At 72.1% G+C, this 57671-nt stretch carries 44 protein-coding genes and 2 pseudogenes (2 of these 46 only partly in view); 19 read left to right on the top strand and 27 right to left on the bottom strand.

Annotated features, from left to right (window positions below; all coding sequences use genetic code 11):
* Together RBJ65_RS34830 and ptsP are read left to right on the top strand one after the other, a co-directional pair.
* Positions 1–281: the 3' portion of a PTS glucose transporter subunit IIA gene (locus RBJ65_RS34830; protein ID WP_306324262.1), read on the top strand. 169 nt of this gene lie to the left of the window's left edge; the window shows 281 of its 450 coding nt (coding positions 170–450); the start codon falls outside the window, past its left edge; it ends in the stop codon at positions 279–281.
* 74 nt (positions 282–355) lie between these two features.
* A complete protein-coding gene (ptsP, locus tag RBJ65_RS34825; RefSeq protein WP_306324263.1) occupies positions 356–2026 on the top strand; it encodes a phosphoenolpyruvate--protein phosphotransferase in 1671 nt (556 codons plus the stop codon).
* 81 nt (positions 2027–2107) lie between these two features.
* Here ptsP and RBJ65_RS34820 read toward each other — a convergent pair whose 3' ends face one another.
* Together RBJ65_RS34820 and RBJ65_RS34815 are read right to left on the bottom strand one after the other, a co-directional pair.
* Entirely contained in the window at positions 2108–3010 is a 903-nt protein-coding gene (locus RBJ65_RS34820) for a hypothetical protein (RefSeq protein WP_306324264.1), read from the bottom strand.
* Positions 3011–3088: 78 nt separating this feature from the next.
* Positions 3089–5062, bottom strand: coding sequence for an acetoacetate--CoA ligase (locus RBJ65_RS34815; protein ID WP_306324265.1), 1974 nt, complete (start codon positions 5060–5062; stop codon positions 3089–3091).
* Between the two features lie 211 nt (positions 5063–5273).
* Here RBJ65_RS34815 and RBJ65_RS34810 point away from each other — a divergent pair, with 211 nt between their 5' ends.
* Positions 5274–7631 (top strand): glycoside hydrolase family 31 protein, encoded by a 2358-nt coding sequence (locus RBJ65_RS34810; protein ID WP_306324266.1) that lies wholly within the window; start codon positions 5274–5276, stop codon positions 7629–7631.
* A gap of 44 nt (positions 7632–7675) precedes the next feature.
* Here the strand turns inward: RBJ65_RS34810 and RBJ65_RS34805 are convergent, their stop codons facing one another.
* Positions 7676–8212 carry an NUDIX domain-containing protein gene (locus RBJ65_RS34805; protein ID WP_306324267.1) on the bottom strand — a complete coding sequence of 179 codons (537 nt, stop codon included), beginning with the start codon at positions 8210–8212 and terminating at the stop codon, positions 7676–7678.
* A gap of 71 nt (positions 8213–8283) precedes the next feature.
* Between RBJ65_RS34805 and RBJ65_RS34800 the strand changes: the two genes are divergently transcribed.
* From RBJ65_RS34800 to RBJ65_RS34785, 4 genes are all read left to right on the top strand, one after another.
* Complete coding sequence (locus RBJ65_RS34800) at positions 8284–9093, top strand: M15 family metallopeptidase (RefSeq protein ID WP_306324268.1); 810 nt, start codon at positions 8284–8286, stop codon at positions 9091–9093.
* A gap of 162 nt (positions 9094–9255) precedes the next feature.
* Positions 9256–9714 carry a Zn-ribbon domain-containing OB-fold protein gene (locus RBJ65_RS34795; protein WP_306324269.1) on the top strand — a complete coding sequence of 153 codons (459 nt, stop codon included), beginning with the start codon at positions 9256–9258 and terminating at the stop codon, positions 9712–9714.
* Positions 9711–10901: a lipid-transfer protein gene (locus tag RBJ65_RS34790; protein WP_306324279.1), complete on the top strand. Its 1191-nt coding sequence runs from the start codon at positions 9711–9713 to the stop codon at positions 10899–10901. The genes RBJ65_RS34795 and RBJ65_RS34790 overlap by 4 nt, the downstream gene beginning before the upstream one ends.
* Positions 10902–11067: 166 nt before the next feature.
* On the top strand, positions 11068–12717 hold the full coding sequence (locus RBJ65_RS34785; protein ID WP_306324270.1) for a GGDEF domain-containing protein: 1650 nt from the start codon (positions 11068–11070) through the stop codon (positions 12715–12717).
* An 80-nt stretch (positions 12718–12797) separates the two neighbouring features.
* Here RBJ65_RS34785 and RBJ65_RS34780 read toward each other — a convergent pair whose 3' ends face one another.
* Positions 12798–12968: a hypothetical protein gene (locus RBJ65_RS34780; RefSeq protein WP_306324271.1), complete on the bottom strand. Its 171-nt coding sequence runs from the start codon at positions 12966–12968 to the stop codon at positions 12798–12800.
* Between the two features lie 64 nt (positions 12969–13032).
* Here RBJ65_RS34780 and RBJ65_RS34775 point away from each other — a divergent pair, with 64 nt between their 5' ends.
* Together RBJ65_RS34775 and glpK are read left to right on the top strand one after the other, a co-directional pair.
* Positions 13033–13776, top strand: a complete 744-nt coding sequence (locus tag RBJ65_RS34775; RefSeq protein ID WP_306324272.1) for an MIP/aquaporin family protein — start codon at positions 13033–13035, stop codon at positions 13774–13776.
* Between the two features lie 97 nt (positions 13777–13873).
* Positions 13874–15391 (top strand): glycerol kinase GlpK, encoded by a 1518-nt coding sequence (gene glpK, locus RBJ65_RS34770; RefSeq protein WP_306324273.1) that lies wholly within the window; start codon positions 13874–13876, stop codon positions 15389–15391.
* 112 nt (positions 15392–15503) lie between these two features.
* Here the strand turns inward: glpK and RBJ65_RS34765 are convergent, their stop codons facing one another.
* From RBJ65_RS34765 to RBJ65_RS34745, 5 genes and pseudogenes are all read right to left on the bottom strand, one after another.
* On the bottom strand, positions 15504–16106 hold the full coding sequence (locus RBJ65_RS34765) for an ATP/GTP-binding protein (RefSeq protein WP_306324274.1): 603 nt from the start codon (positions 16104–16106) through the stop codon (positions 15504–15506).
* A pseudogene (locus tag RBJ65_RS34760) lies at positions 16087–19783 on the bottom strand (hydantoinase B/oxoprolinase family protein). The gene RBJ65_RS34765 and the pseudogene RBJ65_RS34760 overlap by 20 nt, the downstream one beginning before the upstream one ends.
* An 84-nt stretch (positions 19784–19867) precedes the next feature.
* Positions 19868–20263 (bottom strand): DUF742 domain-containing protein, encoded by a 396-nt coding sequence (locus RBJ65_RS34755; RefSeq protein WP_306324276.1) that lies wholly within the window; start codon positions 20261–20263, stop codon positions 19868–19870.
* Positions 20264–20272: 9 nt separating this feature from the next.
* Positions 20273–20710: a roadblock/LC7 domain-containing protein gene (locus tag RBJ65_RS34750; protein WP_306324277.1), complete on the bottom strand. Its 438-nt coding sequence runs from the start codon at positions 20708–20710 to the stop codon at positions 20273–20275.
* Complete coding sequence (locus RBJ65_RS34745; RefSeq protein WP_306324278.1) at positions 20707–23574, bottom strand: nitrate- and nitrite sensing domain-containing protein; 2868 nt, start codon at positions 23572–23574, stop codon at positions 20707–20709. Before RBJ65_RS34745 ends, RBJ65_RS34750 begins: the two co-directional genes overlap by 4 nt.
* 438 nt (positions 23575–24012) lie before the next feature.
* On the opposite strand from RBJ65_RS34745, the gene RBJ65_RS34740 reads away from it, so the two are divergent.
* A complete protein-coding gene (locus tag RBJ65_RS34740; protein WP_306324280.1) occupies positions 24013–24444 on the top strand; it encodes a hypothetical protein in 432 nt (143 codons plus the stop codon).
* 52 nt (positions 24445–24496) lie between these two features.
* Here the strand turns inward: RBJ65_RS34740 and RBJ65_RS34735 are convergent, their stop codons facing one another.
* From RBJ65_RS34735 to RBJ65_RS34690, 10 genes and pseudogenes are all read right to left on the bottom strand, one after another.
* Positions 24497–29212, bottom strand: a complete 4716-nt coding sequence (locus RBJ65_RS34735; RefSeq protein ID WP_306332194.1) for a hypothetical protein — start codon at positions 29210–29212, stop codon at positions 24497–24499.
* A gap of 56 nt (positions 29213–29268) precedes the next feature.
* Positions 29269–30162 carry a hypothetical protein gene (locus RBJ65_RS34730; RefSeq protein ID WP_306320732.1) on the bottom strand — a complete coding sequence of 298 codons (894 nt, stop codon included), beginning with the start codon at positions 30160–30162 and terminating at the stop codon, positions 29269–29271.
* 127 nt (positions 30163–30289) lie between these two features.
* Positions 30290–31816, bottom strand: coding sequence for a hypothetical protein (locus RBJ65_RS34725; RefSeq protein ID WP_306320731.1), 1527 nt, complete (start codon positions 31814–31816; stop codon positions 30290–30292).
* 81 nt (positions 31817–31897) lie between these two features.
* On the bottom strand, positions 31898–32590 hold the full coding sequence (locus RBJ65_RS34720) for a GntR family transcriptional regulator (RefSeq protein ID WP_306320738.1): 693 nt from the start codon (positions 32588–32590) through the stop codon (positions 31898–31900).
* Positions 32591–32651: 61 nt separating this feature from the next.
* On the bottom strand, positions 32652–33869 hold the full coding sequence (locus RBJ65_RS34715; RefSeq protein WP_306320730.1) for a cysteine desulfurase-like protein: 1218 nt from the start codon (positions 33867–33869) through the stop codon (positions 32652–32654).
* Positions 33870–34284: 415 nt separating this feature from the next.
* Positions 34285–35124, bottom strand: a pseudogene (locus RBJ65_RS34710) (SGNH/GDSL hydrolase family protein); the annotation flags it as partial.
* Positions 35121–36308, bottom strand: a complete 1188-nt coding sequence (locus tag RBJ65_RS34705) for a glycosyltransferase (RefSeq protein WP_306320729.1) — start codon at positions 36306–36308, stop codon at positions 35121–35123. The gene RBJ65_RS34705 and the pseudogene RBJ65_RS34710, both read right to left, overlap by 4 nt.
* Positions 36305–37447, bottom strand: a complete 1143-nt coding sequence (locus RBJ65_RS34700; RefSeq protein ID WP_306320728.1) for a glycosyltransferase family 1 protein — start codon at positions 37445–37447, stop codon at positions 36305–36307. Before RBJ65_RS34700 ends, RBJ65_RS34705 begins: the two co-directional genes overlap by 4 nt.
* A 161-nt stretch (positions 37448–37608) precedes the next feature.
* Positions 37609–39021, bottom strand: coding sequence for a HEAT repeat domain-containing protein (locus RBJ65_RS34695; RefSeq protein ID WP_306320727.1), 1413 nt, complete (start codon positions 39019–39021; stop codon positions 37609–37611).
* Between the two features lie 280 nt (positions 39022–39301).
* Complete coding sequence (locus RBJ65_RS34690; RefSeq protein WP_306320726.1) at positions 39302–39694, bottom strand: ankyrin repeat domain-containing protein; 393 nt, start codon at positions 39692–39694, stop codon at positions 39302–39304.
* A 282-nt stretch (positions 39695–39976) separates the two neighbouring features.
* Between RBJ65_RS34690 and RBJ65_RS34685 the strand changes: the two genes are divergently transcribed.
* Complete coding sequence (locus RBJ65_RS34685) at positions 39977–40171, top strand: hypothetical protein (RefSeq protein ID WP_018534760.1); 195 nt, start codon at positions 39977–39979, stop codon at positions 40169–40171.
* Positions 40172–40208: 37 nt separating this feature from the next.
* Positions 40209–41816 carry an EF-hand domain-containing protein gene (locus RBJ65_RS34680; protein WP_306320725.1) on the top strand — a complete coding sequence of 536 codons (1608 nt, stop codon included), beginning with the start codon at positions 40209–40211 and terminating at the stop codon, positions 41814–41816.
* A gap of 57 nt (positions 41817–41873) precedes the next feature.
* Here RBJ65_RS34680 and RBJ65_RS34675 read toward each other — a convergent pair whose 3' ends face one another.
* Positions 41874–43373 carry a PLP-dependent aminotransferase family protein gene (locus RBJ65_RS34675; RefSeq protein WP_306320724.1) on the bottom strand — a complete coding sequence of 500 codons (1500 nt, stop codon included), beginning with the start codon at positions 43371–43373 and terminating at the stop codon, positions 41874–41876.
* A 101-nt stretch (positions 43374–43474) separates the two neighbouring features.
* On the opposite strand from RBJ65_RS34675, the gene RBJ65_RS34670 reads away from it, so the two are divergent.
* The 4 genes from RBJ65_RS34670 to RBJ65_RS34655 all read left to right on the top strand — a co-directional run bounded on the left by RBJ65_RS34670 (position 43475) and on the right by RBJ65_RS34655 (position 46957).
* The gene (locus RBJ65_RS34670; RefSeq protein WP_306320723.1) at positions 43475–44143 is read left to right on the top strand and encodes a YitT family protein; all 669 of its coding nucleotides are present in this window, start codon (positions 43475–43477) and stop codon (positions 44141–44143) included.
* On the top strand, positions 44140–44907 hold the full coding sequence (locus RBJ65_RS34665; protein ID WP_306320722.1) for a glycerophosphodiester phosphodiesterase: 768 nt from the start codon (positions 44140–44142) through the stop codon (positions 44905–44907). The genes RBJ65_RS34670 and RBJ65_RS34665 overlap by 4 nt, the downstream gene beginning before the upstream one ends.
* A gap of 46 nt (positions 44908–44953) precedes the next feature.
* Positions 44954–46309: an MFS transporter gene (locus RBJ65_RS34660; protein ID WP_306320721.1), complete on the top strand. Its 1356-nt coding sequence runs from the start codon at positions 44954–44956 to the stop codon at positions 46307–46309.
* 267 nt (positions 46310–46576) lie between these two features.
* The gene (locus RBJ65_RS34655) at positions 46577–46957 is read left to right on the top strand and encodes an RNA polymerase-binding protein RbpA (protein WP_266721963.1); all 381 of its coding nucleotides are present in this window, start codon (positions 46577–46579) and stop codon (positions 46955–46957) included.
* 82 nt (positions 46958–47039) lie between these two features.
* Here RBJ65_RS34655 and fxsA read toward each other — a convergent pair whose 3' ends face one another.
* From fxsA to RBJ65_RS34635, 4 genes are all read right to left on the bottom strand, one after another.
* Positions 47040–47639, bottom strand: a complete 600-nt coding sequence (gene fxsA, locus RBJ65_RS34650; RefSeq protein ID WP_306320720.1) for an FxsA family membrane protein — start codon at positions 47637–47639, stop codon at positions 47040–47042.
* A 76-nt stretch (positions 47640–47715) separates the two neighbouring features.
* The gene (locus RBJ65_RS34645) at positions 47716–48525 is read right to left on the bottom strand and encodes a polyprenol monophosphomannose synthase (RefSeq protein ID WP_306320719.1); all 810 of its coding nucleotides are present in this window, start codon (positions 48523–48525) and stop codon (positions 47716–47718) included.
* 549 nt (positions 48526–49074) lie between these two features.
* Entirely contained in the window at positions 49075–50697 is a 1623-nt protein-coding gene (locus RBJ65_RS34640) for an amidohydrolase (protein ID WP_306320718.1), read from the bottom strand.
* A gap of 867 nt (positions 50698–51564) precedes the next feature.
* Complete coding sequence (locus tag RBJ65_RS34635; RefSeq protein ID WP_161306038.1) at positions 51565–52005, bottom strand: Lrp/AsnC family transcriptional regulator; 441 nt, start codon at positions 52003–52005, stop codon at positions 51565–51567.
* Positions 52006–52237: 232 nt separating this feature from the next.
* Between RBJ65_RS34635 and RBJ65_RS34630 the strand changes: the two genes are divergently transcribed.
* Positions 52238–52702, top strand: a complete 465-nt coding sequence (locus RBJ65_RS34630) for a hypothetical protein (protein WP_306320717.1) — start codon at positions 52238–52240, stop codon at positions 52700–52702.
* Positions 52703–52720: 18 nt separating this feature from the next.
* On the opposite strand, the gene RBJ65_RS34625 is transcribed toward RBJ65_RS34630, so the two are convergent.
* Together RBJ65_RS34625 and RBJ65_RS34620 are read right to left on the bottom strand one after the other, a co-directional pair.
* Complete coding sequence (locus RBJ65_RS34625; protein ID WP_306320716.1) at positions 52721–53848, bottom strand: phosphotransferase family protein; 1128 nt, start codon at positions 53846–53848, stop codon at positions 52721–52723.
* 28 nt (positions 53849–53876) lie between these two features.
* Positions 53877–54968: a hypothetical protein gene (locus tag RBJ65_RS34620; protein ID WP_306320737.1), complete on the bottom strand. Its 1092-nt coding sequence runs from the start codon at positions 54966–54968 to the stop codon at positions 53877–53879.
* A gap of 271 nt (positions 54969–55239) precedes the next feature.
* Here RBJ65_RS34620 and RBJ65_RS34615 point away from each other — a divergent pair, with 271 nt between their 5' ends.
* A complete protein-coding gene (locus RBJ65_RS34615) occupies positions 55240–55701 on the top strand; it encodes a hypothetical protein (protein ID WP_306320715.1) in 462 nt (153 codons plus the stop codon).
* Here the strand turns inward: RBJ65_RS34615 and RBJ65_RS34610 are convergent.
* A complete protein-coding gene (locus RBJ65_RS34610; RefSeq protein ID WP_306320714.1) occupies positions 55664–56827 on the bottom strand; it encodes an acyl-CoA dehydrogenase family protein in 1164 nt (387 codons plus the stop codon). The genes RBJ65_RS34615 and RBJ65_RS34610 overlap by 38 nt on opposite strands.
* A 329-nt stretch (positions 56828–57156) precedes the next feature.
* On the opposite strand from RBJ65_RS34610, the gene RBJ65_RS34605 reads away from it, so the two are divergent.
* Positions 57157–57671 carry the start of a glycoside hydrolase family 18 protein gene (locus RBJ65_RS34605; protein ID WP_306320713.1) on the top strand. 727 nt of this gene lie beyond the right edge of the window, so 515 of the gene's 1242 nt are visible here — the first part of the coding sequence; the start codon lies at positions 57157–57159; the stop codon falls past the right edge of the window.

Raw genomic sequence — 57671 nt, 5'->3', positions numbered from 1 at the left:
ACGCCTTCGTCGTGGTGGACGAAGAAGGCCATGGGGTGCTGACGCACCTGGGCATCGACACCGTCCAGCTCAACGGCGAGGGCTTCGAGCTGCTCGTCAACAAGGGCGACACCGTGACGCGCGGGCAGTCGGTGGTTCGTTGGGACCCAGCCGCCGTCGAGGCCGCCGGCAAGTCGCCGATCTGCCCGGTCGTCGCCCTCGAGGCCACGGCCGAGTCCCTCTCAGACGTAGTCGAGGACGGGGACCTCAAGGCCGGCGACGCGCTCTTCGGCTGGAAGTGACACGCTCCGTCACTGACGGTCGGCTGGAAAATCAACGCGGCGGCAGCGCTCGCCGCACTATCGGAGACGGTGAGATGGAGACAACGCTGCGAGGCGTCGGCGTGAGCCACGGTGTGGCGATCGGCGAGGTTCGGCACATGGGAACGGCGGTGCTCGAGCCGCCGGCCAAGCAGATCCCGGCGGAAGAGGCCGAGCGCGAACAGGGGCGCGCCCGCCAGGCCGTCGAGGCTGTAGCGGCCGACCTGATGGCGCGCGGCAATCTGGCCGGTGGCGAGGCCCAGGCGGTGCTCGAGGCCCAAGCCATGATCGCCCAGGACCCCGAGCTGATGGCCGATGTCGACCGTCGTATCGCCGTCGGGAGCACGGCCGAGCGCGGGATCTACGACGCGTTCTCGCACTATCGCGAGCTCCTCGCCGGTGCCGGTGAGTACATGGCGGGTCGCGTCGCGGACCTCGACGACGTGCGCAACCGCATCGTGGCCCGGCTTCTCGGCGTCCCGATGCCCGGTGTTCCGGACAGCGACAAGCCGTACGTGCTCATCGCGCGTGACCTCGCGCCCGCGGACACCGCGCTTCTCGACCCCGCGCTCGTGCTCGGTTTCATCACCGAGGAAGGCGGGCCGACGAGCCACAGCGCGATCCTGGCCCGCGCCCTTGGAGTGCCGGCCGTGGTGGCTCTCCCGGGTGCGGGTGAGCTCGCCGAGGGCACCGTCGTCGCCGTTGACGGCAGCACCGGTGAGATCTTCGTCGACCCCAGTGCGGAGAAGCGCACCGCGTTGGAGGCCGCGGCCGCCGAGCGCAAGGCGGCGCTCGCCGCCGCGACCGGCCCCGGTGCCACGTCCGACGGTCACAAGGTGCCGCTGCTGGCGAACGTCGGTGGCCCGGCGGACGTACCCGCGGCGGTGGAGGCGGGCGCCGAGGGCGTCGGCCTGTTCCGCACCGAGTTCCTCTTCCTGGACGACAGCAAGAACGCGCCGTCCGAGGAGAAGCAGGTCGAGGCGTACCGGCAGGTGCTGGAGGCGTTCCCCCAGGGCCGCGTCGTGGTGCGTGTGCTCGACGCGGGCGCCGACAAGCCCCTGGACTTCCTGACGCCCGGCGACGAGCCCAACCCGGCTCTGGGCGTGCGGGGCCTGCGGACGCTGCTCGACCACCCGGAGGTGCTGCGCACGCAGCTGACCGCGCTGGCGAAGGCGTCCGAGGGGCTTCCGGTCTACCTCGAGGTCATGGCTCCGATGGTGGCCGACCGCGCCGACGCCAAGGCGTTCGCCGATGCCTGCCGTGCGGCCGGTCTGCAGGCGAAGTTCGGCGCGATGGTGGAGATTCCGTCCGCCGCCCTGCGTGCCCGGTCGGTGTTGCAGGAGGTCGAGTTCCTGTCGCTCGGCACCAACGACCTGGCCCAGTACACGTTCGCCGCGGACCGTCAGGTCGGCGCCGTCTCGCGTCTGCAGGACCCGTGGCAGCCCGCGCTGCTCGACCTGGTCTCGCTGTCCGCCGAGGCGGCGAAGGCCGAGGGCAAGAGCTGTGGCGTCTGCGGTGAGGCCGCGTCCGACCCGCTGCTCGCGTGTGTCCTGACCGGTCTGGGTGTCACCTCCCTTTCCATGGGTGCCGCTTCGATTCCGTACGTGCGGGCGACGCTCGCCAAGTACACGCTGGCGCAGTGCGAGCGAGCGGCCGCTGCCGCGCGTGCGGCCGAGTCCGCCGAGGAAGCGCGCAACGCGGCTCAGGCCGTGCTGTCCGGCGAGTAACCGAGCACGCTCGGCACGATCGGTGTCTTCGGAGGGCGCTCCGCCTTTGGGCGGGGCGCCCTCCGCGCATGTCCGCAGGGATCAGTGGCGGTGCCGCCCTTCCTGCTTCGTGTCGTCCACTGCTGGTGCGGTGCAGTAGTTCACGCCTGGTTCCGGAGCGGAGAGTTCACCGGAGTCCGCGTCGGTGCAGTAGGCGTCGAAGACCCGGCCCGCGGGGATCGGTTGGAGCGCTTCCTCTTTCAGGTGCCAGCCGTAGACCCGGGCTTCCTCGCCTGTGGCCACGCTGCGCACGATGACGGCGGAAGCTCGTCGCGTGACGATCGCCAGCGCCAGTACGGCGGTGACCTCCATGGCCGCGGACTCGTCGACCCTGACCGTGCCGGGTTCGCCGGCGTCGATGCGGAGTACGGCGTGCAGCGACTCCCTGTCGGTGAGCACGCTGCAGACCCAGTGGTGGGCGCCCTCGCCGATCGCGTCGATCACTCGGGCGACGAGGAACGAGGCCCTGGCGAAGGCCATTCGTCCGATGTCCTGCCCGCACGCGGCGCAGGGCCCCGTGCGGGACAGGACGGATGTCGCGTAATCCCAGGTCGCCTGGCGGACGGCCTCTTCCACGAGTTCGGGGACGAGGTCTGCCAGGGGCTGCCCCTGGTAGGCGATTCCGGGGCCCGTCGCGGCGAGTTCCGCGGTGAATCGCGTGCGGCTCGTGGAGCTGTCCGGGTCCAGGCCCTCCGCCGTGCAGAACTCCGCGAACTCGGACGGGTCGAAGAGGGTGACCGTGGTGTGTCCCCCGGCCGCGGCCAGGGTCTTGAGGAGTCCTTCCACTTGGCGCAGGTACGTCGTGTGGTCGTCGAAGGTGAAGCTGCGGTAGCGCCGCATCGCCGCGAAGTCCTGCTCGTCGGCCAACAGGCCGATGGTTCCCGCTACTTCGCGGCGAAGGACGCGCCGCATGCTGGTCGTCCGGCTGGGTTGCGTCTGCCCCATGATTCCCCCTGAGTGCGCTTGACTACTACTCACTCAGAGTAATCGGGGGCACTGACAACGCGACGCTCGGTGACGTCGTCAGGCGCGCTTGCGGGCGATCTCCTCGTAGAACTTGAGGAGTTCGAGGTTGTCGATGGAGCCGGGGTTCACGGCCTTTTCCAGCGGGGTTCCCTGGAGCAGGCGCTTGACGGGGACCTCGATCCGCTTTCCGGTGAGGGTGTGCGGGACGCCGGGGGCTTCGATGACCTCGTCGGGCACGTGGCGCGGAGAGAGCTGTTCGCGGATGACCTGCTTGATGCGGGAACGCAGTGCGTCGTCGAGTGCGGCGCCCGGGGCGAGGTGGACGAAGAGGGGCATCCAGTAGCCGCCGTCGGGCTGTTCCAGGCCGATGACGAGTGACTCACGGATCTCGGGGAGGCGCTCCACGGCCTCGTAGATGTCGGCGGAGCCCATCCGGACGCCCTGGCGGTTGAGGGTGGAGTCGGAGCGGCCGTGGATGACGACGGAGCCGCGCGTGGTCAGCGTGATCCAGTCCCCGTGGCGCCAGGCTCCGGGGTAGGTGTCGAAATAGCTGTCGTGGTAGCGGCTGCCGTCGGGGTCGTTCCAGAAGCGGATCGGCATGGACGGCATCGGGTTGGTGACGACGAGTTCGCCGACCTCGTCGGTCAGGGGGGTGCCCGAGGGGTCCCATGCCTGGAGGTCCGTACCGAGGGCCGGCGCCTGGAGCTCGCCGATGTGGACGGGGAGCGTGGGTACGGCTCCGGCGAAACAGGAGCAGACGTCGGTGCCGCCGCTGACCGAGGCGATCCAGAGGTCGTCGCGCACCTCGTCGTGGAGCCAGCGGAAGCCGTCCGGCGGGAGCGGGGAGCCCGTGGTGGCGACGCACTTGACGCGGGAGAGGTCGTGGTCGCGCGCGGGGTGCACGTCGGCCTTGCGGCAGGCCATGACGTACGCGGCGGAGGTGCCGAAGAAGGTTGCTCCGGTGAGTTCGGCGATCGCCCACTGAGCGCCGGTCTCGGGGTATCCGGGGCTGCCGTCGTAGGTGACGATCGTGGTGCCGGTGAGCAGGCCGCCGACGAGGAAGTTCCACATCATCCAGCCCGTGGACGTGTACCAGAAGAAGCGGTCGTCGGGGCCGAGGTCGCAGTGCAGGCCGATCTGCTTGAGGTGTTCGACGAGGATGCCGCCCTGCGACTGGACGATGGCCTTGGGGAGGCCAGTGGTGCCTGAGGAGTAGAGCACCCACAGCGGGTGGTCGAAGGGCACCTCTTCGTAGACGGGCGTGACGTCGGCGGAGGTGAGGTCGGACCACTCCAGGGCGCCTTCGGGGGCCTTGGTGCCGAGCAGCGGGATGTGTACCACCGCGCGCAGGGAGGGCAGTTCGTCGCGGAGCTCCTGAACGGTGTCGCGGCGGTCGTGCTCCTTGCCGCCGTAGCGGTAGCCGTCGACGGTGAACAGGACGACGGGCTCCACCTGCTGGAAGCGGTCCAGGACGCTGCGTGCGCCGAAGTCGGGGGCGCAGGAGGTCCAGACGGCTCCGACGGCCGCTGTGGCGAGGAGGGCGGCGGCGGCCTCGGGGATGTTGGGCAGGTAGCCGCTGACGCGGTCGCCCGGGCGGACGCCGAGGGCGCGCAGTTCCGCGGCCAGGGAGCCGACCTGCCGGCGCAGCTCGGCCCAGGTGACGGGGCGGGGTTCGTGGGTCTCGTCCACGTGGAGGATCGCGGGGGTGTCCGCGCGCGTGGGGTCGTCCGCCGTGCGCAGGGCGTGCTGCGCGTAGTTGAGCGTGGCTTCCGGGAACCACTCGGCGCCGGGCATGGCGCGGCTGCCGAGCACGCGCGCGTAGGGGTGCGTGAAGCGCACGTCGAACCACTCGGTGACGGCCTTCCAGAACGTTTCGAGTTCGGTGACCGACCAGCGGTGCAGCGCCTCGTAGCCGCCTTCGGCGGGCGCGCCGTGCTGTTCGGCCGCCCAGGCCTGGAACCGTGTGATCTGGGCGTCGGCGATCTGCTGCCGGTCGGGCTGCCAGAGCGGTGACGGGTTCGCGGTGGACATGATGCGGCTCCAGGAAATACGCGGCGTGTGCGTCTCTGGCGCGCACCGCGGAGTGTGCGCCTGACGCGGCTCACTGGACGATGCCACGTGATCGACTTCGGCACCAGGGTGTACCCCACATAGTCAGCCTCGCGAAGATGTGCTGTCACCACGGGTGAACGGCAGTTGAACGCGGCACGCACGCGTGCGCCTCGGTGGCAGGGTGAGCAGCATGGATGGTCGTGACCTGGTGCGCTTGGCGAAGACGATCTCGTTTGTGGGGTCGCCCCAAGGGCTGCGCGCCGTGCGGGCGTCGTGGCGGCATCGTCGCGCGGACTCCGTGGGGCTGCGCCGGCGGGGTCCCCAGCGAGCCAGGGTCCCGGGCTCCGTGGTCGGTGTGACGCCCGAGCCGGGTGGCGGTCTGGTGCGGTTCACGCGGTCCCGGCTGCGCATCACGGTCACGGTGAGCGGTGCTCTCTTCTGGGGCTGGGACGGTGCCGAACCCGAGCCCTCGTACGGGCTTGCCGGGGTGTGCCCAGAGGCGGATTCGCGGGCGGTGCTCGAGCCGGACAAGGACGGTGGCTGGCGGGTGGTGTCCGAGCGGGTGACCGTCGTGGTCTCCCGGCACGGCGCCTTGGAGGTGCGTACGCCTGGCGGGGTGCTGTTGCGCCGCGATCTGCCGCCGCGCTGGTGGGAGCCCGAGGACGGCGGCGAGGCGCGCTGGGCGCAGCGTTCCGAGGTCGCCGCGGACGCGCGCTTCTTCGGTCTGGGAGGGCGCGCCTGCGGCCCGCGGCTGCGCGATGCGACGTACCGGTTGTGGAACACGGATCCGGGCGGTTCGTTCGGTCCGCGGGACGATCCGCTGTCGCTGACGATGCCGGTGCAGATGGTGGTCGCGGACGCCGGGACGCACCTGGTGTTCCACGACAACACCTGGGACGGGGTCGTCGGCCTCCGTGAGGGCCGCGAGGGCGCGGGCTCCGGGCACGACTGCGCCGGGACGTCGGAACTGAGCATGGAGGGCGGCCCGTTGCGCTGCTGGGTGGTGGTGGGTACCCCCGCGCGCGTACTGCACGTATGGACTCAGTTGACCGGTGCGCCGACGGTGCCTCCGGGCTGGGCGCTGGGCCACCAGCACGCGCGGTGGGGGTTCGGGAGCGAGCAGGAGGTGCGTCGCGTCGTGGCCGGCTACAGGGAGCGCGATCTGCCCTTGGAGGCGGTCCATCTGGACATCGATCACCTCGCGGCGCGGCAGGTCTTCACCGTGGACCGCGAGCGGTTTCCCTCCTTGCCCAGGATGGCCGAACAGTTGCGCGGTGAGGGGGTCCGGTTGGTGTCGATCGTCGATCCGGCGGTCAAGGCGCAGCGGGGCAATGCCGTGTACGACGGAGGGCGGGCGATCGACGCCTTCGTGCACGACGCGAAGGGGCGGCCGGTGCGTGGGGTCGTGTGGCCCGGTGAGTCGATGTATCCGGACTTCACAGCGGAGCGGGTGCGCAAGTGGTGGGGCGGTCTCTACGAGGAGCGTCTCGCGCAGGGTTTCTCCGGCTTCTGGCACGACATGAACGAGCCGGTGTCCTTCGCGGCGTTCGGTGAGCCGACGCTCCCCCGTTCGTCGCGCCACGCGGTCGAGGGGCGCGGCGGAGACCATCGGGAGGCGCACAACGTGTACGCGCTGTGCATGGCGCGCGCGGGCTACGAGGCGCTGCGCGAACTGCAGCCGCAGGAGCGGCCGTTCCTGTTCTCGCGGTCCGGTTGGGTGGGGTTGCAGCGCTACGGAGGGACGTGGTCGGGGGATGTCGCCACCGAGTGGGCCGGACTGCGTGCCTCGCTCTCCTTGGTGGTGGGGCTCGGGTTGTGCGGGGTGCCGTATTCGGGGCCTGATGTGGGCGGGTTCGACGGGATGCCGTCAGCGGAGCTGTTTGTCCGCTGGTTCCAAATGGGCGCCTACATGCCGCTGTTCCGTACTCATTCGGCGCTGCGGGCGGGCCGGCGCGAGCCGTGGGTGTTCGGTGAGGAGGTGCTCGGGCACGCGCGCGTGGTGCTGGAGGAGCGGCGTCGCCTCTCTCCGTACTTCATGACCCTCGCGCGTCTCGCCCGGCGCACTGGCGCCCCGTATGTGCGGCCCTTGTGGTGGGGCGCTCCGGAGGACAGGGCGTTGCGGGACTGCGAGGACGCCTTCTTGTTGGGCGACTGCCTGTTGGTGGCCCCCGTCCTGGAGCCGGGAGTCGACCGCCGCACCGTGCGGCTGCCACCGGGGCGTTGGTACGACACCGCGACCGGTCAGGCGTTCGAGGGGCCTGGACAGGTCACGGTGGACGCACCGCTGTCGCGCATCCCGGTGCTCGCGCGTGGTGGGGCGGTTCTTCCCGTGCGCGAGCCGGACGGCGGCATCGCCTTGGAGGCGTGGGCGCCGGCGCCCGGGCGTTCGGGCGGCGGACACGCGGCACGTGAGGTCGGGGACGGCTGGGAGGAGCCGGAGATCGAGCGGTTCCGGGCACGCTGGAGCGAGGGGCGTGTGGTGGTCGAGGCGGACCGGGAGAACGGCGAGTGCGCACCGCGGTACCCGGTGCGCGTGCGCGGCCTGTGAGCGGTTCGCGCCGCATGGAGGCTGCGCCCGCGCGCGCGTGACGCCTACACGTAGCGGCCTTCGAACCAGGCCTTCACCGCCAGCGTGTGGAGGGGGAAGGCCAGTTCGGCCGGGCGGCGCAGGAGGTGCCAGCCGTCCGTCTCGTCGGTGGGCGCGCTGGCGGGCAGGAAGCCTGCCGGGCGCTCGGGCAGGAGGCCGAAGAGCAGGAGGTGGCCGTCCGGGGCGCTCATGGCGTCCACGAGGCGTACGTCGCGTGCCGCGGCGACGATGCCCGTCTCCTCCTGGAGTTCGCGGACGACGGCCCGCCTCCAGTCCTCCCGGTCGTCGATGAAGCCGCCGGGCAGCGCGGGCTCCCCGCGCGCTGGGGCGATGGTTCGGGTGATCGCGACGAGTGCCGTGCCGACGGTGTCGTACACGGGCTGCAGGGCAACGGCCACGGGGAGCGGGTTGCGGTAGGCGACGAAGTCGCAGGCCCGGCAGGTGCGGGGCCAGCCGTGCACCTCGGGTCCGTAGGCGGCCCCACAGCTCGAACAGTGGGAATCCGGAACGGGGTTGAGCGTGGGATGGGTTGATGCGGACACGGCGCGGACTGTATCCGATCACCGGGTGCCGGTCTTCCCCGACCGGTCCGCCTCCTGATAGGAGCTGATCCATGAATCGAGCCTCTACCGCTCTGCGGAAACTCGCCGCCGTGACCGCCGCCGCACTGCTAGGGGTGGCCGCTGCCCCTTCGGCCGCCGAGGCGACGCCCGACCCCAAGGCGCCCAAGGATTTCGTGGCTCTCCATGACGTCGATCCCACGATCATCCAGGAGATGCGCTACTACACGGCGCACGACTTCGTCGGTGAGCGCGTCGACGGCTACAAGAAGCCGATGTGCCTCCTCACGAGACCTGCCGCGCAGGCGCTCCACAGGGCACAGCTCGGCCTCCTGAAGGAGGGCTACTCCCTGAAGGTGTACGACTGTTACCGGCCACAGCGCGCGGTCGACCACTTCGTCCGCTGGGCGAAGGACCTCGACGACCAGAGGATGAAGGCGGAGTTCTATCCCCGCGTCGACAAGACCCGCCTGTTCGCGGACGGTTACATCGCGGAGAAGTCGGGTCACAGTCGTGGTTCCACCCTGGATCTGACCGTCGTGAAGCTGCCCGCCCAGCCCACGCGTCCTTATGTGCCCGGGGAGAAGCTCACGCCCTGCTACGGGCCCAAGGAGGAACGCTTCCCCGACAACTCGTTGGACATGGGGACGGGCTTCGACTGCTTCGACACGCTCGCCCACACGGACGACCCGCGCATCAAGGGGGTGCAGCGGGCCAACCGGGATCTGCTGCGCGACGCGCTCGGCGCTCAGGGGTTCGTGAATCTGCCTGAGGAGTGGTGGCACTACACGTACAAGCCCGAGCTGTTTCCGGACACGTACTTCGACTTTCCGATCTCCAGGCGTTCGCTGACGGGGCGGTGAGGTGACGGGTGCGACCGGAAGCACCCCCGTGGGTCCCGGTCGCACCCTCACCGTTACACGGACGCCGGCCGGACGTGGACGGTTCTGCGGGCCCCCTGACGTCATTCGGTTCCCCGTGGCACACTTCTGACGTTCCGTCAGATTCATTGCAGGGGAGGCGCTGTGGCGCGTACGCGTACACCTGTCGTGGCCGATTGGTTCACCGGAGAGGGGGACGACTTCCGCCTTCTGGGCACACGCTGTTCCGCGTGTGCGTCGGTGTTCTTTCCGCGCGAGGACGGGGCGTGCCGCAATCCCGCGTGCGGGAGTGGCGACCTGGTCGAGCAGCCCCTGTCGCGCCGAGGACGCGTCTGGTCGTACACGGACGCCAGATACCGGCCGCCGGAACCGTATGTGTCGGATCGGGAACTTCCGTGGGAGCCCTACCCGTTGATCGCTGTGGAGCTTGAAGCCGAGCGATTGGTCGTGCTCGGGCAGGGGGCTCCGGGCGTCTCCGTGGCCGATCTCGCGGTCGGCATGGAGGTGGAGGTCGTACCGGGTGTGCTGAACGAGGAAGGGGACGAGGCGACCGGGACGACGTGGACGACGTGGCACTGGCGGCCGACGGGGGTGACGGCATGACGGGGGACGTGGCGGTTCTCGGCGCGGGCATGCACCCGTGGGGCAAGTGGGGGCGGAGCTTCGTCGAGTACGGGGTCGCGGCGGCGCGGGCCGCGCTCGCCGACGCCGGGGTCGACTGGCGCGACGTGGGCTCGATCGTCGGCGCGGACACGGTGCGCGGCGGCTATCCCGGCTACGTGGCGGGCGCGACGTTCGCCAAGGCGCTCGGGTGGCAGGGCGCGCGCGTGGCGAGCGTGTACGCGGCCTGCGCCTCGGGGGCACAGGCGGTCAACACCGCGCGGGCGCAGATCCTTTCGGGCCTCGCGGACGTCGTGCTCGTGGTGGGGGCAGACGCCGCACCCAAGGGGTTCTTCAAGCCCGCGGGCGGCGACCGCCCGGACGATCCCGACTGGCTGCGCTTCCGCGCGCTCGGGGCGACCAACCCGACGTACTTCGGTCTGTACGCGCGCCGGAGGATGGCCGTGCACGGCGACACGCTCGAGGACTTCGCCCAGGTCAAGGTGAAGAACGCGGCATCGGGCAAGCTCAACCCGAACGCGCGCTACCGCAAGACGGTGACGGCCGAGGAGGTCGCCGCCTCCGCCGTGGTCGCCGATCCGCTGCGGCTGCTCGACATCTGTGCCACGTCGGACGGCGGTGCGGCGCTGGTGCTGTCCAGCATGGAGTTCGCGCGGCGGCACGGTGCGGCGGATCCGGTCCGCATCAGGGCCGTGTCGACGGTGACGCCGACGTATCCGAACACCGTGCTCGACCTCCCGGACATCGCCACAGACTCGGCCGCCGGGGTCGCACCGGAAGGCCCCACATTCCGCGCCTCGATCGCCCGCGCCGCCTACGAGGAGGCGGGAATCGGCCCGGAGGACCTCTCCCTGGCAGAGGTCTACGACCTGTCCACGGCCTTGGAGTTGCAGTGGTACGAGGACCTGGGGCTGTGCGGCGAGGGCGAGGGCGCCAAGATGCTGCGGGAGGGCGCGACCGCTCCCGGCGGCCGAATACCCGTCAACAGCAGCGGCGGCCTCGCCTCCTTCGGGGAAGCGGTTCCGGCGCAGGCGATCGCCCAGGTCTGCGAGCTGACATGGCAGCTGCGGGGCGCGGCGGGCGAGCGGCAGGTGGCCGGGGCCAGGGTCGGCATCACGGCCAACCAGGGCCTGTTCGGCCACGGTTCGTCGGTCGTCGCGGTGCGCTGACCCACGTATGCGTACGCAGCGTGGCGGTGCGCTGAGCGCTGCATGCGTACGTAGCGCGGCGGCGCGCCGAGCACCGTATGCGTACGCAGCGTGGTCGTGCGGGAATGCTGCGTGAACAGCGCGTGAACCGGCCCTCATGGGGTCCGTGTGACGCCATCATGCTGCCGTGCGCACCTGGTCGGACAGCCTCCGCTTCGCCTTCCAGCCCGTGGTCAATCTGGCCACGGGATCGGCGGCGGCCCTGGAGATACTCGCCCGCCCCGAGTCGGGCGGTGTGCTCGCGCGGGCACGTCGCGAGCCCGAACTCGACGGCGAACTCGCCGCGTTGGCGATCCGCGAGGCCGCGCGCCGGGAGACGCTGCTGCCGCTGCACGTGAACGTGTTCGCGGGCACGCTCGCCGACCTGGGCGGTCTCGACGCGCTGCGGTGCGCGGTGCGGGACGTGGGCAGGTTGCCTTGGGAGGTGACGGTCGATGTGGGTCCGCCCTTCACACACGTGCCGCACCGTGCGCTCCTGGAGGGCGTCGCGGTGCTACGCAAGGAGGGCTTCCGGGTCTGCGCGGACGGCGTGGGGGACGGCGACGTACCGCTGCGGCTGCTCGACGATCTGGCGCCCGACCTGGTCAAGCTCGACGCCTCGCTGCTGTCGCGCGGGGCGACGGTGCGGGCCATGCGGACGCTGTGCGAGGAGCTCGGCGCGCTGCTCGCCGTCGAGGGCGTGGAGACGGAGACGCAGTTCGCCGCGGCCAGGGGCGCCGGGGCGCAGCTCGCGCAGGGCGACCTGTTCGCTCCGGCGGCCCGGTTGCCGATCAGCGAGGTGTACGTCCCCGAACTACCCGCGGGAACCGGTGCGTCGCGACCTGCCGGGCCGCCGGTGCGGGACTTCGTGCGGCCCGCGGCGCTGCTGCCCGAGTCGGCCTCCGCGGAGCAGGTGCGGCGGCGGCTCACCGGGGCGGCCGAGGTGTCCGGGGTGCTGCTCGTGAACGCGGCCGGGGTGCCCGTGCGGTCGGTGCAGCGGGACCGCTTCCTGCTGTCGCTGTCCACGCGCTACGGGCACGCACTGTACGCCGACCGGCCCGCCGCGCGGCTCGGCGACCGGCCGCGCACGGTGGGCGTCACCGCGACCGCCTGGGAGGTGCTCGACGTGGTCGCGGACGGCGATGACGCCCGCACCGCGGACGATGTCGCCGTGGTGGACGACGCGGGGCGCTGCGTGGGCGTCGTACGCCTCACCGACCTCGTACGGGCGCTGGCCGAGAGCCGGGTCGAGGAGGCTGCCGGGCTCAACCCCCTGACGCGGCTTCCGGGTTCGGACGCCGTGACTGGCGAGCTGGACCGCTGGCTGGCACAGGGCCGCGGCTTCGCCCTGAGCTGGCTGGACATCGACGGGTTCAAGCAGGTCAACGACGGCGCGGGGTTCGCGGCAGGCGACGAGTTGATCCGGTCCGTGGGGCGGGCTCTCTCGCGTACGGAGTCGGAGGCCGTGCGGGTGGGGCACATCGGCGGCGACGACTTCCTGGTCCTCGCCGATCCGGAGCGGCTCAGTCCGCTGGCGGCCGAAGTGCTCGACGCCCCCTGGTCGGCCGGCGGCAGAGCGGTGACCCTGTCGCTGGCCACCGTGGTGTGCCCGCCGGGCAGCGTGCCGGACCACCGGCGCGCCGCCGCGCTGCTCGCCCCGCTGAAGAAGGCCGCGAAGGCGCTCACCGGGGCGAGTTGGGTGTGCGGGCAGGCGGGGCGCGAAGGTTTCGACGTGCGCCGCGGCGCGCACGCCACGGCTTCGGCGCCCCCTCGGAGAGGAGCCCGCGCCGCCGATTAACCGTTGCCGTCCGCGACCTTGACGCTCCAGTACGGCCGGTGAACACTTCCGGGTGTCAGTCGGCATCGCCGCAAATCGGCCTACCGCTGCTCGGGGTCCTCGCTGCCCCAGGTGCGTATTCCTGCCGGGGTGTGGCAGGTCAGGGCCGCTCCCCCACGTGTGGTTCCGGCTGTACGGGCACGCTCGTCACGGATGCCGGGCGGGGCGCGGGGCTCCCCTGCCTTCGGCTGCCGTAGTTCAGAACCAGCCATGGGAAACGCACCCTGCACGGAGGACCGGGGAGCAATGCCCCCGGGCGAGGGCCTAGGAGCCGCCATGAGCAACGGAGACATCTTCGTCGGTGAGGTCATCGGCACCGCCATCCTGATCCTGTTCGGCGCGGGCGTCTGCGCCGCCGTCACCCTGAAACACTCCAAGGCGAAGGCCTCCGGCTGGGTCGTCATCGCGTTCGGCTGGGGCTTCGGCGTGCTGGCCGGGGCTTATACGGCCGCGCCGCTGTCGGGTGGTCACCTGAACCCCGCGGTCACCATCGGCATCGCGGTCGACACCGGCAAGTGGGACAAGGTCTGGATCTATCTGCTCGGCCAGATGGTCGGCGCGATGATCGGCGCCGTCCTCGCCTACCTGGTGTATCTCGCGCAGTTCAACGCCAACGTCGCGTCGGGCGAGGGCGGCACGGAGGACGGTCCGACGCCGACGCTCGGCATCTTCTCGACGATCCCCGAGATCCGGAACCTGGTCGCGAACCTGCTCACCGAGATCATCGCGACGATCGGCCTGGTCCTGCCCATCCTGGCGTTCGGGCTCACCAAGGGGCTCGGCGAGTCCGGTACGCAGGTGCTGATCGTGGCGCTCCTCGTCGTCGGCATCGGTCTGTCGCTCGGCGGGCCGACGGGGTACGCGATCAACCCCGCGCGCGACCTGGGGCCGCGCATCGTGCACCAGTTCCTGCCCATTCCCAACAAGGGGACGTCCGACTGGAGTTACGCCCTCGTCCCGGTCGTCGGACCGCTCGTCGGCGGCGCGCTGGCGGGGCTCATCTACAACGCGGCGTTCTGACACACCGCCTGACACACAGCCTGATACGCCGCCTGATACGCCGCAGCGTTCCGAAGCGCAGAAGCACTCCCGACCGTCTTCTCACGAAGGGGTAGCCATGCCCGACACTTCCGTGAAGTACGTCGCCGCCATCGATCAGGGCACGACCTCGAGCCGCTGCATCATCTTCAACCAGGACGGCGAGATCGTCGCCGTCGACCAGCGCGAACACCGCCAGATCTTCCCGAAGCCGGGCTGGGTCGAGCACGACGCCACCGAGATCTGGTCCAAGGTCCAGGCCGTGGTCGCGGGCGCGATCGCCAAGGCGGGGCTGCGCGCGGACCAGCTCAGCGCCCTGGGCATCACCAACCAGCGTGAGACGACGGTCCTTTGGGACCGGGCGACCGGAAAGCCGGTGCACAACGCGATCGTGTGGCAGGACACGCGGACCTCCGCGCTGTGCAACGAGTTGGGCGGCGCCGACGGGCAGGACCGTTTCCGCGAGACGACCGGCCTGCCCCTGGCGAGCTACTTCTCCGGGCCGAAGGCGGCCTGGCTGCTCGACAATGTGCCGGGGCTGCGGGCCAGGGCCGAGCGCGGCGAACTCGCCTTCGGCACGATCGACTCGTGGCTCATCTGGAACCTCACGGGCGGCACCGACGGCGGCGTGCACGTCACCGACGTCACGAACGCCGGGCGCACCATGCTGATGAGCCTGGAGACGCTCCAATGGGACCCGTCGATCCTGTCGGCGATGAGCGTCCCGGAGTCGATGCTTCCCGAGATCCGTTCGTCCGCGGAGGTCTACGGAACAGCGGTCGGGCAACTGGCCGGCGTGCCGGTGGCCTCGGCGCTCGGCGACCAGCAGGCGGCCGTGTTCGGGCAGGCCTGCTATGACACCGGGACCGCGAAGAACACCTACGGGACGGGAAGCTTCCTGCTGCTCAACACCGGCAACCGGCCGGTGCCCTCGAAGAGCGGGCTGCTCACCACCATGGGGTACAAGATCGGCTCCGAGGCGCCCGTGTACTGCCTCGAAGGGTCGATCGCGATCACCGGCGCGCTGGTGCAGTGGTTCCGCGACCAGCTCGGCATCATCAAGACGGCCGACGAGATCGAGACGCTCGCCGCGAGCGTGGACGACAACGGCGGCGCCTACATCGTGCCCGCGTTCTCCGGCCTGTTCGCGCCCTACTGGCGCTCCGACGCGCGCGGCGTCGTCACCGGCCTCACCAGGTACGTCACCAAGGCGCACCTGGCACGTGCCGTCCTGGAGGCGACGAGTTGGCAGACCCGTGAGGTCGTCGACGCCATGTACCAGGACTCCGGGGTGCAGATCACGACCCTGAAGGTCGACGGCGGCATGACGAAGAACAACCTCCTCATGCAGCACCAGGCGGACGTCCTGGGCGTGCCCGTGATCCGGCCCAGGGTCTCCGAGACGACGTGTCTGGGCGCCGCGTACGCCGCCGGGCTCGCGACGGGCGTGTGGAACGACCTGGACGAGCTCAAGGCGCACTGGCAGCGCGACGCCGAGTGGACTCCCGCGATGGACGCGGGCGTTCGGGACCGCGAGTACCACAACTGGCGCAAGGCCGTGGACAAGAGCCTCGGCTGGCACGAGGACGGCGCGTAGACCACGTCCACGCGCGTGTGCACGCGCGCGTGGTGAGGTACAGCCATGCACGCGCGCGTATGCGGCGGTTCGGACCCCGGTCGGCGGGGGTGCGGACCGCCGCTTCGTGTGCTCAGGTCCCCGCGGGCTGCTTGTGTTCGGCCGCGTTCGCCGCGTGCCCGACGACGCTGATCAGGACCTCCTTGACCGACTCCTTGTCGCGCGCGTCGCACAGGACCACCGGAACGTCCTCGTCGAGGTCGAGCGCCTGCCGGACCGCGTCGGCGGGGTAACGGTCGGCACCGTCGAAGCAGTTGACGCCGACGATGAACGGTATGGAGCGCTTCTCGAAGTAGTCGACCGCGGCGAAGCAGTCCTCCAGGCGGCGGGTGTCCGCGAGGACGACGGCCCCGAGCGCGCCGGTCGACAACTCGTCCCACAGGAACCAGAAACGGTCCTGGCCCGGCGTGCCGAAGAGGTACAGCACCAGGTCGTCGCGGAGCGTGATCCGGCCGAAATCCATCGCCACCGTAGTGGTGCTCTTGCGTTCGACGCCCGCGATGTCGTCTACAGGGCGGCCCGCCTCCGTAAGAAGTTCCTCCGTGCGCAGCGGCCGGATCTCGCTCACCGCGCCGACCAGCGTCGTCTTGCCCACACCGAAGCCTCCGGCCACCAGGATCTTGAGCGTCACGGGCTCGACGGGGGCCTTGCGGCGCTCAGAACGCCCGAAGATCATGGTTTTGTCTCTCCTGCCTCGCTGATGTCGCTGTGTCGGGTGCTGCTGTTCGCGTCGGGCGGCCCATAGCCGCCGCCTCCGGGCGTCTCGACGACGAGTACGTCGCCGGGGGCCACGTCGGCCGTGTCGCTGCCGTCGAGCCGGTTGACGGTGCCGTCCACGCGCTCCACGGAGTTGGCGCCGAGCGCTCCGGGTGCGCCGCCCGCCATCCCGTAGGGCGGCACCCTGCGGTGCTGGGACAGCGTGGAGACGGTCATCGGCTCACGGAAGCGGATGCGCCGCACGGCGCCGTCGCCGCCCCGCCAGCGGCCCGCTCCCCCGCTGCCGCGCCGCACCGTGAACTCCTCCAAGAGGACGGGCAGCCGCCATTCGAGGACCTCGGGGTCGGTGAGCCGTGAGTTGGTCATGTGGGTCTGTACGACGGGTGCTCCGGGGAAGCCGTCTCCGGCGCCGGAGCCGGAGGCCACCGTCTCGTAGTACTGGTGGCGCGCGTTTCCGAAGGTGACGTTGTTCATGGTGCCGGAGCCCTCGGCCTGCACGCCCAGGGCCGCGTAGAGGGCGCCGGTGATGGCCTGTGAGGTCTCCACGTTGCCCGCGACGACCGCGGCGGGCGGCTCCGGTGACAGGAAGGAGCCGGGCGGCACGACGATGTTCAGGGGGCGCAGGCAGCCGTCGTTGAGCGGGATGTCGTCGTCGACGAGCGTCCGGAAGACGTACAGGACGGCGGCGTTGACGACAGCGAACGGGGCGTTGAAGTTCGTGTCCAGCTGGGCGGAGGTGCCGGTGAAGTCGATGGTGGCGCTGCGCTGCCCGCGATCCACGCCGACCCGGACGCGGATGACCGCGCCGGAGTCGGTCTCGTAGCCGAACTCGCCGTCCTCCAGGGCGTCGATGACACGACGTACGGATTCCTCGGCGTTGTCCTGTACGTGCTTCATGTAGGCGAGCACGACGTCCAGGCCGAAGTTCTCGATCATGCGGGCGACTTCGTCGACGCCCTTCTGGTTGGCGGCGATCTGAGCGCGGAGGTCGGCGAGGTTCGTGCGCGGATTGCGGGTGGGGTGCGGCGCCTCGGTGAGCAGGCGCAGCGTCTCCTCCTCGCGGAACCGGCCGGCCTCCACGAGCAGCCAGTTGTCGAAGAGCACTCCTTCTTCGTCGATGGTGCGGCTGTTCGCGGGCATGGAGCCGGGGGCGATGCCGCCGATCTCCGCGTGATGCCCGCGTGAGGCGACGTAGAACAGGATCCGGTCACCGGCCGTGTCGAAGACCGGGGTGATCACGGTGACGTCGGGCAGGTGCGTGCCGCCGTGGTACGGGTCGTTGACGGCGTAGGTGTCGCCGGGCCGCATGGTCGCGGCGCGGCGTCGGATGACCTCCTTGACGCTCGTGCCCATGGAGCCCAAGTGCACGGGAATGTGCGGGGCGTTGGCGACGAGGCTGCCGTCGGGGTCGAAGAGGGCACAGGAGAAGTCCAGGCGTTCCTTGATGTTGACGGACTGCGAGGTCGACTCGAGCCGGGCGCCCATCTGTTCCGCGATCGACATGAAGAGGTTGTTGAAGACCTCGAGCCTCACCGGATCGAGTGATGCGTCGACTTCAGCGCTCGAATCGGAACTCTCTGTAATCACCGAGCGTTTCAAGATCAGGTGGCCGTCGTCCGCGAGGGCCGCCCGCCATCCGTCGTCGACGACGGTCGTCGAGCCGTCCTCGGCGATGACCGCCGGCCCCTCGACGGGCTCGCCGGGCGGGAGTTGGGCCCGGTGGTGGAGGGGTACGTCCCGCCAGGCCCCGCCGGTGTGCAGGCGGACGGCGGCCGGGGCGGTCGAAGCATTGGGAGCGGTAGAAGCGGTGGCGCGGGGCGCGAGATGCGAGAGATCGGGGGGATCGGTCAGGCCAGTGGCCTCTACGGAGAGTGATTCGACGACGAGCGGTCGGTCGAGGGTGAAGGAGTAGTGAGCGCGATGACGTTTCTCGAAGGCGCGGGTCATGGTGTCGGGTTCGGCGAGTTCCACGGTGAGCGCGGTGTCCGTGCCGTCATAGCGGAGCTGTGCCCTGCGCACGATCCGAATGCGCTCCTCCGGGACGTCCTCGGCGCGCAGTTCCTCGCGTGCGGCGCTCTCCAGATCGTCGGCGGTCTTCAGGATGTGCGGCATCGAGGAGGTGTCGACGGTGGCCTCGACGGACTGCTCCCGCATGGCCGTCGTGTCGGCGAGCCCGATGCCGAGCGCCGACAGGACGCCCGCCATGGGCGGTACGAGGACGGTGCGGATGCCGAGTTCGTCGGCGACCTTGCACGCGTGCTGGCCACCCGCACCACCGAAGGTGGTGAGGGCGTAGCGGGTGACGTCGTGGCCCTTCTGTACGGAGATGCGCTTCACGGCGTTCGCGATGTTCGCCACGGCGACCTGGAGGTAGCCCTCGGCGACCTGCTCCGGGGTGCGCTCGTCGCCGGTCCGTTCGCGGATCTCGGTGGCGAGGGCGGCGAAGCGGTCTCGTACCAGCTCGTCGTCGAGCGGCTGGTCGCCTTCGGGGCCGAACACGTGGGGGAAGTACGCGGGTTGGACGCGCCCGAGGGCGACGTTGGCGTCGGTGACCGTCAGCGGGCCGCCGCCCCGGTAGCAGGCGGGGCCGGGCACCGCGCCTGCCGAGTCGGGGCCGACGCGGTAGCGGCTGCCGTCGAAGTGCAGCACGGAGCCGCCGCCCGCGGCGACGGTGTGGATGTCGAGCATGGGCGCTCGCAGCCGCACCCCGGCGATCCGCGTGGTGAGGACCCGCTCGTACTCGCCCGCGAAGTGCGAGACGTCCGTGGAGGTGCCGCCCATGTCGAAGCCGATGACCCGGTCGAAGCCCGCTCGGCCCGACATCCGGGCCATGCCCACGATGCCGCCCGCGGGCCCGGACAGGATGGCGTCCTTGCCGCGGAACTGACCGGCCTCCGCGAGCCCGCCGTTGGACTGCATGAACATCAGGCATACGTCGGGGAGTTGGTCGGCGACCTGGCGGACGTAGCGGCGCAGGACGGGCGACAGGTAGGCGTCGACCACGGCGGTGTCGCCGCGTGGCACGACCTTCATGAGTGGGCTGACCTCGCTGGACAGCGAGATCTGCGGGAAGCCGACGCACTCGGCGAGGGCGCCGATCTCGCGCTCGTGGTCCGGGTGGAGGTGGCTGTGCAGGCAGACGACGGCGACGGCCCGAATGCCGTCCTCGTAGGTCCGGCGCAGGGCCGCTTCGAGGGAGTCGAGGTCGAGCGGGGTGAGCACCTCGCCCTGGGCGTCCACGCGTTCGTCGACCTCGATGACGCGCTCGTGGAGCAGTTCGGGCAGCTCGATGCGGCGGGCGAAGATGCGGGGCCGGTTCTGGTAGGCGATCCGCAGGGCGTCGCGGAAGCCGCGGGTGATGACGAGGGCGGTCGGTTCGCCGCGCCGCTCCAAGAGGGCGTTGGTGGCGACCGTTGTGCCCATGCGGACGGAGTCGATGGGTTCACCCGCTCCGGCCACAGGCGCCGACTCCGTGTGCTCGCCGAGGAGTTCACGGATCGCGAAGACGGCCGGGTCCGCGTAGCGCGACGGATTGTCGGAGAGCAGTTTGTGTGTCACCAGGCGGCCGTCGGGCCGCTTGGTGACGACATCCGTGAAGGTTCCGCCTCGGTCGATCCAGAACTGCCAGCCTGCCACGTGTGTCTCCCGCCGTCCGCCCCATTCCTGTGCCCCGCAGGCTCCGCTGTTGCCGTTGCTGTTCCTGTCGCTGTCGCTGTCGGATCAGAGCGCTCTGAGGCCGTCGATCACGTCGCGGAGAATACTCGCGTCGGGCAGCTCCGCAGGTGGGACGGGGCGGGTCACATGGACGAGTTCGTCGTCGACGAGGTCCCCTATGAGGACGCGGACCACCCCTATCGGGAGGTCCAGTTCCGCGGCGAGCTCGGCCACGGACTGCGGGCTGTCCTGGCAGAGTTCGACGATGTCGACGTGTTCCGGCGACAGCGTCTGGTCCTTCGCCGCGTCGCGTTCGTGCTGTTCGGCGACGACGACGGCGATCAGGTCGAGCCGGTGTTGGGCCGCGCTGGTGGTGCGGCCGCGCGTCATGGCGTACGGACGAACGACGGGTCCCGCGTCGTCGTCGAACCAGTGATGCGTCTCCTGACCGTCTGGTCTCATGCCAACCCACTACCCTCCGGCGGGCAGATCCGTGCGCCGGGCCGTCCCCAGATGTGCTCCGACCCGCTTGACCAGCAGGGTCATCTCGTAGGCGACGAGGCCGACATCGGAATCCGCTTCGGACAGGACCGCGAGGCAGCTGCCGTCCCCCGCGGCGGTGACGAACAGGAAGGCGTCGTCGAGCTCGACGACCGTCTGCCGGACGCCCCCCGCTTCGAAGTGCCGGCCGACGCCCTTGGCGAGGCTGTGGAATCCGGAGGCCACGGCGGCGAGGTGTTCGCTGTCCTCGCGGCTGAGTCCCTCGGAGACGCCCGTGGGCAGCCCGTCACCGGAGAGCACCATCGCCTTGCGGATGCCGGCGACACGCTCGACCAGTTCGTCCAGGAGCCAGTTCAGCTCGCCGACGATACCGCTCGTGGTCTGCGCATTGGCCTTCGGCGCGGTCATCGACCGTCCCCCTCAGAGTTCGTTCCTTGTGCTGTCCCGTCGGCGCGTTCATCGCCCGCGGTGTTCTCCGCACGGCCGCGCCGCCAGCCGCGCTGGAGCGAGGCCATACGGCTGCGCACCTCGTCGGCGTCCCGGTCGGCGGGCCGTACGGAGGGTGTTCTGTCGTCGGCCGGTGCCGCGCGGTCGCCGCGCAGGTCCGGGCCGTCCTTCAACTGCGGGGCCAGGTTGGCCTGCCGGACGCGGCGGGGCAGACCGCCGGGGGGTGTGTCCGGTGTGGCGCCGGGCGTGGTTGTCTGCCGCTGGTCGTCGGTGGCGGGCTCGGGGCTCTCGGCCTTCTCCGTGGTTCCGGCGGCCTCACGCGGTGCCGTCGGCTCCTCGGCGGCGCGGGTGCGGCGCCTGGGCAGGCCCGCGGGGGTGTCGCTCGGTCCGTCGCCGCTGCCCCGGTCGTGCCGCTCACCCGGTTCGGGCGCGCTGCGGTCCGTCTCGCCGGGCCTGCTGTGGGTGACGGTCCGGCCGTGCGAGCTGACGAGCTTGGGGACGCGCCGGCGCGGGAGCGGCAGCGGCCCGTCCGGGCGGGCGTCCTGCTCGTCCCGGCCCCGGCCGCCGTCCCGCTCCTGCCCGTCGCGCCTGCCGGGGCGGCGCGGGCCACCCATGCGGCGGGAACCGTCCGGGCGGTCGCCTCCTGGGCCGTCGTCCTCGGCCTGCTGGTGCTGCTCGCCCGACGGACCGGTCAGGGCGCGACGGGGGCGGAACAGGCCGCCGCGCTCGCTGTCCTCGTCGCCGATGGCTCCGGGGAACTCGGTCATGTCGGAGGTCGTCAGCGGGGCCTCGAGCTCGACCGGTCCGTCGAGCACGGAGGCCGGAAGGCCAGGGAGCCCGGCCACGGTGTCCGCGGGGGGCCGGTTCGTCGAAGTCGGCGTGCGGCGGACGGCGTTGGGGCGGTCGAGGCGGAAACCGGCGCCTTCGGTGTCGGGGGCGTCCGTGAGGAGGGAGTCCGGGATGAAGACGACCGCGGTGGTACCGCCGTAGGGCGAGGGCTGGAGGGAGACGCGGATGTTCTGCCGCTGGGCGAGGCGGCTGACCACGAAGAGGCCGAGCCGGTCGGTGTCGGAGAGTTCGAACTCCGGTGTCTCGGCGAGCCGCAGGTTGGCGTCGAGGAGCGCGTCGGGGGCCATGCCGAGGCCCCGGTCGTGGATCTCCAGCGTGAAGCCATTGGCGACGCGCTCGCCGAGCACCTGCACGGCGGTGTGCGGCGGCGAGAACACCGTGGCGTTCTCCAGGAGTTCGGCGGCGAGGTGGGTGAGGTCGGCGACGGCGGGGCCGGTCACGGCGATCCGCGGCAGCCGCCGTACCTCGATGCGCTCGTAGTCCTCCACCTCGGCGACGGCGGCCCGCACGATGTCCATGAGCTGGACGGGCCTGCGCCACTGCCGGGACGGAGCGGCGCCGGACAGGATCACGAGGCCTTCCGCGTGGCGGCGCATGCGGGTGGTGAGGTGGTCGAGGCGGAACAGGTCGGCGAGTTCGTCGGTGTCCTCGGTCCTGCGCTCCATGGCGTCGAGCAGCGTGAGCTGTTTGTGCAGGAGGACCTGGCTGCGCCGGGCGAGGTTGACGAAGACCTCGGAGACGCCTCGGCGCAACTCGGCCTGCTTGACGGCGGCTTCGACGGCCGAGCGCTGCAGGGTGTTGAGCGCCTGGCCGACCTGCCCGATCTCGTCCCTGTCGTATTCGAGGCGCGGCGCCTCGGTCTCCACGTCGACCTGGTCGCCCGCGGCGAGGCGCCGCATCACTCCAGGCAGTCGCACTCCGGAGGCCTCGTGCGCTTCCAGGCGGAGTCGGCGCAGGTCACGGACGAGCGCGCGGCCGATGCGTACGGAGAGGTACAGGGAGACGAGCAGCGCGACCAGGCCCAGCACTCCGGCGACCCCGGCTCGCACCAGGACCCCGACGGCTTCCGGGCGGGCCCGGTCCTGATAGCGCTCGGTCGCGGCGGTGTCCCGGTCGACGAGTTCCTCGAGCACCGGCTGGGACGCCTTGTCCCAGCTCCGCGCGGTGACGCCCTTCGGCGTGCCGGGCGTTCCGTTGACGACCGCTTCCTCCGCGACGCGCAGCGGATTGGTGTCGGGGCTGCGCCAGTACCGCTGGAAGCGGGAGCGTTCGGAGTCGGGCAGCAGCGCGAGGTTGGTCTCGTAGAGGAGGGAGCGCTGGGCCACGAGGTCGGAGACCTGACGCAGTTCTTTCTGGGTGAACCGGCGGGCGACCAGGCCCGAACCGACCAGGGCGTCCTCCTGGGACAGGAGTTCGCGCGCCTTGAGCACGCCGACGAGGGCGCGCGCCTCGCGTTCCACCTTCGCGTCGTCGAGGGCGGTGAGGTCGAGCAGGAAGTCGTACGTCGGCGCGATCAGGCGGTTGTAGAACTCGAGGGCCTGGGCGCGGGTCACGGTGCCTTCGTCGACGTTCCGGCGCAGCGACTCGATGCCTTCCAGTCCCTCGACGGCGGCGTCGAGGGAGCCTCGCGCGTCGCTGTCCAGGTCGTCGCGGGCGTCGCCGTCGCGCACCTTCCCCTTGATCCGGGTGATCGACTCGTCGGCCGCCGTCCGCTTGGCGCGCAGCGCCGACTGGGCGTCGGAGGCGCGGGGGTCGGCGAGATAGACGAGCGTCTGGCGGCGTTCCGCCTGCAGGGAGCGGCCCGTGTCGACGAGGGGGTAGGCGACCGAGTCGATCGCCTTGCCCGCCGAGATCAGCTGGATGGCGGCGCGGCCCGTGATCACCGTGGCGAAGGCCCAAATGGCCGTCAGGGACAGCAACGGCACCAGCAACAACGCCACGATCTTCCGGCGGATGGACTTCCCGCGAAAGCGCATGGCCTCCCCCAGATCGGCCCCCTGTCTTCAGGGGCACACACGTGCGTCAACAAACGGCGCGAGCCTACTACTGAGACAGGAACAACTCGAAGACCTGTCCGGATGCTGTTCAGGCGAACTGCGGTGCAGACATCACGAGTTGTCCGGCATTGCGGGAGATTCCATCCGCTGGGGAGCGGCTCCGGCGGCGGCAACAATCGGCCTGTCTGCCTGAGGTGTTGGCCGGAACTGGGCGTACCTTCCGTTTGGACCGGTCGCGTTCGGTCGAGTTCGCCGGAACGGGAATCTTCACGGCCCACCGTTCGTCTTCATCACATAGGGCATCACGAGAGCGCGGCAATCGCGAGAGCACGGCAATAAAGCACGGCAATTCGGGCAGTCACTGTGCAGTGTCGGTGCGGGGGCATCGGCTTGAGGGTCGTCGAAGACCCGGGAGCGGTGGGGAGTGACGTGGCGATGGGCACGGCGGAGCGGAATGGACTGTGGGTCGAGGAGCCGGCGAGTCGGCGCCGGATGCCCGATCCGGTACGGACGGCCGCGGTGCGGGCCGTCCTGATAGTCGCGCTCACCCTGGTCCAAGCCATGATCGCCGTGCTGTGCACGCTGGCCGACTCCTGGCTGGCGTTCCCCATGGTGCTGAGCAGCGTGGGCAGCACGGTCGTGGCGACGTGGGGCGTCCTGGACGTCTGGGTGACGCGCCAGGTGTGGAACCAGCGGGCCGGCGTCGTCTCGGTCCCGGCCAGCACGGCCCGGCAGTTGCGCAGGGAGCGCCGCCAGGCCCGCCGCACGGCCAAGCGCCGTGGCGTCGCACGGCCGGACTCGGTCAACATACGCGGGCGCGGCGGGACCAGGCAGCTCACGCACAGCTGAGCCGCCCCGCCGCGCGGCCCGCCGTAAGGCGTGAGCCGTCGGGCGTTCCGCGTCAGCCGTCGACGGGCCGCTTGTACATCCTCGTCGCGGTGATCTCGCCGTGCACCGTCTCGCCCTCGGGGTCCTGCTGCGGCAGGCCGGGGCGCAGGTGCTCCTCGACGCTGATGTACTTCAGGCCCGCGCGCAGGTCCGCGTCATTGCGCATCCGGATCACGAGGGGGAACTCGGCGAGCGCCGTCGTGTCGAACAGGCCGGTGGTGTAGAGGAGTTGGACACCCAGCGCGTCGGACACCGCGCGCTGCAGTTCCAGCAGGTACGTGGCGTTGGCGCGGCCGATCGGGTTGTCGAGGAACAGCGTGCCCGCATGCCGGTGCTTGTCGCGGCCCCGGTCGTTGGAGCGCAGCGCCGCCATCGTGCAGTACAGGGCGATGGCCGCGGTGAGCAGCTGGCCGCCGGAGAACACGTCGCCCATCTGCCCGACGGGGACGCGCTCGGCGCGCAGCACCGCGTCCGGCTTGAGGATCTCGACGGCGACGCCCTTGGGCTGAAGTGCCGCGCTGACGCCGCGCAGCAGCAGGGACATGCCGTCGCGGCGCAGGTCGGAGTTCTTCTTCACGGCCGCGCGGGTCGCCTCGTCGACGACCTCGCCGAGCCGCTCGATGAGCGTGGCCTGATCGGGCTCCTCGAAGCGGATCCGGAGGAACTCCTGCCCGGACCACTCGCCGAGCCCCTCGGGCAGCCGGGACAGGCGCTGGGCGGAGCGGAGCGTGGCGAGCGAGGACTCCACGAGGCCGCGCAGCCGGTCCACGATCGAGTCGCGGTTGCGCTCCAGCTGGGCCAACTCGTCGGTGAGGACGCGCAGTCGGGGCGCGAACGCGTCGGCCCACTTCTGCGCGTGCTCGGGCAGGGCGGACGCGGGCAGCTCGCGGATCTGCTGGCGGGCGGGGGTGCGTACCTGCTCGTAGCGCGTCGAGTTCGCGTGCCGTACGAGGATGTCGCTGGCCTCGCGGACGGCGGCCTCGGCGGCGGACAGGTCGGCGGCGCAGCCGCGCAGCGAGCGCCGGGTCTCGGCCGCCGTCTGGCGGGCCTCCTCCAGGGCGCCGGGGTAGGGCTCGGGCTCCTCCTCGTCCTCGGCCGGGTCCGCGTGGTCGCGCAGCAGGTCGCGCAGGAGCGCCGCGGTCTCGTCGAAGCCGCCGGCCCCGTCCTCGGCGGCCCGGTGGGCGTCGAGGAGTTCGGTGTGGGCGGCGCGGGCGGTGCTCAACGCCTCGGTGCGGGCGGCGAGTTCGGTGGTGGCGGTGCGCAGCAGGGTCTGCGCGTGCTCGGTGTCGGAGGGGACGAGGTCCTCGGGCAGTTCGGTGTGCGCGTCGCCGTCCTCGGGCGCGTGCCGCTCGGCCTCGCCGCGCAGTCGGCCGAGCTGCTCGCTGGCGGTGGAGGCGCGGCTCTCCAGGAGCTGGACGAGTTCCTCGGCGCGGGCGGCGGCGGCCTGCCGGGAGGGGCCGTCGGCGCCTTCGGAGGTTTCCAGGAGGGCGGCGGCGCGCGTACGGACCTTGTTGCTGAGCCGGTCGAGTTCGGCGAGCGCGGCGGACTCGTCGGACTCGGCGCGGGCCTGCTCGGCCCTCAGGTCGGCGCCGACGCCCACCTTTTCGTAGACCTGGGACGCGGCGCGGTACGCCTCGCGCAGGGCGGGCAGTGAGGCCTTGGGGGCCTCCCCTTCGGGTACGTCGTCGGGGGCGCCGGCGATCTCGGCGCGCTCGGCGCGCAGCGTGCGGGCGGTGCGGCGGGCGTCGTCGGCGGAGCGCTGGGCGGCGCGCCGGTCCTCGTCGGCGGAGCGCGCGTGCTCCAGACAGGTCTGGGCGCGGGCCTCCGACTCGACGGCCTCGTCCGCGAGTTCGCGGACCTTGGCCTGCCAGCCGGCGCGCTCGCGCAGCCGGAACGCGAGCCCGGCGAGCGCGTCGGCGGCGCGACGGGCCTTCTGCGCCGCCTCCTGCCGGTCGTCGCGCACCCGGGTGGCCTCCGCGGCGGCCTCGTCGGCCTCGGCGCGCACCGTGCGGGCCTCGGCGAGCTCGGCCTCGGCCTCCTCGGCGAACGTACGGGCTTCGTGGGCGGTGGTGGCGAGTTCGGCAAGGTGGCCCGCGGGGCAGCCGGAGCGCCAGGAGGTCAGGCGGGCGGCCAGTTCGCGGTCCTTGGCGAGGCGCCCGGCGAGCGCCCGGATGTCCTCGTCGCGGCGGGCCGCGCGCTCGCGCAGCGCCTGCCGCTCCTCGTCGGCGGCGTGCTCGTCGTGCATCGCCGGGTTCGGCGGTACGAGGAAGACGTTCGCGTCGGACGCGTTCTCGGCCGGGGGCGGGGCGAGCAGGGCGGCAGCGGTGCCGACGGCGACGGCGGAGCGCGGCAGCAGGGCAGCTTCGGCGAGGGCCTCCCGCGCGCGCTCGTGGGCGGCGTCGTCGGTGATGACGACGCCGTCGACCAGTTCGGGCCGGGCCGCGAGCACGCGCGCGTGGTCGGCCGGGTCGACGGACTGGGCGAGGTAGCGCCAGCCGGGGAGGGCCGGGATGCCGTGCTCGCCGAGGAACTCGACGGTGGCCAGGACGTCGGGGCCGGGAGGCAGCAGGCCGCCGTCACCGAGGGCGCCGAGAATCCGGGAGTCGTCGGCGGCGGCCGTACGGAGTTCGAACAGCTGCCGCTCCGCGGCGGTCACGGAGTCGTCGAGCAGCGTCTTGAGGTCGTCTGCGGAGCGGTCGAGGTCTGCGGCGGTGAGGGCGGCCTCGGCGGACCCGGTGGCACGGCCCCCGTCGGCGGCGGACGCGTCCCGCGCGTCTCCCTCGGACCCACCGGACTCACCGGACTCACCGGGCTCGCCGGCCCCACCGGACCCACTGGACCCACTGGACCCACTGGACCCACCGGCCATGGAATCGCCGGACTGCCCACCCACGCCAAGCAGTTCGGCGACGCGCTCCTCCCCCGCGAGGGACGCCGCCGCCCGCTCCTCCGCCCGGTGGGCCTGCTCCGCGGCGCTCGCCGCGTCGGCGGCGCGGGCCGCAGTCAGTTCGGCGCGGGCCTCGGTGGCACCGGCCTCGCGCGCGTGCTCGGTGGCCCGGCGCGCGGCCTCGCGCGCGGTGTCCCACGCGGCGACGGTGGTCTTCTCCGCGTCGGCCGCGGCGAGCGCGGCGCGGGCCGGGTCGGCGTCGGGCGCGCTGTCGTCGATCCATCCGGCGCGGACGGCCTCGTCGGTCTCCTGCTCTACCTCGGTCAACCGCTGGCGCAGGTGTCCGAGTTCACTGCGGGCGCGCTGGGCCTCGGTGGCGGCGACGGTCGCGTCGTGGTGCGCCCGCTCGCCGGTCTCCTGGAGGACGGCGGAGCGCTCCTCCTCCTCGTTGGCGTGCGTCTCGGCCTGTTCGGCGGCGCCGTGCAGGGCGCGTACGAGTTCGGAGGCGGCCTTGGCGCGGGCCGCGAGCGCGGGGGCGGCGTCCCGTTCGGCCTCGCGGATGGCGACGGCCACGCGCGCGGAGCGGTCCGCGGCGGCGCGATGGCGAAGCACGGCCTCGGCGGCCTGCCAGGCGGAGTACAGGTTGCGCGCGTCGGCCAGTTCGCGCTTCTGCGCGGCGGCGGCCTTCTCGGCGCCCGCGAGCGCCAGGGAGGCGTGGCGGTAGGCGAGTTCGGCGGCGATCAGGGAGCTGCGCTCGCGCGCCGACTCGGCCTCGGTGACGGTGTGCGCGGCGGAGGTGACCTGCTGCGCGAGGTCCCCCGCGCGGCCGCGCTCGACGGCGGCGCGGGCGGACAGGCGGCGGGCGAGCGTGCGGGTGCGGCGCTCGGCGGCGGTGTGCACGTCACGCGCGCGTGCCCGCGTGTCGGCGGCTTCGACGATGCGGGTGAGCAGGTCGACGGAGCCCGCCGTGAAGTCGCGCTCGGCGATCAGTTCGGCGCGCCGCCCCAGCTTGTTCCCGAACCCGCTGACCAGGTCGGCGAGCCCGTCCGTGTCCCGGGTGTCGGTCACGGCGCGCAGCAGCAGGTCGGTGAAGTCGGAGTCCTTCTTGACGGCGAAGAGACCTGCGGCCTCGCCCTCGTCGGCGTTCATCTCCCGCTGGTAGCGGAAGAGTTCGGGGTCGAGGCCCAGGTCACCGAGGTGCTCGTTCCAGCGGTCGTGGATCTCCTCCCAGTGCACCTCCAGGTGCGGGTACGCCTTGACCGCCTCGGTCATGGCGTCTCGGAAGCCCTTCATGGTGCGGCGCCGCCCCTGCGCGCCGGAGGCGCCCTCGGTGGCGGGTCGTACGGCGCTGGACTCGGCGACCGGCAGCGAGTCGAGGCTCATGCCGGGGCCCGGCCGGAACGAGTACCAGGCCTCGGCGAACTTCCGCGGATCGTTGGAGACCTGCCGCCCCCGCCACTCGCTGACCTTGCCGACGACGATGCACTCGCCGGTGAGCGTGTGCTGCCACTCCAGGGCGACGTGTCCGCAGTCGTCGGCGAGGAGGAACTTGCGCAGCACACCGGAGCTGGCGCCGCCCAGGGTGTTCCGATGGCCGGGCAGCATCACCGAGAAGATCAGCTTGAGCAGGACCGACTTGCCACCGCCGTTCTCCAGGAAGAGCACGCCGGCCGGCGCGGGGCGGCGCGGCGGCCCGACGGGCTCGTCCTCGAAGAACTCCGCCTGGGTGGGCGCGGGATCGGGCACGGGCTCGCCGACGCCCCGCAGGTCAAGCACGGTGTCGGCGTAGCGCGCACCGGCGGGCCCAATGGAGTAGAGGCGAACCCGGGACAGCTCGTACATGGCGGACTCTCGTGGTAGGTACGGAAGTTGAGGCGGTTGTGGGGACTGCGGGGCGGCTACGAGTGGAAGGGCAGGCCCGCGTCGGCGACCAGCCCGGTCGCGTCCTCGTCCATCGGCGGCACGAGGCTCGCGGACCCGTCGGTCACGGGAACGACGCCCAGCTCCAGAAGTTCGGCCATCGCGGCCGTGCCGGCCATGTCGCGGACCTGGAGCTGGTAGCGGGCGGTGGTGCGGTACGTACCGCCCCCGTCGTCGCCGGTTCTCTGCAGGAAGCCGGAGTCGGTGAGAAACGCGACGGCCTTGCCGACGATGCCGGTCGTCGAACTGGCGAGGCGGCGCGTGTCCTTGGTGGCTCCCGTGGAGCTGCGGCGGGCCCAGATTCGCCAGGCCGCTTCGAGTCCGGGGGCCTCGGTCGCCGGGTCGGTGTTCTCTCCGGTCTCCTCGGCCCGCTCCTCCAGCTTCCGGCATGCCTGCCGGACGAAGGCGTCCACGCCGTTGACACTGACGCGGCCGATGTAGCCGTCGTCGGCGAGGTCCTCGGGGCGCGGGAAGGCGAGCGCGGCGACCGCGAGGTGGGCGAGGCCGTGCAGGAACCGGTCGGTGGAGTCGGTGGCCGCCTTGCGCGCGTAGTCGCCCATGCGGACGGCGAACACGGAGTCCTCGGCGGCGGTCACGGCCATCCCCGCGCGCGGGGACACCTCCAGGACGACGAGCCCGAGTCCGGTCGCGACGGCGTCGGCGAGCCGCGCGAAGGGCGGGTCCTCGCGGTAGCGGCGCAGCAGCTCGACGTACTCCTGGTCACGGGAGGGCTGCAGCTTCGGCTGGAGACCGAAGGAGACGAGCCGGGCCGCGTCGGCGGCGTCGGCCGGGGTGACGGGCGCCTGGGCCCTGGCCGAGCCCGAAGCGTCGGGCTCGCCCCATTCGGCGTGCTCTTCGGCGTACTCGGTCACGGGTGGTGCTCCTTCATGGGTGCTGCGTAGAAGTTCATGGGTGCTGCGTAGAAGTTCATAGGCGCTGCGCAGGAGTTCATGGGTGCTGCGTAAGGGTTCACGAGTGCTACGTGGAGGTGGCTCGGCATCACGCGGCCTCCGTCCGGTCGGTGGCCATCCCGACCGCGTCGAGCAGGGCCGTGCCCACGATGAGGTCGGCGCCGCCGAACTCCGCGTCGTCGAGCTCAGTACCGTCGTCCACCGCGAACAGCAGTTTCTCCTCGCCCTGGCGGTAGGCGGTGCCGACCGGCGGGCTCGCGGCGTGGACCGCCAACAGGGCTACCAGGTAGGGCAGTTCCGGGTCGCGCTCGCGGGCGTCGGCGAGCAGCCCCGACAGGCGGCGCGGCGCGTCCGATGGCAGGTCGAGCAGCTCCATGGCGCCCGCGAGCTGCTCCTCGCTGAACCGGCTGTCGTCCGGCGTGGCGATGAGGTCCGGCTCGGGCATCTCGGCGCCTAGGTGCTCGCGCTCCATGGGGGGCGTGAGCAGTATGTCGACGAGGTCACCGACGCGTACGGACACGGGCGTACGCAGCCCGGTGCCGCGCGCGAAGAACGCGTCGGTCGCCTTGGTCGCGCTCTCCACGGGGAGCGGCAGCAGCGGGGCGAGGAGCTGCCCGTACAGGTCGAGGCCCGCGCGCGCGGAGGGCGTCGCGAAGGCCTGTCGGTCCTGCTCCGCGCGGAACAGCGGACCGGCCTCCAGAAGGCGCGACTGCAGCTGCGTATGGCGGCGGATGCAGTCCTTGACGATGTCGACGAGCTCGGCGGCGCGGCGCTTGTGCTCGGGCTCCTCCGACTCGTCACGGGCCTTGCGGATGTTCGTCAGGATCGCGTTCTCGTGCCGGTACCGGTCCGCCACGTGGTCGAGCGCCTCGGCGATCATGTCGGGCACGGCCTGCAGCCAGTCGACGGCGCGCACATTGCGCCGCGTCGCGTCCAGCGCCTTGCGCAGCGTCTCCGAGTACTGCACGGTCCGGTACCTGGCCTGCTCGGCGGCGAGCTGGGCGTCCGCGAGGCGGCCGCGGCTGATCAGCACCTCCAGCTTGACCTCGGCGGCGATCTGCGCGCTGGTGACGTCGGTGTCGAGGGCACCCACCAGCACGTTCACGGCCTCGTCGGTCGTGCGGAGGTAGACGCCGCCTCCGTAGCCGGGCACTTCCTCGATCAGCTTGAAGTCGTAATCGCGCCGTACGTAGGCACCATCGGGACCGAACGTGCCGTACACGGCGCGGAAACCGCGGTCCACGCTGCCGACGTTGATCAGGTTCTCCAGGACCCAGCGGGCCACCCGCTCGTGCTCGGCGGCGGGGCGCTGCGGGGCCTGTGCGGCGATACGGGGCACGAGCCTGGCCACTATCTGCTCGTGGTCGGCGCCCGTGTCGAAGTCCATGTTCAGTGTGACGAGATCGATGGCGGAGAGCGCCACCTCCGCCATCCCGTACGTCGAGTACTCGCCCGCGAGATTGGCCTTGCGCACGTCCAGGTCGTGCAGCGGCGCGGTGCAGGCGAGCGCGCGGAGCCGCCGCGCGAGCCCTTCGTCGGCGGCCGGGCCCGGTGCGGGGCGCGGCCCCGCGCTGAGCTGGGGCGGAACGGATTCCGTGCTGGCAGGCAAAGTCACGGAGCACAGGTTATGCGCTGGGTCTGACAACGGTCGAAACGGCGCAGATCCGACGGCTTCGCGCGGGGGCCGCGGAGAACCCTATCCGTCCTTGGGCAGCCGCTGCCGGTACGCCTCGACGAGCCCGTCGCGGGAGTCGTCGAGGTACTCGCCGAGCAGCGTCTCGGCCGTGTCCCTGCGCCCGGCGCGCAGCATCTCCACGAGTTCCAGGTTCCGTGCCAGGTACGGCTCGTGGAGGCGGCGCGGGTCGTCCACGACGTGGAACGCGAGGCGCAGTTCGGCGAGGACGCTGCGCATCAGCTCGTCGGTGCGCTCACTGCGGGCGAGGGCGACAAGTTCGCGGTGGAAGTGGATGTTGGCCGTCGAGACGATCTTCCACTCGCGCCGCTCGGCCCCCCGGTGCCCGTCCGCGACGGCCTCGGCGACTCGGTCGAGGGCGTACGGCGGGTCTCCCAGGGACCGGACGACGGCGCACTCGATCATGCGCCGGGTCCGGTAGATGTCCTCGACGTCGTCGACGCTCAGGACGCGCACGAAGACCCCGCGGTTCAGCCGGTGTTCGAGCAGTCGCTCGTGCGTGAGCAGCCGGAACGACTCGCGCAGCGTATTGCGCGAGACGCCGAGGGCGCCTCCGATGCTGTCCTCCGACAGGCGGGTTCCGGGCGGGAAGTAGCCTTCCGCGATCCGGTTGCGCAGGATGTCCGCGACGCGCTCCGCGGTGCTGGTGCGTCCCAGCAGCGCGCGGTCGTCCGCGAGAGCGTTGAGTTCGTCCATGGCCACGGCCGAATTCAAGCGCAGTTCCTGGAACGAGACAACGTTGGTATCGAGGGATCGTTCAACGACCTACTGTGATCGCCCTCAGTGCCGCGAGCAGCCGCTCCACGTCCTCCGCGCTGCTGTAGGGGGCGAGACCCACGCGGACGCCGCCCGCGTCCCCGAGCCCGAGCCGCCGCGCGGCCTCCACCGCGTAGAAGGAGCCGGCGGGGGCGTCGACGCCGTGGTCGGCCAGGTGCCGGGAGACCTCGGCCGGGCTGCGGCCCGCGACGGTGAACAGGAGGGTCGGGGTGCGGCGCTCGGCGCGCGCGTACTGCGTGATGCCCATGGTGCCGCCGAGGTCCGCGAGCCCCTCCTCCATGCGCTTCCGCAGCGCGTCCTCGTGCTCCTCCAAGGCCACGAAGGAGGCGATGAGGCGCTCCCTGCGGGTGCCTCGCGCGCCCGCGTCGAGGTCCGCGAGGAAGTCCACGGCGGCCCGTGCGCCGGCGAGCAACTCATAAGGCAGCGTGCCGAGTTCGAAGCGCTCGGGCACCGCGTCACTGGACGGCAGCAGCTTGTCGGGGCGCAGCGATGCGAGCAGGTCGGCGCGGCCGGTGAGCACTCCCAGGTGCGGGCCGAGGAACTTGTACGGCGAGCAGACCAGCGTGTCCGCTCCGAGCGCCGCCAGGTCGACCGTGGCGTGCGAGGCGTAGTGCACCGCGTCCACATGGAACAACGCGCCCACTTCGTGGGAGAGGCCGGCCAGCGCGGGCAGGTCGGGGCGCGTGCCTATCAGGTTGGACGCGCCGGTGACGGCTACCAGGCGCGTACGTTCCGAAAGCACCGCCTTCAGGTGCTCGGGCCGCAATTCGCCCGTCTCCGGGTCGAAGTCGGCCCACCGTACGGTGGCGCCCACGGCCTCGGCCGCCTGGATCCACGGGCGGATGTTGGAGTCGTGGTCGAGGCGGGTGACGACCACCTCGTCGCCCGGCCGCCAGGTCTTGGCGAGCGTGCGGGACAGGTCGTAGACGAGCTGTGTGGCGCTGCGTCCGAACACGACGGTGTCGGGCGTGGTGCCGAGCAGATCGGCGTGCGCCGCGCGGGACTCGACGACGATCTCGTCGGCGTTGCGCTCGCCCTCCGTGGTCCGCCCCCGGTTCGCCAGCGGCCCGCTCATCGCCGCGGCGACGGCGTCGATGACCGGGCCGGGGGTCTGGGTACCGCCCGGCGCGTCGAAGCGGGCCGTGCCGGACTTCAGGGCGGGCACTTGGGCGCGGACGGCGGCGATGTCGAGGACCATGGCTCAACTCCTGGGTCGCGTGGGCAATACGGGGGCCTGCCGGCGGCGGGCCTCCCGGTCAGGGGCAGGCCGCACACCGCTGGCTCGTACCCTGAGCCGCTCCCGCCACTCCCACCTCATGATCGCAATCCCGTGGGGACGCCTCCGGGCCCGCGCCCTGGGGCGACGCTGCCGAACCGGGCCCCTTGGCCGCCGCCGAACCGGCATCTCCGCGCGGCGCCGCCAGACCCGCTTCCCGACGTGGCGGCGCCAAATCCGCATCCCCACTCGGCTTCGCCAGCCCCGCATCCCGACGTGGCGCCGAATCCGCATCACCGCGCGGCGCCACCAATTCCACGTCCCCACGCGCCGCCACCAAGCCCGCATCCCCGCGCGGCTCCGCCAAACCCGCACCCCCACACGCCACCTCCCACCCCGAAACCGACGCCAGTGCCGCCGCGACCCCGGCCGAGGCCCGGGCGTCCAGCCGCCCGCCGGTGCCGCGCACCTGGTGCCGCGCCTCGTCCGCGGCGAGCGCCAGGAGCTGGGGCAGCAGGTCGGCGCAGCGCCGCGCCACCCAGCCGGTGCCCGCCGTGGCGAGCCACCACAGGGCCGCGGCGCGGGTCGGCGGTGCTCGTTCCGGCTCGACGTCGGGCGCCGGGCCGAGCGCCTCCCCGGCGTCGGCGAGCACGGCGTGGAAGCGGGCCGCGAACCGGCGGTGCCCGCGCTCGCCGGGGTGCAGCCGGTCCGCGCTCCACAGGGCACGGTCGGCCGTCCAGTTCGCGTCGGCGGCGTGCAGATGGACGGCTCCGTGGCGTTCGGACAGGGCGTGGACCACGGAGTTGACCGCGCGCTGCCGACGCGCGAGAGGGCGCGCCAGGACGCCGGGCAGGCCCAGCAGGGCGCCCGGGTCGGGCAGGCAGGCGGTGAGCTGGACGGCGCCGCGCTCCGCGAACGCCCCGTACACGGCGTCCAGTCGGGCGGTCACGGCGTGGATGTCGAAGGTGGCGCGGAGGGTGTCGTTGACGCCGACCACGACGGAGGCGACGTCGGGGGCGAACGCGAGCGCGCGCGGCAGCTGCCGCAGCAGCACATCGGAGGTCTGCGCCCCGCTGGCCGCGAAGTTGCGGAATTCCACGGGGTCTTCGGCGGGGGCCAGGCTCTCGGCGAGCAGAGCGGCCCAGCCCCGCCACCCGCTACCGACGGGGTCGCCGATGCCCTCGGTGAGCGAGTCCCCGAGCGCGGCGAACCTGAGGGGAGGCGGGTGCCCGCTCATGCCGCGCCCCGCACCGGAACCGGAGCGGCCACGTCGTGCGCCGCCAGGAAGGCCGCCACGGCGGTGTCCCATCCGAAGCACTCGGCACGCGCGCGTGCCGTCTCCCTGCGCCGCCGCGTGGGCCGCCCGAGCACGTCCCGGACGGCGGCCGCGAACGCCGCGCCGCTGCCCTCGGCCACCGCCCCGGCCCCGCCGACCACCTCCGGCAGCGCGGAGGACGCGCTGACGACGACCGGCGTGCCGCAGGCCAGCGCTTCGAGGGCGGCGAGCCCGAACGTCTCGGCGGGCCCCGGCGCCAGGCACACGTCGGCCGTGGCCTGCAAGGCGGTGAGCGCGGCCGGGTCGGCGACGTGCCCCAGGAAGTCGACCGGCAACCTCCGCGCCCGCGCGCGTTGTTCGAGCCGCGCCCGTAGTGGCCCTTCCCCCGCTACTACGAGCCGGGCGGGCACCCCGGACCTGCGCAGCCGGGCGACCGTGTCGAGGCCGATGCCGGGCCGCTTCTCCACGGAGAGCCGGGTGCACATGAAGAGCAGCACCTCGTCCACGCGCGCGTACCGGGCACGCACGTCCCGGCTCCACGCCCCGGGCCCGCACCGTACGAGATCGACGCCGAGCGGCGCCCGCACCACGTTGCGCGCCCCGATCCGCACGAACTCGCGCTCGGCCCACTCCGTGGTGCACACCACGCGCGCGTAGGCGTGTGCCGTACGGGAGTTGAGCACGTCGGCGGCCCGTCGCGCGGCACGCTCCGGCAGGCCCCAGGTGCGCAGTACGCCGTGGGCGGTCTCGTGGGACACCATCACGGCGGGCACCCGCGCGCGGCGGGCCCACTCGCCGGTCCAGCGCAGCGTCGTCCGGTCGGAGACCTCGAGCCGGTCCGGGCGCAGCCGTTCCAGCAGCCGTGCCACGCGCTGCCGCTCGGCCAGGACGCGGTAGCCGCCGCTCGCGGGCAGCGGCGCCCCCGGCAACGTAATGACGCGCCCCTGAGGCGTCTGCACATCGGAGACGCGCACCCCCGGCACGATCAGCACCGGATCGTGTCCGGCCGCCAGGTATCCGGTGCCCAACTCCCGCAGCGCGGTGCGCAGTCCGCCGGACGCGGGGGCGACGAAGTTCGCGAGCCGTACGATCCGCAGCCGTCCGCGCGTGCCGCCACTCGTTCCCGTCCCCAGCCGCCCGCTCATGCCGCCACCGCCCCTGTGCCGGCCCCCGCCGACCGCGCGTGCAGCACCTCTACGTAGTGCTCGATCAGGAGGTCGCCCACCGCCTCCCAGCTCCGCCCGGCCACCGCGGCCCGCCCCGCCGTCCCGAACGCCGCGCGCAGTCCCGGGTCACCGGCGAGCGCCCACACCGCGTCGCGCACCGCGTCCGCGTCGCCGGGCGGCACGAGCAGCCCGGTCCTGTTGGGTGCGACGAGGTCGAGCGGACCGCCGGCCGCCGGGGCGATCACGGGCAGCCCGCTCGCCATGGCCTCCTGCACGGTCTGGCAGAACGTTTCGTAGGGCCCGGTGTGCACGAACACGTCCAAGGAGGCGAAGATCCGGGCGAGTTCGTCGCCGGTGCGCCGCCCCAGGAAGGCCGCGCCGGGCAGCGCGTCCCGCAGGGAGGACTCGCTGGGCCCGTCGCCCACCACCACGACGCGTACGCCGTCGAGGCCGCACACCCGCGCGAGCAGTTCCACGTGCTTCTCCGGCGCGAGCCGCCCCACATACCCGACCAGCAGCTCCCCGCGCGGGGCCAGGTCCGCGCGGAGCAGCTCGCAGCGCCGCTCGGGCCTGAACCGCACGGCATCGACGCCGCGCGGCCACAGCCGCACCCGGGGCACCCCGTGTGCCTCCAGGTCACGCTGTGCGGCGGTGGAGGGCGCGAGCGTGCGGTCGGCGGCGGTGTGCACGGCACGGATCCGCCGCCAGGCGGCCCCCTCGCCCGCTCCCATGTAGGTACGCGCGTAGCCCGCGAGATCGGTCTGGTAGACGGCCACGGCGGGCAGGCGCCACCGGGCCGCGGCCGCCATGCCGCGCATGCCGAGCACGAACGGGCCTGCCAGATGGACGAGTTCGGCCCGGTGCGCGGTCACGGCCCGCGCGAGGCGGCGCCCCGGCAGCGCGACGCGGACCTGCGGATAGCCGGGCAGCGGCAGGGACGGCACCCGGACGACGGGGCAGGGCGCCGCCGCGTCCGTCTCCGGCCCCGCCGGGGTGGCCGGGGCGACGACGAGGGGCTCGTGTCCGCGGGCGGCGAGGTGCCGCGCGGTCTGCAGGGCGCAGTGCGCCACACCGTTGATGTCGGGCGGGAAGGACTCGGTCACGATGACGACACGCATACGGGGTTTGTCGCCGCGCCGGACGTGCTCACGTCAAAGTGGATCTTTCCTGGCGAGGAACGGTCCGTGAGTTTCAGCCGCCCCTCGCCCGCCTTTCGACGCCCCGGGAAACACAAGGAGGCGGCCCGATGCCAACGGGCCGCCTCCTGTACGTCAGCGCGTCACAAGGCCGTCGCGTCCGGGCCGATGCGGCTGCGCACGGCGGTCTGCACCTCGTCCTCCTCGGCGGGATCGGCGGCGAGGCGGCGAAGTTGGTCGACGACTCGCGTATCGCCGGAATCGGCGTGCCGCGCGGCGACCTCGCGCGTGGTCTCCTCGCAGTCCCACAGGCACTCGACGGCGAATCCCGCGGCGAAGGACGGATCGGTGGCGGCGAGAGCGCGGGCGGCGCGTCCACGTAGATGCGACGAAGCGGTCTCGCGGTAGATGTGCCGCAGCACGGGGGCCGCGCAGCCGATGCCGAGCCGTCCGGCTCCGTCGACGAGCGGCCAGAGGGTGGGGTCGTCGGGCCCGTCGCCGCGTACTGCCTCCCGTAGGGAGGCGAGGACGAGTTCGCTGTCCTGTGCGCCGCCTCTGCAGGCGAGCATGCGGCCCGCGGCGGCGCCCAGCGCGTCGGGCCGGGGCGCCCACTGACGGGCCCGCTCCACGACGGCGACGCTGCGCATCCGCTCGAAGGCGTCGAGCGCGGCGTCCACGACCGCGCGGGAGGGGGCTTCCACCGCGGCCTCGATGAGGTCCAGTACGGCGGGGTCGTGCGCGTCGGCGAGGTAGCGAAGGGCGGTGCAGCGCGCCCCGTCGGTGCCGTCCTGCGCGGCCCGCACGATCTCGGCGTGGTCCTCCGGACCGGCCACGGCGGTCAGGCAGCGGGCGGCGGGCACGTACAGGACGGCGCCCCGCTCGAAGCCCTCCTGCGCCCAGTCGAACACGGCCTGCACGCTCCACTCGGGGCGCGGCCCCGACGGCCGCATCTGCCGCTGCCAGCGGTCGAAGGAGCCGGCTTCCAGCGCGGCACGCACGCGTGCCCCCACGTGCGGGCGCGAGTCCTCGGCCCACAGCCGCCAGGGGCGCGGCTCGAAGGCGTCGCGCACGGCGGCGGCGAGCTCGGCCCCGTCCTCGGCCGGGAAGCGGGCGAGTACGGGCTCGGCAAGGGCGCGCAGGCCCGCGTCGTCGTCGCGCAGGGCCAGCTCGTCGAGCGCCCAGGCCCAATTGCCGCCGAACGCGGCGTACTTGCGCAGCAGCTCCAGGGCGTCCCGCCTGCCGTAGGAGGCGAGGTGGCCGAGGACCGCGAGCGCGAGGCCCGTACGTGACTCCTCGGTGTCGAGGAGGTCCTCGGGGTCGAAGAGGTGCCGCTCGATCTCCTCGAGTTCGCCATGGAGATCGAGGTAGAGGCGGGCGTAGTAGAGCGAGCGGTTCTCCACCTGCCAGTCGTGGCGGGGATCGCTCAGCACACAGTGATTGAGAGCCGCGAGCGCCTCGGCGCGCGGCGCCGTCAGGGCGTGCAGCGTGCCGTCGCCGCGGCCCCGCTGCAACAGGCCGAGCAGCGTACCGCTGGGCGCTATGACCGGTTCGAACATGGGAAACAGCCTCACATCAAGCGTCGACGCAACCGGGAATGCTCACCTACCTGGCCACGCGACAACACGTCGGAGCGCCCGCCGTCTCTTGCTTGCTGCTACCCATTTCTCTGCCTCTCGTCCAAGGCCCGGATCCGGGCCGTTCACGGCCCGCTCTGCACGTGGGCACCACCTGCCCCGGCATCGCGTCCGTAAATCACGCCGTCATCATGACCCAGCGGCTCAGCCCACCGCGACCACATTTCCCGCACCCCCGTTTTTGCTGGTCAGAACCGGTGTGTCAGGAGTTGCCGAAGAGGTCGACGAGGTCCGTCTTGCCGAACATCCTGGCCGTGTCGACCGCCGACGGGGTTCCCGCGGCGGGATCCGCGCCCCCGTCGAGCAGCGCCCGGATCACGTCGTCCGCGCCCTTGAAGACGGCGCCCGCGAGCGGGGTCTGGCCCTTGTCGTTGGCGAGGTTGGCGTCGGCGCCGCGCTCCAGGAGGGCACGTACCGCCTCGGCGTGCCCGTGGTAGGCGGCGAGCATGACGAGCGTGTCGCCGCGGTCGTTCGTGAGGTTGGCCGGTACTCCGGCGTCCACGTAGCCCGTGAGTGCCTCCGTCTCGCCGCGTCGCGCGAGGTCGAAGATCTTGGTGGCCAGCTCCACGACCTCCGGGTCGGGGGCTTCGCTCATCGGCCGGACCGCCTTTCTCATACGTGCTGGTACGGCCGTGCAGCCGTACGAGTGAATCGACAGCGTACTGCCCGGCCGGGCACATGACCCGACCCCGCCGAGGCAAAGATCACGGAGAGTGCGGACGACCGTCCGGCAGCACGCTCGACCAGCTCATCAGCCCTTCGCCGATTGGGTGAAAGCCATGAATTTCCACCCATTTGCACCTTTTGTCGTATAGATACATGCTGTGAGCCTGGAAGAACTCATGGTGACTGTCCCCATCAACCAGGAGAAACCGTCATGATCCTGTCCATTTCGGGCGTAGTGCTGCTCGGCATCATCGTCTTCCTGTTCTTCCGCAAGGACGGCCTGAAGGCCTCGCACGCACTGGTCTGCGCCCTCTTCGGCTTCTACTTGGCGGGCACGGCCATCGCCCCGAGCATCAAGGCGGGCGGCGCGAGCCTCGCCAGCCTGCTCGGCGGGATCAAGTTCTGACGGCCCACACACCCGCACACACCTTCAGGAGACAGAAGTGGCCAGGCGCCCTCTCCCCCGCATTCTGAGCAATGGCAGCGCCTCGATCGCCCGGAGCCGGGACATGGCACGGACGGCCGCCGACAGCGCCACCGATGTTCTTCACCCCCTCATCACGATCACCCGTGGACTGCGCCGCCTGGCGGCAGCCGGACGGCGCAAGTGGGCGGACACCCCCAAGGAGCGGCGCGGACCGCTGCTCTTCCTGGTGGCCGCGGTGGTCCTCGTCGTGGTGTTCATTCCCTACGGGCCGCTACTGGCGTTCATCACCCTGATGGCGGCGGCCGCGTGGAAGGGGCGCGATCCGAAGCCGCCGGAGCAGACCGGCCCCGACGAATCGCAGGTCGAGCGCCTCTCGTCGCTCTACGAGGCGCTCGTTCCGTACTTCTCCGTCGCCGAGGACCCCAACCCGCTGTACGCGCACGGGGGCGACTGGGAGAAGGCCTTCAAGACGTTCGACTTCGACGGCGACGGCCGTGTCGACCGGATCGACATCCGCTACCCGGCCTACTTCACGGACGGGGAGGCGGAGTCGCGCGCCCGGATCGAGCAGTTGCTGCACGCCAAGCTCGGCCGGGGCCGCGAGTACCACTTCACGTGGGACGAGGAGGGCAACCACCTGTCGGTGAACGTGCTCGACCCGCTGCCCACGGACATCGCCGCCCAGCCCTTCGTGACCGCGCCCGGCGAGACGGTGCTCGGCTTCACCGACGGGACCGGCGTCCAGCGCACCCTGCCGGTCCTCGCGGGCAAGGACGAGCGGGACGTGCCGCCCGTCGTGTGGCGCACCGGCGTCCGCTCCACAGAGCCGCACCTGCTGATCGCGGGCCAGCCGGGCAGCGGCACCACGTCCCTGCTGCGTTCCGTCGCCCTCCAGGCCCTGCGCCACGGCGACGTACTGATCATCGAGGGCAGTGGGACGGGCGACTACGCGTGCCTGGTCGGCCGCGCCGGGGTGCTCGCCGTGGAGTGCGGGCTCGCGGGCGCGCTGACCAGCCTCGAGTGGGCCGCGCACGAGACGGAGCGGCGGCTGATCGCCGCGAACCGGGCACGGCAGGCCGGTCACCCCGCCCCGGACGACATCAAGCGCCCGCTGTGGATCCTCCTGGACCGCCCCAGCGCCCTGGGACACCTCGCCGCCGCGGACGGCCGCAAGGACCCGCAGACGCTGCTCCAGGTACCTCTCAGGCACGGCCGTGCGGCCGGCGTGACGGTCGTCGTGGCCGAGCAGTTCGACAGCCTCGACGCGCTGATCGACCCGGTCCGGCAGCACACCCGCGCGCGCGTGGTGCTCGGTCCTGCCTCTCAGGAGGAGCTGCACGACGTGCTGGGCACCGTGCCGCAGACGACACCGAACGCCGAGATCCCGGCCGGGCGCGGCTACGCCCGCCTGGGCACGGGCCCGGTCCACCGCCTCCAGGTCCCCGCCACCCCGGACCCGTACGACGACGCGACGAGCGAGGCGCACCGGCAGGCGGTCACGGCGCTGCTTCCGGAGCGCAGCACGCCGGGGGACGCGGCCGTCGAGTCGGTCCCGGACGAGACGCTCACGGACCAGGCCGAGGCGCTCGGGAACGCCGAAGGCAGCCTTCTGCGTAAGGGCTGAACGCAGCCTCTACGCGGCTTCCTCTGCGTAACCCCCGCTACGTAGAGCGGCAGCAGGTCACGCGATCAGGGTGCGCGGCACGTCCCCGCCCGCGCCCTGACCGTCCCGGACGAGGCGGGCCGCCGCCGCGAGCCGCGCCGCCGCCTCGTCGGCCACCGCGCCGCCCACGGTGAACGGCAGCCGTACGTACCCCTCGAAGGCCCCGTCGACGCCGAACCGGGGCCCCGAAGGGACCCGCACCCCGACCCGCTCGCCCAGCTCGGCGAGGCGCGAACCCGACAGGCCGCCGGCCTTCACCCACAGCGTGAGGCCCCCCTTGGGCACGTCGAACTCCCAGTCGGGCAGCTCCCGGCGCACCGCGGCCACCAGCGCGTCCCGGTTCTCGCGCGCCTGACCGCGCCGCAGCGCGACGGCCTCCTCCCAACCCCCGCTGTTGAGCAGCCAGTTCACCGCCAGCTGCTCCAGGACCGGGGTGCCGAGGTCCGCGTACGCGCGCGCGGCGACCAGGCTGCGGATGACGTCCGGGGCGGCCCGCACCCAGCCGATGCGCATGCCCGCCCAGAACGCCTTGCTGGCGGAGCCGACCGTGACGACGGTGGACCCCGCGGGGTCGAACGCGCAGACGCGGCGCGGCATTTCGGTGTCGGCGTCCAGGTGCAGCTCGGTCATGGTCTCGTCGACCACGAGCACCGTGCCCGCCGCGCGCGCGGAGTCGACCAGCGAGCGGCGCTGCTCCTCGTCGGCGAGCGCACCGGTCGGATTGTGGAAATCGGCGACTACGTAGGCGAGTCGCGGCGCGGCCTCGCGCAGCACCTGCCGCCAGCGGTCGAGGTCCCAGCCCTGGAGGCCGTCGGCCATCGCCACGGGCACGAGGCGCAGGCCCGCCTCGCGCATCAGTTGAAGGATGTTGGCGTACGAGGGCGACTCGACGGCGACGCGTTCACCGCGGCCCGCGAAGAGGTGGCAGATCGCGTCGATGGCGCCCATCGCGCCGGTCGTGACCATGATCTGTTCGGGCATGGTCGGGATGCCGTGCGCGGTGTACCGCTCGGCGATCATCGCGCGCAGGGCGGGCAGGCCGGCCGGGTAGTCGCCGTGGGTGTGGGCGTACGGAGGCAGTTCCTCCAGGGCTCCTTGGACGGCGCGCGTCAGCCACGGTTCGGGCGCGGGCAGGGCCGCTGTGCCGAGGTCGATCATGGAGCCGAGGGCCTCGGGCGGGAGCGGTTCGAGGCCGCGCGCGGGGAGCGGATTCCCGGCGGGCACGGCGGTCCAACTGCCCGCTCCCCTGCGGGACTCGAGGAATCCCTCGCCGCGCAGCGCCTCGTAGGCGGCCGCGACCGTGGTGCGGCTCACGGAGAGCGCCTGGGCGAGTTCGCGCTCGGCAGGAAGGCGTGTGGCCACCGGGACGCGGCCCTCCAGGACGAGCAGCCGGATCCCGTCGGCGAGGGCGCGGTAGGCGGGCGGGCGGCGGGTGCCGGGGCCCGCGGGGCGCGGCTGCTGCGAGGTGAGCAGCCGGGCGAGCTGGGTCGAGCCGATCGCCGAAGTCCACTGGGCCATGCGAGCCAGTCCACCTTCCTGGAATTGGCCATGGTTGGCATCCGATTCCACGCCACAGAGTGTCACGGGTCAGTCCAGTACCACTACACAGGGGGCTCCTCTTGTCCGCACCAACCCCGCCCACGGGCGGCCGACTCGTCCGCCGCCTCGTGCAGCTCTACGTAGGTCTCGCGCTGTACGGCGCGAGTTCGGCGCTCCTCGTGGAGGCGGGTCTCGGCCTGGAGCCCTGGGGCGTGCTGCATCAGGGGCTCGCCGAGCTGACCGGCATCTCCATCGGCGTCGTGTCGATCATCGTGGGTGCGATCGTGCTGCTCCTGTGGATCCCGCTGCGCCAGCGCCCCGGACTCGGCACCGTGTCGAACGTCTTCGTGGTCGGCCTCGCGATGGACGGCACGCTCGCCGTCGTCCCGGACGCGCACTCCTACGGAGTGCGTGTCCCATTGATGCTCGCCGCCATCGTGCTCAACGGGGTCGCGACCGGCCTCTACATCGCGGCGAAGTTCGGCCCGGGGCCGCGCGACGGCCTGATGACGGGGCTGCACCAGCGCACCGGCCGCTCGATCCGCCTCATGCGCACGGTCATCGAGATCGCCGTCGTGGCGAGCGGCTTCGTGCTCGGCGGCACGATCGGCGTCGGCACGGTCCTGTACGCCCTGGCGATCGGCCCGCTGGCCCAGCTCTTCCTGCGCCTCTTCGCCGTCCCCGCGTCGCCCGCCGGTTCCACCGTGGTCGCCGGCGGCACAGGGCGGCGGGCGATACTGCGACGGTGACCTCGCGCGTACGCCACCCCTACCTCGACCATCCCGGGCCGCTCGCCCTCGCCCACCGGGGCGGGGCGGCGGACGGTCTGGAGAACACCGTCGCCGCGTTCCGCCGCGCCGTGGACCTCGGCTACCGCTACATCGAGACCGATGTGCACGCCACGGCCGACGGGCGCCTCGTCGCCTTCCACGACACGACGCTCGACCGGGTCACGGACGGCAGCGGCCGGATCGCGGACCTCCCCTGGTCCACGGTGCGCCGCGCGCGCGTGGCGGGCACCGAACCGGTGCCGCTCTTCGAAGAGCTGCTGGAGTCCTTCCCCGACGTGCGCTGGAACGTGGACGTGAAGGCGGAGCCCGCCCTCGCCCCGCTGCTCGAACTGCTCCGCCGCACGCGCGCGTGGGACCGCGTCTGCGTCGGCTCCTTCTCCGAGGCCCGCGTCGCCCGCGCGCAGGCGCTCGCGGGTCCGCGCCTCGCGACCTCGTACGGCACCAAGGGCGTCCTGGGCCTGCGGCTCCGCTCGTACGGGATTCCGGCCGCGCTGCGCCGCTCGGCGGTCTGCGCCCAGGTCCCGGTGACACACGGGCGGGTCCGGGTTGTCGACCACCGCTTCGTCCGGGCCGCCCACGCGCGCGGGTTGCAGGTGCACGTGTGGACGGTGAACGACGAGAAGGAGATGCGGCGTCTTCTCGACCTAGGGGTCGATGGCATAGTTTCCGATCACATCGAGACGCTGCGGGACGTCCTCAAGGACCGGGGGACCTGGGTCTGACCACCGCCCCGCGGCGCCGGACGACGGGGACTACAAGGGGACACGGGTGGGCACGGAGACCGCACAGGAGGCGGCGACGGGGGCGTCGGCGCTCGCCGGGCGCAAGCGCGAGCAACGCGGCTGGTACTTCTACGACTGGGCGTGCTCGGTCTATTCGACCAGCGTCCTGACGGTGTTCCTGGGGCCGTATCTGACCTCGGTCACCAAGGCGGCGGCCGACCCGGACGGCTTTGTGCACCCCTTGGGGATCCCGGTCCGCGCGGGCTCCTTCTTCGCGTACTCGGTCTCCCTGTCGGTGATCCTGTCGATCTTCGTGATGCCGCTCGCGGGCGCGGCCGCCGACCGGACGGGCCGCAAGAAGCCGCTGCTCGCGCTCTCCGCCTACATAGGCGCGGCGGCGACGGCGGGGATGTTCTTCCTGGACGGCGACCGCTATCTGCTCGGCGGCCTCCTCCTGGTCGTCGCGAATTCCTCGCTGGCCGTCTCGATGGTGCTCTACAACTCGTACCTGCCCCAGATCGCGCCCCCGGAGGAGCGCGACGCGGTCTCCTCGCGCGGCTGGGCCTTCGGGTACGCCTCGGGCGCCCTCGTCCTCCTGTTGAACCTGATCCTCTACACGGCCCACGACACCTTCGGTGTCTCCGAGTCGACCGCGGTGCGCATCTGCCTGGCGTCGGCGGGCGTCTGGTGGGGCGCGTTCACCCTGGTTCCGCTGCGCCGCCTGCGCGACCGGCGCGCCCGGCCCGCGCCGGGGGGCGCGGCCCGGGGCCTGCGCCAACTGCTGGCCACGGTGAAGGACATGCGCCGCCACCCGCTGACGCTCTCCTTCCTCCTCGCCTACCTCGTCTACAACGACGGCGTACAGACGGTGATCTCCCAGGCCTCCGTGTACGGCTCCGAGGAGCTCGGCCTCGGGCAGTCGACGCTCATCGTCGCGGTGCTCCTGGTGCAGCTTCTGGCGGTGGCCGGGGCGCTCGCGATGGGCCGCCTCGCGCGCGCGTACGGCGCGAAGCGCACGATCCTCGGCTCCCTCGTCGCGTGGACGGTGACGATCGGGGCCGGCTACTTCCTGCCCGCCGGGGCTCCCGCGTGGTTCTTCGTGCTCGCCGCCGGCATCGGGCTCGTCCTGGGCGGCACCCAGGCGCTGTCCCGCTCGCTGTTCTCGCATCTTGTGCCCGCTGGCAAGGAGGCCGAGTACTTCTCCGCGTACGAGATGAGCGACCGCGGGATGAGCTGGGTGGGGCCCCTGGTGTTCGGCCTCGCGTACCAGCTGACCGGGAGTTATCGCGATGCGATCCTGTCCCTTGTCGCCTTCTTCGTGATCGGTTTTGGCCTGCTCGCGAGGGTTCCGGTCCGCCGGGCGGTGCGCGACGCGGGCAATTCCGTACCGGCCCGGATTTAGCACCTGAAGGCAAAGCCCGGTAGTGTACGCGGTTGGCCTGCCAGGCGTACCGTTACTGCACGTCCATATCGCAAAACGCTAGGTGACATCCTGCGTGAGATGTGACAAACCGGTCACCGGTGGGTACTGCACAGGTCAACAAGGCTGCGGCTCCGAAGGCGACGCATGACCCGGAAACCGGGAATCTTTACCGCCGACCGGACGTTGACCGGATGACGACGACAGCGACACCTGTCCTGTGGGCGACAAGCCCGGGAGGCACGATTCATGAGTGAGCGAGCTCTTCGCGGCACACGCCTCGTAGTGACCAGCTACGAGACGGACCGCGGCATCGACCTGGCTCCGCGCCAGGCCGTGGAGTACGCATGCGAGAAGGGGCACCGCTTCGAGATGCCCTTCTCGGTGGAGGCCGAAATTCCGCCGGAGTGGGAGTGCAAGGTCTGCGGGGCCCAGGCACTTCTCGTGGACGGTGACGGCCCTGAGGAGAAGAAGGGCAAGCCGGCTCGTACGCATTGGGACATGCTGATGGAGCGGCGCACCCGTGAGGAGCTCGAAGAGGTCCTCGAGGAGCGCCTGGCGGTTCTGCGTTCGGGCGCGATGAACATCGCGGTGCACCCGCGGGACAACAGCGGCCGCAAGTCGGCCTGACCCACGGGGCGCGCACCACGCACAACGGCCGGGGCCGGACACACGATGTGTGTCCGGCCCCGGCCGTTTGCCGTGCGACGGGTCAGGGCGTGAGCGGCGGGCGCGGGTCCGTGTCGTCATCCCGGCGCGGTCCCGGGCGCTCGTCGTCCCTGATCACCTCGCCCTGGATCACGGTGCCGCCGGACTGCCGCGTCCTGGCCTGCTGGTACGCCTCGCCGAAGCCGCTCTGGGACGCCGCGGCGCCCATCTTCCGCTCGACCGTGCGCTCCGTGTACCGGCTCACCGCCGTGCGCAGCGGCGGGACGAGCAGCAGCAGGCCCAGAACGTCCGAGAGCAGGCCAGGAATCATCAGGAAGAGCCCGGCGAGCATCAGCAGCCCATTGCCCTGCGAACGCTGCTCGGCGGCCTTCTCGGGGTCCACAGCGCCGCTCTGCTGGCGCTGCAGCGTCTCGGTGAGGTTCTGGAACGCCCGGCGGCCAGCGGACTTCATCACCACGGCGCCGAGCACGATCCCGGCCACCAGCAGGATGCCGAGCGTGAACCCGCCGATCGCGCCCGCCACCACCGTGAGCAGCCAGATCTCCAGGACCAGCCAGGCCGCGACGCAGAGCGGCAGGTAGCGGCGGACCCGGGAGCGCCGGGCCCCGGTGGACGGGTTGCGGGGCGGAGTGCCTGTGGTCATGCACCCAGTCTGCCTGGGCCCCGGTCCGATTGGCGTAAGCGGGAGATCAAGATCGCCCTCAGCGTAGGCGGGGCGCTCAGTGGACGTCCGGCTTCCCGTGGGCGTCCGGCTTTCCGTGGGCGTCCGGGTTGCGGCCCAGGACCTTGTCCACCCTGGCCCCCACGCCCCATGTGGTGACCCGCCACAGGGCTTCCACGACGATGTCCTTGCTCATCTTGGAGTCGCCCCGCTCGCGCTCCACGAAGGTGATGGGGACCTCGACCACGTGGTAGCCCTCGCGCACCGCGCGCCGGGCCAGGTCGACCTGGAAGCAGTACCCCTGCGAGGCGACCTCGTCGAGGCCGAGGCCCTCCAGGGTCTCCCGGCGGAAGGCGCGGAAGCCGCCGGTGACGTCGCGGATCGGGACGTCCAGGAGGAGACGCGAGTACGTGGAGCCGCCGCGGGAGATGAACTGGCGGGACTTGGGCCAGTTGACGATGCGCCCGCCGGGCACCCAGCGCGAGCCGAGGACCAGGTCGGCGCCCTTGAGCGCGGTCAGCAGGCGGGGCAGTTCCTCCGGCTGGTGGGAGCCGTCGGCGTCCATCTCGACCAGGACGCCGTAGCCGTTCTCCATGCCCCAGGCGAAGCCCGCGAGGTAGGCGGCGCCCAGGCCCTCCTTGCCGGTGCGGTGCAGGACGTGGACCTGCTCGTCCTCGGCGGCGAGTTCGTCGGCGAGCTTGCCGGTGCCGTCGGGGCTGTTGTCGTCGGCGATCAGGACGTGCGCCGCGGGCACGGACTCCCGGACGCGGCCCACGACGGGCTTGATGTTCTCCGCCTCGTTGTAGGTCGGGATGATCACCAAGGTCGTGCCCAGAGGGCCGAACGTCCGCCCACCGCCGTCGTTCACAGATTCCCCTTAAAACTTCCGTCCACAGGGGGACCACCATAGCGAGCACCGCAGTTCACGCCGATAAGGCGCCCTGGGTGAGCTGGTCGAGCTGGTCGAGCGGGAGACGGTACGGGGAACGAGTACCAACGCGTACCGACGAATACTGCGGATCGGGGCCGGGCGTCCTTCGGGCCGACCTGGGGCCCGCTGGCTGCGGGTCGACCGAAAGCCGTTGTCTACTGAACGCCCGGGCCCCACCCGGGTCGCACCTGGCCGACCGGCCGGAACGTTCCAGCGCCCCGTGGCGCGGGCGCTGGGCCTGGCTCCCAGTGGTGGTACGCCGGTGCGGCGCACCACCCCCTGACCCAGCTGCGTTCTACGACTGCCTGGACTTCCCCGGTCGTGCCTGGAGGTGGTGGACTCGGCCGAACCTACCCGTCGACCTCCGCGCTTTGTCAACAGGCGTACGACCTGCGCCTCTCCGTGAACTCCCCTGGTCAGCGCGGAGGATTCGCAGGTCGCGCGGGACCGTGCCGCGCCAAGATCGAAGTCGTGGCGCCCCGGTAATCACTCGTCCGGCCGTACGAAGACCGTCTGACCGAAGACCACCGTCCGCAGGCAGACTGGGAGTTGGGCTTCCGGGGAGAGGTCCGGCAGGCCGGGGGTTCCGGAGCGCGGGTCGGTCGACCAGCGGGCCACGCGGTCGTCGGGCGCCTGCACGACCAGCTCGTCCGTGCGCCACACGGCGTAGTCGGCGGGGGCGCCGGGGACGAGGATGCCCGCGTCGTCGCGGCCGACCGCGCGCCAGCCGCCGCGCGTGTGGGCGGTGAAGGCGGCGCGTACGGAGACGCGGTGTTCGGGCGTCCGGTGGAACGCGGCGGCGCGGATCGTGCCCCAGGGGTCGAGCGGGGTGACGGGGCTGTCGGAGCCGAAGGCGAGCGGGACGCCCGCCTTCAGGAGGGCCGCGTACGGGTTGAGGGTGCGCGCCCGCTCGGCGCCGAGGCGGTCGACGTACATGCCGTCCTCGCCGCCCCACAGGGCGTCGAAGGCGGGCTGTACGGAGGCGGTGAGGCCGAACTCCGCGAAGGCGGCGACGGTTTCGGGGGTGAGCATCTCGGCGTGCTCGACACGGTGTCTTGCCGCGCGCACGCGCGCGAGGCCGAGTTTTTCGGCGGCGGCGCGCATGCCGTCGACCACGGCGGTGACGGCGGCGTCGCCGATGGCGTGGAAGCCGGCCTGGAGGCCCGCCTCCGTGCACGCGACTACATGGGCGGCGATTTCCGCTGCCGACATGTAGGCGATGCCGTTGTGCGGTGCGGCGGTGATGTCTACGTAGGGCTCGTGCAGGCATGCCGTGTGGGAGCCGAGGGCGCCGTCCACGAAGAGGTCGCCCGCGGCGCCAAGGGCGCCGAGCGCGCGGGCGCGTTGAATGTCGCGGTCCGCCCAGTAGCCGGCCACGCGCGGTCCCGGTTCGGAGCGGGCGAGGTCGAGCAGGCCGGTGAAGTCGTCCTCGGAGGAGATCTCGGGGCCCGCGCACTCGTGGATCGAGCCGATGCCGAGGGAGGCGGCGCGCTGGAGGGCGGCGCGCTGGGCTTCCGTACGTTGCTGGGGGCCTACGGCGGCCAACGCGGCGGCGCGGACGGCGTGGTGGGCGTCGCGGGTCAGCGGGCCCTCGGCGTCGAATCCCGGGCGGTCGGTGATGCCGGGGACGAGGTCCAGGAGGGGGGTGCTGACGGCGGCCGAGTGCACGTCGATGCGGGAGAGGTAGACGGGGCGCCCCGCGGTGGCCTCGTCGAGTTCGGCGCGGGTGAGGGGGGTGCGGTCGGGCCAGCGGGCGGCGTCCCAGCCGTGGCCGAGGAGGACGCGGTCGGTGGGGTTCGCGGTCGCGTGTTCCCGTACGAGGGTCAGGGCTTCGCCGCGGGTGCGGGCGGCGGTGAGGTCGAGGCCGGTCAGGGCGAGGCCGGTCGACGTGGTGTGGACGTGGGCGTCGGTGAACGCCGGGGTCACCAGGGCGCCGTCGAGGTCGATCACCTCGTCCACGCCGTCCGCGAACGAGTCCGCCGCGCCTTCCGAGCCGACCCAGGCGATGTGGCCGGCCTCGACGACCATCGCGGTGGCGAACGGGTCGGCGGGGCTGTGGATCTCGCCTTGGCGCAGGAGGACGGTGCGGGGGGTGGGGGGCGTGCTCATGGTGACAGTTTCCCGTGTCCGTGGGGTGGGGGTGCGGCGGGGTCTGGTTTGGGTGCCGGGGTCGGTGCCTGCCGTCATCGGCGCGCGGCACCGGGGCTGCGGGGCCGTGCCGGGGTCGGCGCCAGTAGTTCTGTGCGCGCCGCACCGGGGCTCCGGGGCCGTGCCGGGGTCGGCGCCAGTAGTTCTGTGCGCGCCGCACCGGGGGCCGCCTTGCCCACCCTGCCGCCCAAGGCGGCAGATTGCCCAAGGCGGGTGCGGCCGACCGCCGGGGGTGGGGAGCCGGGGGCGACGCCGGTCGCCCCTGGCGGGTGCGGCCCACCGCCGGGGGTGGGGAGCCGGGGGGGCGGTTACCCAAGGCGGGTGGCGTCGGACGCCAGGGGTGGGGGCCGGGGTTGGCGCCGGTTGTCCCTGGCGATGGCGGTCGGACGCACCGGGTGGGGAGTCGGAGGCGGTGGCGGGTGCCCGTGTCGCGTGGCGGTGGCCGCGTCGGGTGGGGAGCCGGGGGGCGGTGGCGGTTACTCAAGGCGGGTGGCGGTCGGCCGCAACGAGTGGGGACCCGGGGCGCGCCTGCTGCGAGCGGGAGCCCCTGGAGGGAACGGGAGGGTGGGAGCTGGGCGAGGAAGCAGAGATCGGGCCAAGAGCCAGGGATCGGGCCATGAGGCAAGAGCTGGGCCGAGACACAGGGGCCAGGCCAAGAAGCACGAACCGGGCCGAGACGTACGGGTTGCCCGAGGTGGTGGGACGCCACCGGCCCGAGGTGATGGGGCGCCTCCGGCCCGAGGTGATGGGATGCCCCACCGGCCCGAGGTGGTGGGAAGCGCTCCCCATCCGGCGCGGCGCGAGTCGTCGTTGAGGGGCCCGGGGTGGCTAGATGCGTGGGGGGCGGGCCTCGTACGGGGTGGAGAGGACTACCGTCGTGCGCGTGGAGACGCCTGCCAGGGAGCGGACGCGGGCGAGGAGGTTTTCGAGTTCGTGGGGGGTTTCGACGCGGACCTTGAGGATGTAGTTCTCGTCGCCGGCCACGCTGTGGCACGCCTCGATCTCCGGGACGCCCGCGAGGCGTTCCGCGATGTCGTCGGGGGCGCTCGGGTCGAACGGTTTCACCGAGATGAACGCGGTCAGCGGCAGGCCGACCGACTCCGGGTCGACGACCGCGGCGTAGCCACGGATCACGCCGCGCTGTTCGAGGCGGCGCACCCGCTGGTGCACGGCGGACGTGGACAGGCCCGTGGCCTTGCCCAGGTCGGTGTAGCTCATCCGCCCGTCCTTGACGAGCAGCTGCACAATCTGTCGGTCGAGCTCCTCCATGCCGCTGAACCTACCGGTCCCTTGATCCTCTCGGATACCTGAAGGAACGAGATGGGCGATACGTCTACCGCCGGACGGGCAAGTCCATTCGACATGTGACGAACACCACAGGCCTCTGGCCGTGTCCATCGGCATGGGGTGATTACCTCGACGAGCGGGCGGGCAATGCTTGCTGTGGCCGAGGCCGCCACCATGGACATCCGCGGCCGGCCCACCCGAGGGGGAGAATCCCATGCAGAGTGTGAAGCGTTCCGGACGTCCTGGCGCGCGCGGCCGCCAGCAGGCGATCGCCGAGCCCCAGCCGGAGGGTGTCGATCCCGACGCCTTCGAGCGGGACGGGGCCGACGGCGAGGGCGACGGGTACGAGACGTTCGAGATGTACCGGGTGGCCTGCCCGGACTGCGGCAAGGCCATCGCCCTCCTCGCGGAGGAGGACGTGCTGCCGGAGCACGCCCATGTGACGTCGCCGTGGGACCCGTTCGGGCTCACCGTCTGCGTCGGCAGCGGCCGGGCCGTCACCGAGGCGCTGCCCACCGGCGACCTGGCGGGCGCTCAGGAGCAGGACGCCGCCCTCCTGTTGACGCTCCCTCAGGGGCTCGACTGGCGTACGCAGCCGTTCTCGCACGTCGGTGGCCCCGGTTCGCGGCCCATCCGGGTTCCGGAGCAGGAGCAGCCCGCTCGCAGCGTCGCCGCCTGACCGTTCACGCTCCGCGGCTCACGCTCCGCGGCGCTTGTCGGCCCAGTAACTGCCCCGCACCATGGCCCGCAGACTGTCGTGGTGCAGGATCAGTGTGTCCGGGTCCGCCGGTACGGTGGCCTCGCCGAAGTGGATCTGCCGGTAGGCGACGCGGAGCATCACGACGGCGTGCCGCAGGGCCGCGTAGAGCGTGTAGAAGTCCATGTCGCGCGGTGTGTGGCCGGTGAGTTGGGCGTAGCGGGCCTCGACGCGGTCGCGGCGCAGGAAGTCCGGCAGGCCGTGCTGGCCGAAGGTCTCCGTCAGGTCCTGGAAGAAGCGGTGCAGGTACACCGTCCAGCCGAGGTCGACCTCGCGCGGGGCGAGCGAGGCCATTTCCCAGTCGAGGACGGCGGCGGGCTCGAATCCGTCGTGGGTGTAGATGATGTTTCCGATGCGGGCGTCGCCCCAGTTGAAGACCGCGGGGCCCTCCTGCCGCGGCCACAGCGCCTCCAGGCGTTCGAAGGCCGACTCGATGAGGGGTGAGGGGCTGCGGCCCTCCACCACCCAGGCGTAGTACGTGCGTTGGGCGTCCACGTGTCGGCGTAGGGGGCTGCCTTCGCCGGGCAGTTCCAGGAAGTCCGCCCCGGGCGTCGGCACGCCGTCGTGCAGCCGTGCGAGGACCCGGATGCTGGCGTCCTCCAGGCGTTCGCGTTCGTCGTCGGTCGCCGCGTGCAGCCAATTGCCCTCGTACGTATAGGGCATGACGTCGGGCGGTACGCGGCCCGCGACGCGTTCCATGACGAAGAACGGGGCGCCGAGCGGGCCTTCGTCCTCCTCCAGCCACAGCACGCGCGGCACCGGGAGCCCGGTGTGCTCGGCCGCCAGGCGCATCGTGCGGTACTGGCGCGGCATGTCGTACACCGGGAAGATCGTGTACGCCGAAGGGTCAGCGGCGAGCCGCAACGCGCAGGCGCGTACGGGCGGTTCGGGGTGCTCGATGTCGAAGAGCAGGGTCTCGCTCGACATGCCGTTGGACTCGGGAACGGTCACGTTCACCGCCTTCGCCCCCGGAAGGCGCCGCCCCAGCCAGGCGGTCAGCCGCCGGGCGATCTCCTCGGGCTCGCGGGTGGACGTGCGGGGCCTGGGCTGTCGGGGCGCTGTCGCCATCGCCGAACTCCCTGTCCGTGAAGGATGGTTACGAGGAGTGGCCGGGGTCCACCGGGCCAGGAGCCACCGAGTCGAAGCCCGTGAAGCCGCTCGGGTCGTGCCGGCCGAAACTGCCGTGCTCGAAGATGCCGTACCCGACCTGCCCGTCGAGGGTGAAGCGGGCCGCGTGGTCGATGACTCCGTACGCGGCGCGCGGGTGGGCCGCCGGGTCCGACAGGTCGTACGTGCGCCGGTCCAGCCAGTCGCGGCCGCGCCAGGTGCCGTGCTGCCAGTCGTCGGCGGGTGGATAGCCCGCACCGACGGCGAGCGGGGAGGAGGCGAGGATCTCGACGCCGACCTCGAGTGGTTTGCGGTCGGCGGGGTCGACGAGGTGGATGACCGCGCTCTCGGGGTGGCGGGTGCCGGGGCGGTACGTGATGTCGGTCTGCGGCCAGCCGAGTTGGCGGTCGCGGTGGCCCTCGCGTACGACGGTGGCGTCGTTGAGGGTGCGGTAGCCGTCGGCGTCCTCCTGGGTGATCACCATGAGGAAGCGGTCGTGGAACCGGATCGGCGACCAGATCCAGTGGAAGCCCTCCGTGGGGTACTCCTGCGCGAGCCGGCCGCCCTCCTCCCCCGGCACCGGCCGCACACCCCAACTCCGGTCCCGGGTACCGGTCCAGCCGCCCACCCGGATCTCCCGGCCCCCGACCCGCAGCCATCCGTCGCACTGCCCGGCCTGCACGAACCGCTTGCCCTCCAGGGTGAGCCGCGCGCCCCTGCGCTGGGTGTGGTGCGGTTCCCACAGGGCCGGGAAGCCGGCGGTCCAATTGATCTCGTACGAGAGCCCGTCGGGGTCGTCCGGGTCGACGGCGCAGCTGAGGATGAAGTTCTTGAGCGGGCGCTCGACCATGATCTTCAGCGGGCCGACCCGCATGTTCATCCGCGAGTCCTCGCTCAGGGCGTCGGAGGCGCGGACCGCGTGCAGGGTGTCGCCGACGCGGAGGGTGGCGTAGGCGTCGATCACGCCCAGGTTCGGATAGACGCCGAGGCCGAGGATGAGCAGGAACTGGCCCCCGGGGTCGACGAGATGGAAGATGCAGCGGTCGTAGGCGTTGCGGTCGCTGGTCGCTACGTGCTTCATCGACAGCGGCACCTGATGGACGGGCCACTCGTCGAAGGCGACGGGACGATCGGCGGCCTCGGCTGCGGACACGGCAAACCTCCCTGGGAGCACGGCGGTTGACGTCGCCCGGAGGGGTGCGGCCTGCCCGGCGGCGGAGTTGACGGTACGTCAGCTCGGCTCGGCTGGCCAGACGTTCGACCGGCCCATGCCACGCGTACGGGTATGTCGTGAACTGACGCTCGAATTCGTCAACCAGTGACCCCGATCGTCCCCCTTTCGTTGAACGGGCATGACCACGACGCAGACCTCGGCACCTGCGCCCACGGGACGACGCAGGCGCATCCTCGTACCGGTAACCGCAGCCGCAGAATCGGTTCAGCAGGGCGAGCACGGCCAGCACGGCCAGCACGGCCAGCAGACTCAGCAGCCCCAGCAACAGACGCAGGATCCACAGTCACAGCAGACCGGGCAGCCCGGACAGACCGGGCAGACCCGCTCAACACCCCCGGCCCCACAGGCCGCAGGACCGCAACCGCTCCCCCGGCGGCAGCCGCAGCCACTCCCGCAGCCCCAACCGCCCCAGCCCCGCCCCCACAACCCGCCGATCTACCAGGCGATGGTCACCGCGTGGACCGAACGCGGCAGGACGCTGCCGGGGCGTGCGGACCCGGAGTGGGCGCGGCTGATCGCGCCCACCGTGCGCACCGGGCAGTTCAGCGCGATTCAGGACCGGCCAGGTGACGGGCGATGACCATGCGCTGGATCTGATTGGTGCCCTCGACGATCTGGAGCACCTTCGCCTCGCGCATCAGGCGCTCCGCCGGGAAGTCGGCCGTGTAGCCGTACCCCCCGAGGACCTGCACCGCGTCCGTGGTGACCTTCATCGCGGCGTCCGTGCACAGCAGCTTCGCCATGGCGGCCTGCTTGGAGAAGGGGCGCTCCGCGTCCCGCAGCCGGGCCGCCGACAAGTACAGGGCGCGGCCCGCCTCTATCTGAGTGGCCATGTCCGCGAGCATGAAGCGCAGCCCCTGGAAGTCGGCGATGGGCCGGCCGAACTGGGCGCGCCCCTTGGCGTAATCCACCGCCGCGTCGAGCGCGGCCTGCGCGACGCCGACCGCGCAGGCCGCGATGCCGAGCCGGCCCGAGTCGAGCGCGGAGAGGGCGATCTGGAAGCCCTGCCCCTCGTCCCCGATGCGGCGCGCGTCGCTCACCCGCACCCCGTCGAAGTGGATCTGGGCGGTGGGTGAGCCCTTCATGCCCATCTTCTTCTCGGGCAGCGCCGCGCTCAGGCCCGCCGCGCCCCCGGGCACCAGGAACGCCGTGATGCCGTGCGCGCCCTCGCCGCCGGTGCGGGCCAACACCGTGTAGAAGTCCGCGATGCCGCCGTGGGTGATCCAGGCCTTCGTGCCCGTGAGCACCCAGTCGTCGCCGTCGCGCACCGCCTTCGTACGAAGGGAGGCCGCGTCGGAGCCGGAAGCCGGTTCGGAGAGGCAGTAGGCGCCGAGCAGGCCGCCGCCCAGCATGTCGGGCAGGTGCTCGGCGCGCTGCTCCTTCGTGCCGAAGTTGGCGAGGGCGTGGCAGGCAAGCGAGTGCACGCTGACGCCGAGGCCGACCGTGAGGCGGGCGGCCGCGAGCTCTTCGAGGACCTGGAGATAGACCTCGTACGGCTGCTCGCCGCCGCCGAACTCGGCGTCGTACGGCAGTCCGAGCAGTCCCGCGTCGGAGAGGAGCCCGAAGGTCTCGCGCGGGAAGCGGCCCGCTTCCTCGTCCTCGGCCGTGTGCGGGGCGATCTCACGCCGCGCGATGTCGCGGACGAGCCGCAGCAGATCCTGAGCTTCGTCCGTCGGCAGTTGGCGCTCGACTCCTGGCTCCGGCATGGCGACGCTCTCCTCCCTGGGCGGGCACTGCGGCGACGACCGCCGGGTGGGCGGGCGGCGCCGGGTGGTCACTGCCGAGCCGATGCTGCCCCTCCGGATCACGGAAAGCGCAGACCACGCGGCTGCGGCGTGTTGAGTATTCCCGAAACGGAGCGCCTCGTCACTAGTTAACGACCGCTTACTCCAAAGTTTTTTCGCGCCCCCTCCGAGACTCCAGACGGCGCCGAAATTGGTTCGGACCATTGACCCCACTGGTCTAGTCCTTCTAATGTGCGGCGCGCAGGTCCACAGCACGAACCCCACGCTCCCCTCCCCCACGAGGAGACACGATGCTCAGACCGCACCTCCCCCGCAGGGGCTTCAAGGCCCTCTTCTCCGCCGCGTGTTGCGCCGTTCTCGGCGCGGGACTGCTGGCCGGCGCGGGCAGCGCCACCGCACAGCAACAGGCCGACGCCGCACCGAAGGCGGCCGGTTCGAAGGTCGTCGGATACTTCACCGAGTGGGGTGTCTACGACCGGAACTACCACGTCAAGAACGTCGACACCTCGGGGTCGGCCGACAAGCTCACGCACATCAACTACGCCTTCGGGAACGTCCAGGGCGGCAAGTGCGCGATGGGCGACTCCTACGCCGCGACCGACAAGGCGTACACCGCGGACCAGTCCGTGGACGGTGTCGCCGACACCTGGGACCAGCCGCTGCGCGGCAACTTCAACCAGCTGCTCAAGCTGAAGAAGAAGCACCCGGACCTCAAGATCCTCTGGTCCTTCGGTGGTTGGACCTGGTCCGGCGGGTTCGGCGAGGCGGCCAAGGACCCGGCCGCGTTCGCCCAGTCCTGCTACGA

This window comes from Streptomyces sp. KL109B (assembly GCF_030766935.1).
Taxonomy (GTDB): Bacteria; Actinomycetota; Actinomycetes; order Streptomycetales; family Streptomycetaceae; genus Streptomyces.
Note: the sequence above shows the minus strand (reverse complement) of the source record. Positions and strands in the feature narration are given on the sequence as shown.

Excerpts from the sequence above, each read along its gene's own strand:
- ptsP (WP_306324263.1), top strand. The coding sequence starts at position 356 with ATGGAGACAACGCTGCGAGGCGTCGGCGTGAGCCACGGTGTGGCGATC.
- RBJ65_RS34820 (WP_306324264.1), bottom strand. The coding sequence starts at position 3,010 with ATGGGGCAGACGCAACCCAGCCGGACGACCAGCATGCGGCGCGTCCTT.
- RBJ65_RS34815 (WP_306324265.1), bottom strand. The coding sequence starts at position 5,062 with ATGTCCACCGCGAACCCGTCACCGCTCTGGCAGCCCGACCGGCAGCAG.
- RBJ65_RS34810 (WP_306324266.1), top strand. The coding sequence starts at position 5,274 with ATGGATGGTCGTGACCTGGTGCGCTTGGCGAAGACGATCTCGTTTGTG.
- RBJ65_RS34800 (WP_306324268.1), top strand. The coding sequence starts at position 8,284 with ATGAATCGAGCCTCTACCGCTCTGCGGAAACTCGCCGCCGTGACCGCC.
- RBJ65_RS34790 (WP_306324279.1), top strand. The coding sequence starts at position 9,711 with ATGACGGGGGACGTGGCGGTTCTCGGCGCGGGCATGCACCCGTGGGGC.
- RBJ65_RS34780 (WP_306324271.1), bottom strand. The coding sequence starts at position 12,968 with ATGGCTGGTTCTGAACTACGGCAGCCGAAGGCAGGGGAGCCCCGCGCC.
- RBJ65_RS34775 (WP_306324272.1), top strand. The coding sequence starts at position 13,033 with ATGAGCAACGGAGACATCTTCGTCGGTGAGGTCATCGGCACCGCCATC.
- glpK (WP_306324273.1), top strand. The coding sequence starts at position 13,874 with ATGCCCGACACTTCCGTGAAGTACGTCGCCGCCATCGATCAGGGCACG.
- RBJ65_RS34765 (WP_306324274.1), bottom strand. The coding sequence starts at position 16,106 with ATGATCTTCGGGCGTTCTGAGCGCCGCAAGGCCCCCGTCGAGCCCGTG.
- RBJ65_RS34755 (WP_306324276.1), bottom strand. The coding sequence starts at position 20,263 with ATGAGACCAGACGGTCAGGAGACGCATCACTGGTTCGACGACGACGCG.
- RBJ65_RS34750 (WP_306324277.1), bottom strand. The coding sequence starts at position 20,710 with ATGACCGCGCCGAAGGCCAATGCGCAGACCACGAGCGGTATCGTCGGC.
- RBJ65_RS34745 (WP_306324278.1), bottom strand. The coding sequence starts at position 23,574 with ATGCGCTTTCGCGGGAAGTCCATCCGCCGGAAGATCGTGGCGTTGTTG.
- RBJ65_RS34735 (WP_306332194.1), bottom strand. The coding sequence starts at position 29,212 with ATGTACGAGCTGTCCCGGGTTCGCCTCTACTCCATTGGGCCCGCCGGT.
- RBJ65_RS34720 (WP_306320738.1), bottom strand. The coding sequence starts at position 32,590 with ATGGACGAACTCAACGCTCTCGCGGACGACCGCGCGCTGCTGGGACGC.
- RBJ65_RS34715 (WP_306320730.1), bottom strand. The coding sequence starts at position 33,869 with ATGGTCCTCGACATCGCCGCCGTCCGCGCCCAAGTGCCCGCCCTGAAG.
- RBJ65_RS34705 (WP_306320729.1), bottom strand. The coding sequence starts at position 36,308 with ATGAGCGGGCGGCTGGGGACGGGAACGAGTGGCGGCACGCGCGGACGG.
- RBJ65_RS34700 (WP_306320728.1), bottom strand. The coding sequence starts at position 37,447 with ATGCGTGTCGTCATCGTGACCGAGTCCTTCCCGCCCGACATCAACGGT.
- RBJ65_RS34695 (WP_306320727.1), bottom strand. The coding sequence starts at position 39,021 with ATGTTCGAACCGGTCATAGCGCCCAGCGGTACGCTGCTCGGCCTGTTG.
- RBJ65_RS34690 (WP_306320726.1), bottom strand. The coding sequence starts at position 39,694 with ATGAGCGAAGCCCCCGACCCGGAGGTCGTGGAGCTGGCCACCAAGATC.
- RBJ65_RS34685 (WP_018534760.1), top strand. The coding sequence starts at position 39,977 with ATGATCCTGTCCATTTCGGGCGTAGTGCTGCTCGGCATCATCGTCTTC.
- RBJ65_RS34675 (WP_306320724.1), bottom strand. The coding sequence starts at position 43,373 with ATGGCCCAGTGGACTTCGGCGATCGGCTCGACCCAGCTCGCCCGGCTG.
- RBJ65_RS34655 (WP_266721963.1), top strand. The coding sequence starts at position 46,577 with ATGAGTGAGCGAGCTCTTCGCGGCACACGCCTCGTAGTGACCAGCTAC.
- fxsA (WP_306320720.1), bottom strand. The coding sequence starts at position 47,639 with ATGACCACAGGCACTCCGCCCCGCAACCCGTCCACCGGGGCCCGGCGC.
- RBJ65_RS34640 (WP_306320718.1), bottom strand. The coding sequence starts at position 50,697 with ATGAGCACGCCCCCCACCCCCCGCACCGTCCTCCTGCGCCAAGGCGAG.
- RBJ65_RS34635 (WP_161306038.1), bottom strand. The coding sequence starts at position 52,005 with ATGGAGGAGCTCGACCGACAGATTGTGCAGCTGCTCGTCAAGGACGGG.
- RBJ65_RS34630 (WP_306320717.1), top strand. The coding sequence starts at position 52,238 with ATGCAGAGTGTGAAGCGTTCCGGACGTCCTGGCGCGCGCGGCCGCCAG.
- RBJ65_RS34625 (WP_306320716.1), bottom strand. The coding sequence starts at position 53,848 with ATGGCGACAGCGCCCCGACAGCCCAGGCCCCGCACGTCCACCCGCGAG.
- RBJ65_RS34620 (WP_306320737.1), bottom strand. The coding sequence starts at position 54,968 with ATGAAGCACGTAGCGACCAGCGACCGCAACGCCTACGACCGCTGCATC.
- RBJ65_RS34615 (WP_306320715.1), top strand. The coding sequence starts at position 55,240 with ATGACCACGACGCAGACCTCGGCACCTGCGCCCACGGGACGACGCAGG.
- RBJ65_RS34610 (WP_306320714.1), bottom strand. The coding sequence starts at position 56,827 with ATGCCGGAGCCAGGAGTCGAGCGCCAACTGCCGACGGACGAAGCTCAG.